A 57,671-nucleotide genomic window follows, 5' to 3' on the forward strand; every position below is an offset into this window, starting at 1 on the left:
GAGCACCGCGATCTGCTCATCCGGTTGCAGGCGGCTGAATGCTTGGAATTGGCGTCCGAGCTCCACGCGCAGATCATCGTTGAGCATGTGTGGCTCATTGTGCAATGCGATGACGAATTGGCGCAGCAAGTCGCTTCGTTTGAGCCATGTGGCTAGCTGGACACGACTGTATGCCGCATCCGGATCGGGCAGATTCTGACCGAGGATGGCTCGGCACGCCTCGGTCAGATAGACGTCAGGATCATCATCGTTCAACTCGAGTGCACGTAGCCGCAGCGTTTGCTCACCGTATGGGATCAGGTGAATTGGCTCTCCCCCGTCGAAGAACTCCGCTGCGTCGAGGCGGTTTTCGGTGATGATGCTTTCCGGTGTAAATGGCGTGTTGAACACGGCGGAGGCGAAGTCGCACAGGTGCTGCGCATCCTCGGGGCCGGATCCCATCGTGGCTGATGTGCCGACGAAGCAGATGTCCTCGCACGGTGTCTGCAGCCGGTCGGAAAGCCGCCGGATGAGGCATGCCAAGTCAGTGCCTTGGGCGCCATCGAAGGTGTGCAGCTCGTCGACGACGAAGTATTTAAGCGTCTCGGGCTCGTTGCCATCCCACAGCTTGGAGTCCTGAGGCCGGATGAGCAAATAGTCGAGCATCTTGTAGTTCGTCAACAGGATATCCGGAGGGTTGCGCAGCAATGCGTTATGGTCAGTGATGATTGACTGTTCGGACATGGCGGTGCTCGTTGCATGTTTGTCGGTCGTGCTTTTTCCGACATACATGCCGGCGGTCACATTGTTACGCAGTTCCGGACTGTCATGGATCAGTTTCGCGATACGTTTCGCCTGATCGGCGGCGAGCGCGTTCATCGGATAGACCAGGATCGCCTTGATGCCAGTGTTGCCGAGCCTGCGCTGCTTGTAGCAGTACTGCAGGATTGGATACAGGAAGCATTCGGTCTTACCGGAACCGGTACCGGTGGCGACAAGCGTGGATTCGCTGTTGCCGATACGCTTGAACGCTTCCAACTGATGGATATACGGGTCATAGGACGGATGCAGGCAGTCTGAGAACGGGAAATCCCTCCTGTTCCCTACACGGAAGGGCAGTTTGACCGACACAAAGGGGTCGAGTGTCAGTCCATCATGCGCTTCGGCGAGTCGTCTGATGGAGCTTTGGAACGGCTTATTTGCCATCGGATAGGTCGTCTCCAGATAATCAACGAGTCCTTCACGGATGTGCCGCGCCATCACAATAGGAATCATCGGATGCCCTCCTACTCTGCCTTCGTGGCACACATTGCTTCACGCTCAATGCGTTCCCGCGCGAGTGCTTCGCCATATTTGGCTTCGAAGAACGCCCACGCGGTCCGGTAATCCTCGATACGGTCACAACGGTCATAAGGTGCCACAAACCTGATGTCGCGCTTAATCGGACCATCAGGCAACGTGTCGTCTTCGACGGTAATTGTCTTGACGAAACCGTCCTGTTCGTCACGGATCTGGTCGAACTGCTCACGTGTCAGCGATATCTTCGCGTATGCGCTTTTCTTCGAATAGACAACACGGCCATTGCGGTCATACCACGTGTCGTCCTCATAGGCTTTGAGCACCGGGAACGTAAGCCGGTAGATGTCGATGAGCTCATCCAAGGTCATGCCCAGCGCCATCGCCACGAGCACATCCAGTTCGACTAGCGACTGACGGCGGCTATATTCACTGCGCAACGGTGTTTCATAGGTCCACGTCTCAGCGAGCGCTGAGAACGTCGTACCAGACAGACGGGGATCCTGTTTGGACCATTGCATCATCGTGTAGGAGTCGTTCCAGCATGATTGCCACAGTTCTACGTATTCCTTGGTCAGACAGTTAAGCAATAGGCCTCTAGCGATAATCTCAGAAGCTAATACACTCCGTGGAATCGGCAGCAACTGCAACACACTTGTATTGAGATTGGTCTTACCAATAGAACGAACCAGATAATCCAAGGGAATAGAAGCCTGTGCCCCCATCATCAGCGCGAGCGAAGCGTAGCGCTGTGGGTGAACGCCGTAACCTGTTACGGCGTTCACCCACGCTACGCGTGGGTGCACGCCAGCGCTCTGCAATGTCCTTTCGCTATCAAGTCCGACCATGCCCCTACATACGATGTGGTACACCGCGTCGAAAGGTGTGCCATCAGCCATTTTCGGCATACGCTTCGCATATTCGGTTGCGGAGCACGCTTGTGCGTATTTCACACGTGGTTCGTAATCAGCAGGAATGGCGGTGAGATCCACAAGATCGTAATCGCTGTTCACCTTGTATAGTCTCCGCGTGGACTGCAATAAGGGATTGCCGACGCCAATGAACGGACTCGAATAGATGATTGGCTCGTCCTCATTTGGGAAATGCACATCATCCCTGATCGTCCCGTCCTTGCGGCTGTTGGTCTCATGCCACATACTCGAATACATGATGTCGACAGCAGGCATGTCAGCGAGATGCTCCGGACACCGCCCCATGCATTCAAGCGCGTGCAGTAGTGAATTCGTGTATATGCCGAGCAAGGGGGCTTGTGCAGCCTCTTTCGAAGGCATGTGCGCCAATGTCGCATATGCCTGCATAACGGTATCATCAATGGGGACAATGCGGTCATGATACCCTTGCACATTCCAATCGTCGGACTCCGTTTTCATCGGCTGCACGGTGGCATGGGCTGTGTCGGCATAGCATTCGTCGATGGTCTTCGGCAGGTACAACTTCCAAATCGAATCGAATCGGATATGCGATGCGTCGCCGTTGTCATAGATGTTCAAACTGAATGAAGTATGGTGATCCACACCATCGAATAGCTTCTTCTCGTTGAGGAACTGGAAATGGTAGCGCAGTCTCCTCAGCATCTGCTCGCGCAATACGCCGGCTTTCATATCGGCATATACCTCATCGGGATGGATGAACGCACTGACACCATCTGTTTGCCGCGTGTAATCCCATGCATTGGGAAGGAAGCAGCGGAACAGATTCGTCTGCTGTCCTTGCAACAGCGGATAGTTGCCCATCGCGTTGAAGAACGACGATTGGCCGGCATAGTCTTCATATTCTCTGATGAAGTGTTGACGCATGCTATCGGAGGAATCAAGGATATCTGGCAACACCTTATTCAGATCGGAAGCGCTTCGTTGATGGACCGCATACCGTGGATCAGCATCGGCAAGTGCATCAGAGGCTTTCCATTGCAATTTGACCCATGGCGGATTACCGACCATGAAATCAAAGCCACCATCGGCGAACACATCCGCAAACTCCAATTCCCAATGGAAGAACCGCTGCCGCTCACTGATTTTTCTCACCAATTGCAGACGTGGATGCCTCGCGACGAGTTCATCGAGATTGACAGTGTGGTACATCATATAGCCATGGGGGTCATCATCCGAGAATTGAGCCGTTCCTTCGTTGAACAGCGTCATGTCCCCCATCTCATTCGCGAGCGTCTCATTGATGTCCTCATCAGGGTTGACGAGCACGTTCGGTTCCGGTTCTAGAGGTTCGCCGTTAAGAATGAGTTGCATGTCATGCAGATATTCATCACGAGTTGGCAGCAGGTCAGCTTTCTCGATGGGCCAGAACCATAATGCGCACCAGTAGTCCATTGCGAGTTTGAGACGGGCGTACTCGCCGGCGTTGGATGCGCCGATGGAATGGTAGGACTGGTTGAGCAACGCGTCTTTGGTCGATACCGGCAATGCGCCGCTTTCTGTCTCTCCTTGCCAACCGTATACCTTCAACGCGTCGTGGGTTGTCGCCGACAGTTGTCTGCGCATATCGACGACACCTCGCCAGAGATGATCAATCACCGTGGAGAGGCGCTGCATCAATGCGACGTCATCATCCGAGTACGGCTTCGTGAAGATCTTGGCCCAATCCTTCATCCCTGCAAGATGTTCCGGTTCCAACGATTTGACAATCTTGTCGGAATATGAGCACATGTCTGGATCACCGGTGAGGAAATGGTAGACACGGCTGCCATGACGTGCCTTGGGCGTCAGTGCCACACGTTGTGGCTCATGGCAATACCATTGCATACCTTTTGTTGCCGTGGTGAGTTCCGCTGGTGTATAAGCCCTTCTGCGTGCACCGATCAATGAGTTACCACATATAAGCTGATCACCGAACCATGGGATGAATGAACCAGGGCAGATGGAGTTGAGCCACAGTGCAACCTCTGCTAATTCAACAGCGACCGGGTTCAGATCGACACCGTAGACGTTGCGGTCGGCGATGAGCATTTTCACCTTCTGCAGTTCGGTCTGCCTCGCATCGGCGGGAATCGCGGCATTCTGGCCTTGCTCGTCAATGAGTTCCTGTTCCCGTAAGCGCAGATACCATTCAGCGAGCTGGTTGATGGTCTCGTTAAGGAATGTCGCCGAACCCATCGCCGGTTCACAAATCCGCAACGTAAGGATGTCAGCCGCCTTGTGGATACGAGGTTCGATTGCTTTGAGGGCATATTTCACAAGGCACCGTGCCAACGAATCCGGCGTATAGAATGAGGCCGAAGTCTCGCGTTCGCGACCGGCCATGCGGTAGATGAACGTGCCGGGTTCATAGGTGCGTAGCTCGCCTTCATGCGGGCCGGATTCATATCGGACACGTTCCGACTCGGAATATGCTTCAAGCTGCTTTTCATCGACGAAGTAGCCAACGTCGAGCGGATCGAATTTGTCTTTGTCGCGTTTCACCTCATACAGTGTGGTCGTGGCGATGAATCCACGGTAAGACAGCAGACCTTCGTAAATGGCGCCCATCTGGCTGATGCCGAGCGACGAATAGGCGATGCGCTGCCTGCGCCGGGCTTTCCCTGTACCGGTCGAGCTCACGCTCATCATGTCAACGATGCGCAGCATGACGCTGTCGCGCAGTTCAGCGTCTTCAATCAGATAGGTGCGCTCCGGATCAAAGATATGAGCCTTGAGCGGCGGCAACGTGAACGCCTCATCCGCACCATGGATCACGCGGATATCATCGGCACGAGTTTTGGCCGGATAACCGTTGTAGATGATCTCATCGAGAATATGCAACGTGTCAGCCGCATAGGTGGTGTCTTCCAATTCCTCCATGCGGCCACGCATCGATTCGGCCAGATCACGCAACGATTCCAATGAGTATGCGGTGCGGTAGCTCGCCGCCTTCATCGGCGCATAGCCGAGTTCCGGCTTCGCTTCGATGAACAGCAGGAACAACAGGCGGTACATGTAACGCAGGCATTCCATCGTCAATTCATCGGCATCAATGTCAGTGACGCTCTTGTGCTTGTTCTCGGTCCAATCATGGATGACCTCATTGCCGAGCAACTCGACGCACTCACGCAACGCATAGCGCAAATTGTTGGAGACTGCGACTGATTGGGCAGTCGCCTGTTCCTCAAAATCGTCAAGCACCGACGCTGCGCCTTCTCGTGGCATCAGGTCGTGCTCGCTCAACAATGCGACCACCGCTTTGTATGTCGGCGTTTCGTTGCGCGCGTAGATGACATCAAAGTCGAAAAGCAGATATCGGCGGTCCGCCCACTTCGTCCGGTCGATGAGTGCAGCCTGATGGAGGCCAAGCAGCAGAATCCATCGTGATGCATGCTCCTCATCACTCAACAGCGCGTGTACACATTGCTCACCAGTCAGGTTTCCGCCGTCCATGACACTTTCCAGAATGCCGGTTTCGGCATCATCATCACTGCAGGTGAGCACATGCACACACGTATCACCGTCCGGAGCCGTTGCCCGTGTCCGCACCGTTATGGACTCCTGACGCGCCGACTGCACTGTCACCGGATCGGCCGCAATGTCATACCCCAATACGTCCAGCCATTGATCAAGGTAGTCCTGTATGGCCTCACGCCGATCCAAAGCGGTGGTGCTGTTGCAAATCGTCGTATAGCCAGCACGCAGCGAGCGCAAGTCTTTGACGACGGCATCCGACCCATCCCACTCACCGAGTGCGTTCTTGATGCATCCGGGTAGTATTTCCTGAACAAAGAACGGCATGTAGAAACCATTGACGGCATCCAATCCCACGAGAACGTTGGTATCCGTCGCTGTTTGTGCACTTGTCCTGCTCATCGTCGTGCTCCTGTGAATGCCGCGGCCACACGGATGACCGGCTCTCCTGTGGTCTCATATGAATCATGGACCCATTGTTCGTATTCGTTGAAAATCTGGTCACTTTCACGTTCGCTATGCGCGTCGATCAGTTTCCGATCATCCCTCCATCGGATGATGCGGTCGATCTGCGCATCGACATGCCGTTCGGCATCCTTCTTGTATCTCTGTTCATCGGAGCGAATCTGTTCACCGATACGTTGTATGGCATCCGGAAGGAGTTCATGTGTACGTCGCCGTTGACCGTCGGAAAGCGAATCATCCGAAACCTTGTTGATATACAGCTCTTTGCCAGCACTTGCATGGTATTCGCCACGATAACCGGTGACCTTCCACACATCCTCAATCGTCATGAGTTCGGCGAACGAACCGCCACGATACCGGACACCCACCCATTCATTGATGACCGGGATGGCGCGGTTGTTGGCGATTGACGCGGTGAGCAGGATGATCGTGTCCTCCATTGCGAGTCTACCGTTCTGGATGCCGATGATCGGGGCCTCATTGCGTCCATACAGCACGGTGGATGCTTTCATCTCCACCCAGTCACTAATCGGGCTCAACGCCCACAGGAACTGGGTGTTGCTCCAACGTTCATCGGACAACTGCGCCATCAGACCATTTGATTGCGCTCGCACATAGTCGACATCGGTACTCCAGCTGGCGGTGTGGCCATGCAGCACCTCGGCGTTCGGTGTTCTTCTGACAAGCCATTTGTATAGTTGGCTGTCCTTCGCGAATTCGACGCGGAATCCTGTTGCCTGGTCCAGATCCTGTATCCTGTCGATGCCTGCATGGCGTGTGATCTTCTGTGAATGCAATGCCTGGTCCACGAACTGCAAATCATCCATCAACCGCACAGCACGTTCATCGATGCGGGCATATGGGCTGGAACCGCCAACATCCGCCCCAGCACGTTGCCCCTGCCGATCATCGACATGCTCGTCCATGTCATCGAATTGCTCGAGTGCGGCCAGCGGATCGAAGAAGTCATCCCCCTCAGCTTCGACATCGATTTGCATCTCCTGCACATTGCTGTCAAGCCGTGCGGCGAACTGTTCGCCGCTTTCGCCTTCCTCCATCGCCTGCGCGGTGATCATCGTCTCGTCGTTGACGTCATAGACCTTCATCAGCATGGACGGGTCGCCGATATTGTCCCTCGCCTGCTTCTCCTTGTCGATGAGCACCTGCAGGATGCGTTCATCACCTTTGATCTTCGGATTTTCGGAACCAATGCGCATGAATCGGATGTCTGGAGTCTCATGCTGCCCATACCGGTCGATACGGCCGTTGCGCTGCTGGAACACCATCAGCGACCACGGTGTATCGAAATGAATCATGCGATGGGCCAGATGATGCAGGTTGAGGCCTTCCGACGCCACATCCGAGGCCACGAGAATACGTATCGGCTTCTTCGGATCATTGAAGTCGGCCACTGTCGCCTGCTGTTCCAGATCGGACATCGAGCCATCCATCGTGACGATCTCCCGTTCTTTCAACCCCAGATCGTTGCGCAGGTGCTCGGCAAGGAATTTCTTCGTCTCAATGCGTTCAGTGAAGATGACAATGCGATCGTTCCGTTCCCGCGTCCAATGGTAGGACGGGCTTTGCAGCAGCCACAGCAGCCGCTGATATCGCGCGAAGTACTCGGGCGTGATGCGCTGCACCAACTCCTGAAGCTCCTCAAGCTGCATGATGTCATGTGCGATATCCGCCTGTTTCTGCGCATCGGTCGTTTTCCGGTCACGCAAACGTTTGATCCGCTCACGAATCGTCATGATGCACGCCGCCGGCGATGAGAACAGGCTTTTCTCAAGCGTTGTTCGGAACAACATCGACCGTCTCGACGAATCGCTCGTTTCGGCGCGCATCGTCATCTGCGTCAGATAATCGAAGGCCGCTTCCTCCTCTGATGTCGCATGCACATCCTCTTCGACGATGTGCGGCGCCGGGAAGCTGCCCGAGACGTCGCTGCTGATGTCTTTCTTGAACCGCCGGATATACAATTGCCGGATATTGTCCGGGCTGTATTCGTTGGGATTAGGCAACGTCGTCGGATCAAGCATGTTCATCAGTGAAGCAAAACTGCGAGCACTGCCATCGTGCGGCGTGGCCGACAACATAATGAGCGCGTCGGAACGCCTCGCCAGACGGTTCGCAAGACGCGCACGTTGCGCCTTCTGCTTGCCATTGGCGCGATCCGCCACATTCTGCGCCTCATCGATGACGATGATATCCCAATACGAATCGTCAAGCGCTGAACCATATTCGATGTCACGTTTGAGCGTATCCACCGAAACAATGACCTTGTCGAAATAATTGAACGGATTCGCATTCGCAGGAATCTCAGTGCGGATGCGCTGAATACGCGAGGAATCCAGATTCGTCAGCGGAATCGTAAAATGCTCCCACATCTCACGTTGGAACTGCGCCATCATGTTCTTGGACGTGACGACAAGGATGCGAGCGCCTTTATGCCGGCGAATCAGTTCGGACATCAGAATGCCCGCCTCAAGCGTCTTACCCAGACCAACAGCGTCAGCGATCAGGATACGTTGCCTCGGCTGTGACAATGCCTGTTTGGCGGGGTCGAACTGGTATGGCAGTTTGTCCATTGCGGCATGTTCGGCGACATGGATCTGGTCATCGGTCGGCACCGTGGCACGCAGCATGCTCTCGATGTACAGATGCGAATCCCTCGCCGATGGCGATGTATCGAGAATGAACCGCGTATTCGCCGGGTCGACCGGTTCGATATCCGGTTCGACATCGGTCAGGAACATCGCCTGATAGTCACGGACCAACGGATCAATGCCGACGCATGTCAGCGCGAAGCGTTTTCTTGCCGTATCACCAAACTTGAGATTCTGCCTCTGGTCTTCGTAACCGAAGCTATACTGCTCCACCTTCGTGACCAACCATTCCTGGCCACGGATGACGACACGCATACCCACGGCATATTGACGTGCGCGCTTGTCTTGCTCTTGATGGGTCAACGCTGCCCTCCCCTTGCTCATTGCGCATGGTCATGCATCCCTAGACAGACACCTTAGAAACCGCATGAGAATCTGCATTCAGCCTACACGGTGCGCAACAGAATATCCAGTAAGGGTCCACTTGAAACAACACAATGTTGTTCAGAAGCCTGCATTCAACTTTCCACCTCCACTTCGGTGAGCCATATTTTGGCACTTTCGCCGTAGACATGGCATGCAGTCCCTGCACTCGCCAGCATGAGCATTGAATTCTGTCCGACGACTAATGAAGTGCAGCAACCGAACGTCAATACTTCAGTATGTTACACTTAATAGAATTCGAACAAACGTTCGATGATGTTGACGCTTAGCGAAAGGAGCTCAATGACCATATTCGATCCCACATTCCCCTGCGCAATCGCCGATCCCACTCCCGCAGGAGAGCGGACAGGCATCAAGTGGTGGCTTGATCATTGGACCGAGCATGACCGCCAATTGACAGTATGGACACATACAAAGAAAGGCGCCTATGCTAATGAGACCGTCAGTCGTCTGCTTTCCAATAAAGAAGTGAGCCATACAACGTCACAGTTACATATCTTCTCCGCATATGGTCCTATCTTGGCAATGTATCCCAACGTCGTTGACCTTGGAGACATCATGCGCGCTGTAGGCACCACCGCTTTATGCGTGATTCGTGGAGATGATTTGTCTTTATGGTCCGAAGAAGTCAGAGCTGAATTCTTGACGCAAAACGATGTCTCTGCAAGTCCCGTCATACTTGCCGACAATGTCCGCAAAATGCTACATGTCACCTCCGAAATGCTTAATCTGAATAATTCGATCGGCGGCAATGGAACAGACAAGTCAATGCTCATTAAAAGGATGTTGGAATTACATGATGACGGAGTCATATTCAATCCGACAGCAATGGCTGAGTGGGCGGCTGCACATGGGTGGAGCTCCAAAAACATACAACACCTTATGAAGTACGCGTCAAACATCAATTCCGGGAAAAGACCGCAATACCAATATTGATTACAAAGCTTTGAGCAACCGCCTATGCGACCAGTGTCAAAAGTTCGACGCCTTGCATTGGAATCATTCGCGTTGAGTACAGGTGGAGGGGTGCTGGTTCCCACTTGAGAACCAGCACCCCTCCACCTGACATGATTACGTTCCTGAACTAGATTACGCCCCATACTGCGTCAGGTACTCCTCCGCGGCGCCGGCGATCTCATCGCTCACATACGGGGTGCCTTCGGCGGTGGAGAGTTGGCGTCCGGCGGCGAAGATCTCCTTGACGTTCGCGATCGCGAGCACGGGGAAGCCGAATTCGCGCTGTACATCCTGCACGGCGGACAGGTCGGAGTCCTTCGTCTTCTCCATGCGGTCCACGGACAGCACGAGTCCGACGATGTTGACGTCGGCCTGCGCCTTGAGCTTCGGCACGACCTCGCGCACGGCGGTGCCGGCGGTCATCACATCGTCGACGAGCAGCACGTTCATGCCGTCCTCGAGCGGTTTGCCGACCATCGTGCCGCCATCGCCGTGGTCCTTCTTCTCCTTGCGGTCGAAGGTGTAGCCGACGGTCACACCGTAGTTGAGTTCGAGTGCGATCGACGTGGCCACGGCGAGCGGAATGCCCTTGTACGCGGGGCCGAAAATCGTGTCGATGCGGATCGGCAGCTGTTCGTTGTCGATCTCGGTCTGGATCTTCTCCGCGTAGAAGCCGCCGAGCGTGGCGATCTTCTTGCCGTCGTCGAACGCGCCCGCATTGATGAAATACGGGGATCGGCGGCCGGACTTCAACGTGAAGTCGCCGAATTTGAGCGCGTTCGATTCGAGCAGGAACTTGGTGAATCGATGGTCGAGTGAATCAAACATCATGCCTCCTAACAATCATGTGAGCATTCTGGCGAGCGCTCAGCGCCACGTGTCGCCCTTCGCGAGTTTTTCGGTCAGTTCGGGGCGCGAGTCGAGCAGTTCCTCGAGTTCGCGTGCCACGCGGATCGGCGCGGTCGGGTCGTAGAGCGCCGCTCCCCCGACTTCGACGGCGTTGGCGCCCGCATACAGGTATTCGAGTGCCTTTTCGCCCGAGTCGATGCCGCCGATGCCGATGATCGGAATGTCCGGCAGCGCCGCGCGTACACGCCACACGCATGCGAGCCCGACGGGGAACACGCACGGTCCGGACACGCCGCCGGTGCGGTTCGCGATGATCGGCTCACCGGTGCGGATGTCGATGCGCATGCCGACCAAGGTGTTGATCATGCTCAGGCAGTCGGCACCGCCATCGACCGCGGCCTTCGCGATCGCCGCGATGTCGGTCACGTTCGGGGTGAGCTTGACGATCATCGGCTTGTCCGTCATCGGGCGCAGCCGGTCCATGAGTCGGCCCAATGCGACCGGGTCGGTGCCCACGGACATGCCGCCGTGCGTCACGTTCGGGCAGCTCACGTTGATTTCAAGCATGTCCGCGTCGGAGGCGGCGAGTTTCTCGACAACCTGCGCGTAGTCGTCGTCGCAATGGCCGGCGACGTTCGCGACGACGGTCGCACCGATCCGCTTGAGGATCGGCAGGTCGTGCTCAAGGTAATGGTCGACGCCGGGGTTCTGCAGGCCGACGGCGTTGACGGTGCCGGCGGGGCTTTCCGCCGTGCGCACACCCGGATTGCCGAGCCACGGCACCGGGGAGACGCCCTTGGTGGTGACCGAGCCAAGCTGGGCGACGTCATAGAACTGGCCACACGCGTCCACATTGAAGGTGCCCGAGGCTGTGCCAACCGGGTTCTTCCACGGCACGCCAGCCACCACGGTGCCATGCCGCCATTCGTGCGGCATGTAGAGGTTCGTAGGGGTTTCGTTGAGTTCCTGTTCGATGTTCACGGTGTCTTCCCTCACTTGTTGTCCCATCCCAGCTGGTGCGCGGTGAAGACCGGGCCGGCCTCGCACACCTTTTCACGTCCGTCGCGCGTGTCGATCGTGCACGCGACGCATGTGCCGTAGCCACAGCCCATGCGCTGTTCCATGCACAGTTGCGCGTCCACACCGCGTTTCGCCGCCCATTCGGCGACGGCCTTCATCATCGGCGTCGGGCCGCATGACAGGATGATGAGCTCACGGCCGCGCTCCTGCAGGCCGGGCCACAGGCGTTCGAGCAGCGTGAGCACGTTGCCTTCCGACTCGTCGATGCTATGCACCTCGTCCGCGTATTTCGCCGCATACACGTCGGCGAAATGCGCGTCACGGTAGCCGAGCACGGCGGTCGTGTGGCAGTCGGCGCGTTCGCTGAGCGCCTGCGCGGCCTCGAGCAGCGGCGGGATGCCCAGTCCCCCGCCCACGAGCAGATAATCGGCGTCAGTCCGGATGTTGAACGGCTTGCCCAACGGCCCGAGCACATCCACATGGTCGCCGGCCGTGAGCGTGGCGAATTCCTCGGTGCCATAGCCGACGACGGCGAAGATGAGGCTCACGTCGTCGCCGTCCACCTCGCTCACACCGAAGGGGCGCGGCATGAGGTGCTGCGGATTGCCCGAATACAGGTTGACGAACTGTCCGGGTTCGGTGTTCGCGGCGATGAACTCGTCACGGAATGTGAACCGCATAACGCCCGGGGTCAGTTCGCGCACGTCGGTGACGTCCACGGTGCGCCGCGTGGGCATGCGGCCGGCCTGTTCGGCCTGCGCCACGGTATGGGAAAACGCTGTGGTTGGCATGGGTCTCCTTGTTCTTTCTTCTGCTCTGCTGGTGGTCGGTGATTCCAAATCTGCCGTGCGCGTCAGGCCAGTGCGACGCGCAGCTGGTCGCGCATGTCCTTCGCCGCTTCGCGCGCGTTGTCCGCGACGACACCGAGCGCCGCCTCGGGGTCGAGGTCCTCGGTGTACCGGGGGTCGTTGCGCCACGCGCCGATGATGCCGCGTGACGAGTTGACGATGGCGCCGGAACCGTCGCGGTCGAACATGCCGGCCACGGATTGTGCGGTGCCTCCCTGTGCGCCGTAGCCGGGCACGAGGAAGAACGTGTGGGGCATGCGGGCGCGCAGTTGTGCGCCTTCTTCGGGGTGGGTGGCGCCGACGACCGCACCGGTGCGTGCGTAGCCGAAGCGGCCGATGGTGTCGGCGCCCCATTGTTCGACGAGGTCGGCCACGTGTTCGTACACGCGCTCGCCGCTGGCGAGTTCGAGTTCCTGGATCTGTGCGCTGGAAGGGTTGGAGGTGCGCACGAGGATGAACAGGTCGCGGTCCGCTTCCTGCGCGGCGGCGGTGAAGGGTTCGATGCCGTCGGAACCGAGGTACGGGTTGACGGTCACGGCGTCTTCATGCCACACGTCCGATCCGTTGAACCCGGTCAGGTGTTTGGCGTAGGCGGCGGCGGTCGAGCCGATGTCGCCGCGTTTGATGTCGCCGATCACGTACAGGCCGTGGTCGCGCGCGTATTCGCATGTCATCGTGTAGCAGTCGAGTCCGGCCGGGCCGAGCGCCTCGTACATGGCGATCTGTGGTTTGACGGCGGGGACGATGTCTTCGACGGCGTCGATGATGGCGCGGTTGAATTCGAAGTAGGCCACTGCGGCGGCGGTCGCGGCGGTGTTGTCGTCGTCATCGTCCACGTTGTGTTCGACTTCGATGGTGTAGGCGTTCATGACCTGGGTGGGGATGAGCGCCGGCGTGGGGTCGAGGCCCACGACACTGGGGTTCTGTTTGGATTCGATGGCTTCGATGAGGCGGTCCATCCTGCTCCTTCATGTCACTGGGTGCCGGGCGCAACCGCCCGGCTGGTGTGGGTGGGTCAGTGCAGCGCGTCCAAACGGTGGAACACGAGCTTGGATCCGATGATCGTCGCATAGGGCCGGCCGGTGACCTGCCAACCGTCGAACGGTGTGTTGCGCGCGTTGGATTTGAAGTCGTCTGCCCTGACGGTCCACTCGTCGTCCAGTCCGAGGATGACGAGGTCGTTGGATTCGGGGTGTTCGGTCGCGGCGAGGTCGAGGGTGCGTGTGGTCGCGCATCGCGCGCTCGTGTTGAGCAGGCCGGCGATGTCGGTGGAATGCCGGCCCATGAGGGACGCTGGGTTGAGCGCCATGAGTTCGATGAGGCGTTCGTCGCTGATATAGCCGCCGTCCACGAGGATCGTGTGGCATACGCCGAACGCGCATTCCAAGCCGATGATGCCGTTGGGCGCCTCAAGGAACCCGAGGCGTTTCTCGTCGAGCGTGTGGGGTGCATGGTCGGTCGCGATCATGTCCACCGTGCCGTCGGCGATCGCCGCGATGGTGGCCTGCCGGTCCTTCTCGCTCCTCAACGGCGGGTTCATCTTCGCGAGCGTGCCGTATGTGAGGAGCGCCTCATCGTTGAGCGCGAGATAATGCGGGGCCGTCTCACAGGTGATCGGCAGGCCTTCCGCCTTCGCGAGGCGAATCGCGTCGAAGCTGATCGCCGTGCTCACATGCTGGAAGTGCACGTGCACGCCGGTTTCGCGCACCAGATCGATGTCGCGTTGCACAATCGCCAGTTCGGTGTCCTCCGGAATGCCCGGCACGCCGAGCGCGCGCGACACCGGCCCCTCGTTGACGGCGCCGACGTCATGGTGTTCGCAGTGTTCGATCAGATACAGGCCGGTGTCTTTGACGTTCTGGAACACGGCGCGCAGCACCGGCGTGGGCACGGCGGACCCGTCGTCGCTCATCGCGGTGACCGGATGGGCGATCTGCGCGGCGTCCTTCTCGCTGTCATGGCCGGGCATATACCACGCCCAGTCCGCCGGGTCGCTCGGCACCTTGCCCGCACGGCCTTTCGTGGCACATACACACAGCTCATAGCGCACCGGCAGCGTCACATCGTGGATCCGCTCATAGTGCTGCAGATAGTCGATGACGTTGGTGCAACCGGCGTCGAGGACCTCCTGAGCGCCCGGTTCACCCTCATGCACGCGCTGCCCGTCCATCGCCGGTACGGTGTTGGGCATGATCAGCACGTTCGTGTAGCCACCGGATGCTGCGGCCGCACACCCGGAGACCATCGACTCCTTGTAGGTCTGGCCCGGGTCGCGGAAGTGCACATGCGGGTCCTCCAGGCCCGGCGCCACGGTGAGCGCGGACGCGTCGAGCACCACGTCACGGGTCTCGTCGGGCACGACCAGGTCGATGCGCTCGCCCGTGTCCCATACACGGATGTTGGTGAAGGTGACTGCCATCAGAACTCGGCCTCCTCATCGCAGTAGCGGCAACGGTACGCCTCGCCGTCCGTGCGGTCGAGGTAGAACACCTGGTCGATGCCCGGCTCCGTGGTCGTCACACACCGTGGGTTGACGCACGTGATCACGTTGACGACGCGTTCGGGCAACGTGGGGGTCATCTTGTCGACGATCCGGCCGCCATGGATCACATCCACGGTCGCCGAACGCGCCACGAGCCCCAGCACATCAAGATCGATCGCCGTGTCCGGGTCCTCGATCTTGATGATGTCCTTCGTGCCGTACCGGTGCGAATCGGTGTTCATGATGAGCGCGAGCTTCGTGGACGCCGGGTTGATGCTCAGATACTCGAGCACCTTGAGTGCCGTGCCCGCCGGCACATGGTCGATGATGATGCCGTCCTGAATGCTGGTGACTTCCATCAGGCCGCGACCTCCTTGTTCTCGAACGCGTCAAAACCGGGCAGGGTGTCTCCCAGCACGGAGCTTTCCAACGCCATGCGCATGAGCATGCCGTTCTTGACCTGCTCGAAATATGCGGCGCGCGGATCGTTGTCGACGTCCTTGGCGATCTCGTTGACACGCGGCAACGGGTGCAGCACCGCCATGTCGGGTTTGGCGAGCGCGAGTTTTGCCTCGTCGAGGATGTAGGTGTCGCGCAGGCGCAGGTAGTCGTCCTCGTTGAAGAAGCGTTCCTTTTGCACGCGGGTCATGTACAGGGCGTCGAGGTCGCCGATCACGGAGGTCAGGTCGCTGACCTCCTCGTAGGAGCAGCTGGGTGTGGCGTTGATGCGGTTGAGCACGTATTGGGGTGTGCGCAGTTCCTTGGGTGAGATGAGGATGAAGCGCACGTTGCCGAAGCGGCACAGGGTTTCGATCAGTGAGTGGACGGTGCGTCCGAAGGTGAGGTCGCCGCACAGGCCGATCGTCAGGTCGTTGACGCGGCCGAAGCGTGATTGGAGGGTGGCGAGGTCGGCGAGGGTCTGTGTGGGGTGCATGTGGCCGCCGTCTCCGGCGTTGATGACGGGCACGCTGGCGGCTTCGGCGGCGACGAGGGCGGCGCCTTCCTTGGGGTGGCGGATGGCGACGACGTCCACGTAGTTGGAGACGGTTTTGAGGGTGTCGCTGATGGATTCGCCTTTGGTGACGGAGGCGAGTTGCGCGCCGGCGAAGCCGATGACCTGGCCGCCGAGCCTGAGCATCGCCGTTTCGAAGCTCAGGCGGGTGCGGGTGCTGGGTTCGTAGAAGAGGGTGGCGAGCACGCGGCCGTCGCATGTGTGGGCGACTTCGCGCCGGTGGGTGTCGATGTATCTGGCTTTGTTGAGCAGGGTTGTGATGTTCGCTACGGACAGATCGTCCAATGTGATGACGCTCATGCCCACCATTGATTGTTCAGCCGGCGTGTGCGAATGCATATCCAACGGTTCACCTTTCGCTCGTGTGGCAAGGTGGCCATGTTTGACCTCACCAACTATAACCGCATGCCGCCCCTGTGGCGAATCGGTGCCCGAATGGTGAGGCCAACGGCTCATGGCTCGATGCCGTAGAAGAGGCGGTCGGTGACTTCGCGGGCGCGGCGCATCACGGAAAGGATGTCGTTTTCGAATTGTTGGCCGTGGTTCGCGTCGTAACCGAGGTAGACGGCGATGCCACCGAGCGAATACACGTCGGTGGGCAGGATGTCCGCCTGGTTGGCGCGCCCGCTCCACAGGTAGTTGCCGTTGCGCGCGTCGGTGCACATCTGCCATGCTTCGCCGAGCGTGTTCGCGTCCTCCTCGCCGATCACACCGTCGGCCACGAGTTCCCCCAATGCCGCCGTGGTGGAGTTGACGCGCAGGTCCGGGTCGTTGTGCGCGTGTTGCAGTTGCAGCAGTTGGATGGTCCATTCGACGTCGGAAAGGCCGCCTTTGCCGAGTTTGAGATGCCGTTCGCGGCGCACGCCGCGCGGCAGTCGTTCGGCTTCCATGCGCGCCTTGAGTTTGCGGATCTGCCCGATTTCGTCGTCGGTCAGGGCCCGGTCCGGGTAGCGCAACGGGTCGGCGATGTGTGTCAGGAAGTCATTGGCGAGCGCCATGTCGCCGGCGGCGGCGCGGGCGCGCAGCAGGGCCTGGCGTTCCCATGTGCTGGACCATGAGCGGTAGTATTCCTCGCATGACGCGTAGGAGCGCACGAGTGGCCCGTTCTTGCCTTCGGGGCGCAGGTCCATGTCGAGTTCGATCTTCGGTTCGAGGCTGATGGGGCCTTGCACGAGCATGCGCAGTTGTTCCTGGACTTTGCGTGCGAACCGGTTGGCGGTCTGGTCGTCGGCGCCGGCGGATGGGCGGTAGATGATGATGACGTCCGCGTCGGAGCTGAAGTTGACTTCGCGCCCGCCGTAGCGGCCCATCGCGATGATGGCGATGGCCGCCGGCGCCTCCTGTACGTTGTCGTCGCGCATTTGGGCGGCGATGGACCAGCGCAGTGCGGCGTCGAGGATCGCGTCATATACGTCGGTCATGCCGTTGAGCATTTCGGGGCCCCAGACGACGCCGCTCATCCAGCCGAGTCCGATGCGTTCGATCTCGTGGCGGCGCAGGGCGCGCAGGGCGGTGGCCGCTTCTTTGGCGGCGTGGGAGTGGCGGTCGATGATCGCCGTGCATTGGGTGTCGAGGCTGGCGCGTGAGCGGGCGTGCAGTTGGGCGTCGTCGCCGAGCCATGTGATGGATTCCAATGATTTGTTGAGCGCGTCACCCAGGTAGCGCGAGTTGGACAGCACGTGGCACAGGCGTTGCGCGGCGGACGGCGAGTCGCGCAGGAAGCCGAGGTATTCGTGTTCGCCACCGAAGTGCTCTTCGAGGGTGCGCCAGTACAGCAGGCCCATGTCGGGGTTCTGCCCTTCCCCGAGCCAGCGCAGGACCGCCGGCAGGAGGATGCGGTTGATCTTCGCGGCGCGTGTCACACCGTCGGTCAGGGCGCGCACGTGGCGCAACGCGGCCTGCGGGTCGGCGAATCCGATCGCCTCGTAGCGTTCGAGTGTCGCTTCTTCGCTCAACGCGACCGCTTCGTCGGGTGAGGTGGCGCTGATCGGCAGCATGGGCCGGTAGTAGATGTCGTTGTGCAGGTGGCGTACCTGCTGGCGTGTTTCGTCGTAGTGTTCGACGAGCTCTTCGGGGTGCATGTGCACGGCGCGCGCCAGCCGGTGCAGTTCGGGGTTCTGGTTGAGTTCGTCGGTGTTGAGCGTGCGTTTCTTCTCGAGTCCCCCATCATTGCCGGCGCCCAGGTCCGGGAACAGGTGGGTGCGTTTGAGCTGCCACATCTGCTGGCGGTGTTCGAGCACGCGTTCGAACCGGTAGTCCCAACTCAACTGCCGTGCCTGCACGCGTGACACATACCCGCCTTCGGACAATGCCTGCAACGCGTCCAGGGTCGAGCGGGTGCGCAATGCGGGATCGGTGCGTCCGTGCACGAGCTGCAGCATCTGCACGGTGAACTCCACGTCACGCAAGCCGCCGCGGCCGAGTTTGATCTCGCGGTCCTTGAGGTTGGCGGGGATGAGGTTCTCCACGCGTTCACGCATGCGCTGGCAGTCGTTCACGAAGTTCTCACGGCTCGCCGCCGTCCACACGAACGACGATGCCATATCCATGTACCCCTGGCCCAACGCGGCGTCGCCGGCCACGGCGCGCGCTTTGAGCAACGCCTGGAACTCCCAGTTCTGCGCCCACTGCTCATAGTAGGCACGATGTGACTCCAAGCGGCGCACGAGCGGGCCATCCTTGCCTTCGGGGCGCAACGCGCCGTCGATCTGCCACAACGCGGGTTCGGCCACGCCGGCGATCACCGACTGGCAGACGCGTTGCATCATGGTGGCCATCTTGGTGCCCACGCGCGTGAGCACCGTGTTGTCCACATCATCCCGCGCCGGTTCCACCACGTAGATCAGGTCCACGTCCGACACATAGTTGAGTTCGCCCGCGCCGAGCTTGCCCATGCCGATGATCGCGAAGCGCACCATGCCACTGCCCTGCACCTCATGGCGGGCAATCGCGAGCGCCGCTTCCAAGGTGGCGTCGGTCAGGGCGGACAGTTCACGGCTGATCGTGGGTTGGATGTCGATGGGGTCATCGGCCACCACGTCCTGCGCCATGATCGCGGCGAGTTGTTCACGGTATGCGCGGCGCAGGGCGCTCGCCGCCTGCGCGAGGGGCAGGGAGGATTCCGGCGCCGGCCCGTCACTGTCCGCAGTGCCTGTACTGTCCGCTCCGACCGCGTCGAGTAGTTGCGTGCGGCGTTCGGCGGCGGTGACCATCACGGTGCGGGCCGGGTCGGCGGTGGCTGCCGCGACGAGGTCCGGGCGGGTGCGCATGAGCACGCCGAGCGCATTGGAGGCGCCGAGCACGTCGATGAGCCGTTGCAGTGCGGGCCCGTCGGACAGGATCGACGTGAGCGGTTCGCCGGGCATCGCCTGGATGATGTCGGCGAGGTTGGCGAGCGCGGTGTCGGGGTCGATGCTGTGCGCGAGGCGTGCCAGCAACGCCGGCGGGTCCACACGGCCGCCCGTCTGCTCGCCCAGGGTGTTCAGGCGTTCTTTGGCCCGCCCGATCTCCTGGAATCCCGCATGGATGATGTCTCGGGTGCTCACGGTGTGCGTGCTGTTGGCTTCCATACCGTTCCAATGTACAGGGGTTTGGTGACGCGGCGGGTTACGGGTTCAGACGAACAGGTCCTGCACGTTCGCCCAGATGCGCCGGGTGACGCACGGATGGTTCATCGTGTACAGGTGGATGCCGTCCACACCGCGGGCCAGCAGGTCGTTGATCTGTTCGGAGGCGTAGAGGATGCCGGCGGTCTTCAACGTGTTCGGGTCGTCCTGCCAACGGTCGAGCAATGTGGCGAGCCGTTCGGGGATCTTCGAGGAGCACATGCCGGCCATGTGGCGTACGGAGCGCGCGTTGACCGGTGGCATGATGCCCGCTTCGATCGGTACGGTGATGCCCGCGGCGCGCGCCTTGTCGAGGAAGCGCAGGAAGTCGCTGTTGTCGTAGAACAGTTGCGAGATGAGGTGGGTCACACCGGCGTCGACCTTGCGTTTGAGGTTGTCGATGTCGTGGTCCAACGTGTCGGCCTGCGGGTGTTTTTCGGGGTAACAGGCGCCGTAGATCTTCATGTCGGGCCGGCGTTCGCGGATGAACGCGGTCAGTTCGTTCGCGTAGTGGAACACGCCTGCCGGTTCACGGTCCGGATTGCGGTCGCCGCGCAGGGCGAGCACGCCGGCCACCTTCGCCTCGTCGAACATGGCGAGCGCCTCTTCGGCGCTGTCTTCGGTGAGGTACTGGGCGGTCAGGTGCGCCACGGCGGGGATGCCGTATTCGGCGCGCACGGTGTGGGCGATGCGCGCGGTGGCGGTGCGGTCGGCGCTTTTGCCGGTGCCGTAGGTCACGGAGATGAAGTGCGGGCTCAACCCGGTCAATCCGTCGAGCGTGTCGTAGATCGTGCCTACCGGCGCGGTGCGTTTGGGAGGGAACACCTCCAACGAGAAAATGGTCATCGTCGTCTCTCGCTTCTTACGAATGATATGGCATGCGGTCTGGGGGTCTTGCGGCTCGGGCCGTGGACGGGCGTGTCAGATGCGCCCGTCCACGGCCCGAGTTGGGGTCATGTGGTCTGGTGCGGTCACAGGCGTGCGCGCACACGGCGCGCGGCTTCGACCATGTGTTCGAGGCTCGGCCAGGTTTCCGCGTTGCCGCGGGTCTTGAGACCGCAGTCGGGGTTGATCCACACCTTGTCCACGTCCATCTTGTCGAGGATCTCGCCGATGCGCTCCTCGATCTCGTCGGTGGAGGGGATGCGCGGGCTGTGGATGTCGTAGACGCCCGGGCCCGCTTCGGTTTCGAACTGTGCGTCATGGATCGCGTCAAGCACCACGAGGTCGCCGCGGGAGGCTTCGAACGAGATCACGTCCGCGTCCATCGCGTCGATGTCCTCGATGATGTCGTTGAACTCCGAATAGCACATGTGCGTGTGGATCTGCGTGGTCGGTTCCACCGCGGAGTGCACCAGGCGGAACGCGGGCACCGCCCAGTCGAGGTACTTCGCGTGCCAGTCGGAGCGGCGCAACGGCAGTTTCTCACGCAGCGCGGCCTCATCGATCTGGATGATCGTGATGCCCGCGTTCTGCAGGTCGATCACCTCGTCGCGGATCGCCAGCGCGAGCTGCTGCGTCTGCTCCTCGTTGGAGATGTCCTCACGCGGCCACGACCAGTTGAGGATCGTCACCGGGCCGGTGAGCATGCCCTTCATCGGCTTGTCGGTGCGCGACTGCGCGTACGTGCTCCACGCCACGGTGATCGGCTGGGCGCGCGACACGTCGCCCCACACGATCGGCGGTTTGACGCAACGGGTGCCGTAGGACTGCACCCACGCGTTCTTGGTGAACAGGAACCCATTGAGGTTCTGCCCGAAATACTCCACCATGTCGTTGCGTTCGAACTCGCCGTGCACGAGCACGTCCAAGCCGATCCGCTCCTGCTGGCGGATCGCCTCATCGATCTGGCCGCGGATGAACGCGTCGTACTCGTCCTGGCTGATCTCCCCCTTGCGCAGGCGCGCACGCTCCGCACGCACCTCCTTGGTCTGCGGGAACGAGCCGATCGTCGTGGTGGGCAGCGCCGGCAGGCCGAGCGCCTCCTTCTGGGCGCGCTGGCGTTCGGCGCGTGCCGGCAGACGCGTGAAGTCGGCGTCGCTCAACGCGGCCAGACGGGCGGCCACGGCCTCGTCGCGCGCCACACGGCTGCCGTCGAACAGCAGTTGGTTGGCTGCGAGCGCACTGGACGCGCGCTTGGCGTCGTCGTCGAGGTCCACCAGGTCGGCGATCTCACGCACTTCGTCGAGCTTCTCCACGGCGAACGCGAAATGCTTGAGCACATCCTCGCCAAGCGCCTCCTCACCCTGCGTGCTGAACGGCACATGCAGCAGCGAACAGGCAGAGGCCACGGCCACACGGTCGGTCGTTTGGCGCAGGGCGTCGACCAAACCGATGCTGGTGGCGTAGTTGTTGCGCCAGATGTTGCGGCCGTTGACCACGCCGGCGAACAGCGTGGTGCGTGCGGCGACGCCATGCTGGTGCACCGCGGCGAGGTTCTCGTCGCGCCCCTCCACCAGGTCGAGGCCCACGCCGTCGAATTCGAACAGCTTCACCGTCTCGTAGATGTCGGCGATATTGCCGAAATACGTGTTGAGCAGGATCTTCACGCGGTCTTCGCGGGCCGGCAGGATGCGCGAATACAAGGCCTTGAACAGGCGCACGTCCGCGTCGCTCTTGTCCATGACGAGATACGGTTCGTCCAGTTGCAGCCACTGGGCGCCCAGATCGGCGAAGCGGCGCACAACCTGCGCGTAGACGCCGGCGACCGCGTCGATGAGCCCCTCGTCGATGTCCAGTTCCTGCGCCTCGCTGTTGCGGGCGAGCTTGAGGAACGTGTACGGGCCGATCAACACGGGCTTGGTCTCATAGCCCAACGCCTTCGCTTCCTCATACTCGTCGAAGGGCTTGCTGCCGTTGAGCTTGACTTCGGTCGCCTCGTCGAACTCCGGCACGAGGTAATGGTAGTTCGTGGTGAACCACTTCTTCATCGGCAGGGCGGTCACGTCGCCGCGCTCCCCCTGGTAGCCGCGCGCCATCGCGAACAGCGTCTCCTCCGGCTCCTTGAACGACAGGCGGCGGTACCGTGCGGGGATCACGTTGAGCAGGATCGCCGTGTCGAGCATCTGGTCGTAGAGGCTGAAATCGTTGCTCGGCAGCAGGTCGATGCCGGCCGCCTGTTCGAGCTTCCAATGCTCGGCGCGCAGTTCACGGCCCACGCCACGCACGTCGTCGAGGGTCGCGTTGCCCTTCCAATACGCTTCGATGATCTTCTTGAGTTCACGGTTCCTGCCCACGCGCGGGAACCCGGAAATCGACGTCAATACGCTCATGATGCCTCCAACAGGGGGTGGTTTCAACTGCAACGTGCTTTACGCTACCAAACAAACCGGCGCCGGACATGCGAAATCTTGCAGGAGGCCATAGTGGTTATTGAGACATCGTTATAATCTGAGCTTATACCGGCGGTCGAAATCAACCGCTCTACCTATATCCCGTATCGGGTCAGTCGAAATCCTTGGGGCTGAGCACCGCGATGAGCTCCGCCTCATGCACACCCCATTTGCGCAACGGCGCCTCCGAACCGAACACGGCCACGCACGCGGTGGACATGCCGAGGTTCAACAGGTCGAGCATGCCCGGGTCGCTGCGTTTGCCGGCGAGCCACTGGCAGGCCATCGACACGGTGGGCTCATGGCCAAGCACCATGAGGGTATGCCGCTTGTCCTTCGTATTGGCGAGCGCGTCGAACACCGCCTGCATACCGTCGGCGTACAACGCCTTCGAATAATGCACCTTGGGGTCGTCACCGAACACCTTGAGCATGCGTTCGCACGTCTGGCGGGCGCGCACTGCGCTCGAACAGTCGATCGCATCGGGCACGAGCCCCATGCCCTTGAGCCCCTTGGCCACACGTTTGGCTTGTTTGAGCCCTTTGTCGAGCAGGCGGCGTTCAAAATCGCCGTGCGCGTTGAACGGTTCGGTCTTCGCGTGCCGCATCACCAACAGGATGTACTTGTAGTCCTTCGCCTGCTTGGCGATGCTCTTGAGGTTCGAAGCCATTGGTGTCCCCGTCCTTGCTACGCTTGGGTGGTCGTACTGGAACGCCACTATACCGCATCGCCCGGCGCCGTGGCATCATCCGCCTGCACGGCGCGCACCTGCGCGTCCAGGTCGCGCAGCACCTTGCGCAGTTTGCGGTCGGAGATGTCACGCAGTTCGAGGTCCTCCCACATGCGTTCGCGTTCCTGCGGGCTCAGGGCGTCGATGTCGCTCGTCGTGTCTTTCGTGGCGCGGTCCTGTTTGCGCAGCGCGTCCACGCCCGGTGCCATGGCCCGCGCCACCACAAGGAACCCGGTATGGCCGATCATCTGGTGGTCGGGGCGAATCGCGAGTCCTTGCGCCTTCCAGTTGCGTTCGAGCGTCTCCATGATCTGCGGTTCGGTCCACTGGTTCGAGGCGCGCAACGCCTCGGCGAGCCGGGAGATCTGCGTCGTCGTCGTCACGTACGCGGTGAGCACGCCGCCCGGCGCGAGCACACGCCATGCGGCGTCAAGCCGGTTCCACGGGTCGAGCATGTCGAGCACGATGCGGTCGAACCAGTGTTCCGGCAATCCGGCGGACCGCGAATCGAAGTCCCCGACGAGCAACGTCCACCACTGCGGGCGCACCCCATAGTGCAGCGTCGCGTTCGCCTCGGCGACGCGCGCGAATTCGGGGCGCAGTTCGATCGTCGTCACCTGCCCGTCGGGGCCGACCGCGTCGAGCAGGTTGAGGCTCATCGCGCCCGACCCCGCGCCGGATTCCAGCACGCGCATGCCGGTGCGGATGTCACCGAGCTGGATGACCTGCGCGATGTCCTTGGGGTACATGATCTGCGCGCCGCGTGGCATGGACAGCACATAGTCCGCCAGACGCGGACGCATCACCGTGAACTGCCATCCGCCGATCGCGCGCGTGCCCTTCCATGGTTTGCCCGCATCGCGTTCAGGATGCTCCGTGTTGATCTGCGCCTCACGTTTCGCGGTCACACTTGTGACGACACTCCCCTCAAGAGAGCCGATCACGTCGTCGTGCAGGATCAGCCCATGCGAGGTCTGCGTCGACCCCCCGGGCACCAACTGGTCGGTGATCTTGTTCGACTTGCGGTCGGTGAACTGCACCTTCTCCCCTGCCTGCAACGGCCCTCGACGCATGCTGACTCCTTACCGTTCTGCGATGGCTGGCGTGCGGCGGCACACCACCGCCCAGCTTACACGACCGCGGCGCACACCCCACTGTGCAGCGCGCTGGCCCTCACCGGGCCACGGCGCTCCACCGGCCGTCATTATGGCGTACGCGCAGGTCAAGGCCGAACACCGCGCTCAGACGCGCATCGGTGAACCCCTGGTCCAAGGCGCCCGCATACACGATCGTGCCCGGCGCCGGGTCGGCGCCGTCGCCCTGTGCGGCGTGCGCGTCCGCCTCGCTGCCATCCAGACGCCCCATGATCGCCACATGGTCGAATCCGCGTGGGATCTCCTCAAGGCGGTGGGTGACGAGTACAACCGTGCGTTCGGGGTCGTCCCGCCCGATCCGCCCCAACGCGCGCAGTGTGATCTCACGGCCACCCAGATCGAGCCCGGTCGTCGGCTCGTCGAGGATCAACAGTTCGGAACGCGCCATGAGCGCGCGGCACAGCATGACCCGCGTGCGCTCGCCTTCCGAAAGCGCACGCATGGCCTTGCCTTCCAAATAGTCGATGCCGAACCGGCGCATGAGCGCACGCGCCTGCGCATACTCGTCATCGGTGTACTGGTCGCGCCAGCGGCCGGTCGTGGCCGTCAGCGACGTGACGACCGCATCGAGCGGATCCTCTCCAGACGGGAAGGCGCGGGCGAGTTCCGCGGAACTCAATCCGATGAGATGGCGGTACGAGAACACGTTGGTCTTGCCCAGCCTGCGGCCGAGCACATCGACCGTGCCGCATGAGGGGAACGCGCGCGTGGCCATCATCTGCACGAGGCTCGATTTGCCGATGCCGTTGGGCCCGAACAGCACCCATTTGCCGCCCCGTGGCACCTCGAGGTTGACATCGGTGAGGATCGTGCGCCCGTACCGGCGCAACTCCACGCCCTGCAACCGCAATGCGGCCTGCGCGTCCGCCGTGTTCCCGCCTGTCATACGCCACTCCCATCCTGTGCGGTATTCTCCCAACGCGTATTCTCCCACGGTAGCACGCGCATGGGGGCTAACGTGGAGGCCATGAGTGAATCAACTAAGCCCATTCGCCTGGCTAAAGGCGACACCGCACCGAACTTCGAACTGGAATCCGACGAGTACAAGCGCTATGCGCTCGCCGATTTCAAGCACAAGAACATTGTGCTGTACTTCTACCCGCAGGCCATGAGCTCGTACTGCACCACCGAGGCCTGCGACTTCCGCGACAACCTCAACCGCATCGAGGCCGCCGGCTACACCGTGATCGGCGTGTCGGGCGACGATGTGCGCCCGCTGCAGGAGTTCCGCGAGAAGGAACACCTCAACTTCGTGCTGCTGTCCGACCCCGACTACGAGGTCCACAAGCTCTACGGCACCGTTGAGGAGTCGGAGAAGGACGGCACGCGCGAATACACGCCGATCCGTTCCACCTTCATCATCAATGGCGACGGCAAGATCGAAGACGCCGAATACGACGTCGACTACAAGGGCCACGTCGACCGTGTGCTCGCCAAGCTCGAAGAGCTCAAGTGATGCGCCGCCGGTGACGGCGCATCACGCCCGTCACCACGGCTGACCAAATACGATGGCCGGCTCCCCACACCAGTGGGGAGCCGGCCATCGGTCGGTTATGGGGCCGAACGGTCAGACCGCGGTGCCGTTCTGGTCCAGGTTCGGGTTGTTCTTCGGGTCGCCCGCCGTGAAGAACAGGCTCACCACGCCCGCGGCGAACACCGCGGCGATCGTGATGATCGACCACATGGGGCGGTTCGGAATCCACATGACAACGAAGAACAGGATCGCGGAGACCACGATGAGCACCCACGACGCCACACGGAACCATTGGCGCACCGAATGGGGCGCGCGCAGCACCTGCGGCGGGTCGAAGTTGTCCGGATTGGTGTCCATTGCCACTTCCTCGGCGTGCTCGAGCTCACTGCTCGTGGGCTTCCACGGCCCGTCGCCGCCTTCCTTGAGACGGCGGGACTTCTCCTGAAGCGCGTATTCGTCGATCATGCCGGACCGGCCACGGCCACGGGTCTGGTCGTATTGGTCCGGCACCCCATTGCGGTTCTTGGAACGGCGTTCCGCTCGATTGGGCATTGTTCCCTCCTTGGTACATCGATTGCTGCATGCACAGCCACGCGTCTTACTTTACTGCATGCGGCCCATGCACCATCACGGTTCAGCGGCGCGGCAAAGCCATCGGACGTTCCGACGCCACGATCGGCGACGGCAGTTCGGTGGAACCCATCAGGTACTGGTCCACGGCGGCGGCGCACGAACGGCCCTCCGCGATGGCCCACACCACCAGGCTCTGGCCACGGCCGGCGTCACCGCACGCGAACACGCCGTCCTGCGACGTGGCATAGGCGTCGTCACGGGCCACATTGCCGCGGTTGTCGAGTTCGACCGGCAGCTGGTCCACGAGCGTCGTGGTGTCCGGGTGCAGGAACCCGACCGAGATGAGCACCAGGTCGGCGGGCAGCACACGCTCGGTGCCGGGCTGGCGGGTGAACGGGCCGTCATCGCCCGGCGCCACCGACACCACCTTGAGGCCGGTCACATGGCCTTGCGCATCGGCCACGAACCCTTCGGCCTGCGTGCCGTGTTCGACGCTGATGCGCGCCTCCTGCTCGGCAGTGCCTTCGAAGCTCACGGAATCGGTGTTGTAGATGTATTCACCGCCCTCCTCCATCGACGAGGTCTTCTGGTATAGGCGCGCGAACGTGGGCCACGGCTGGTTGTCGGGGCGGCTCGTGGGCTCCTGCGGCATGATCTGCAGCACCGTCACGTCCTTGGCGCCTTGGCGGATCGACGTGCCCAGGCAGTCTGAACCGGTGTCGCCGCCGCCGATGATCACGACATGCTTGCCTTCGGCGGTGATGTCGTGCACCGGCCGCTTGCCGTAGAAGCGGCGCGTGGCGTCCGGCAGGAACTCCATGGCGAAATGGATGCCGTCGAGCTGGCGGCCGGGAATGTTCATGTCGCGCGGCACCGTGGAGCCGATCGCCACGACGACCGCGTCATAGCTGGCGCGCAGCGCGTCCCACGAAATGTCCTTGCCCACCTCGGTGTTGGTGCGGAACCGCGTGCCTTCTGCCTTCATCTGCTCCACACGGCGGTCGATGAGCCCCTTGTCGAGCTTGAAGTTCGGAATGCCGTAGCGCATCAGTCCGCCGACCTCGTCATCGCGTTCGAACACGACGACGGTGTGGCCGGTGCGCGTCAGCTGCTGGGCGCACGCCAGACCGGCCGGGCCCGACCCGACGACCGCGACGGTCTGGCCGCTGAGGCGCTCGGGCGGCAACGGCTTGACATAGTCGAGCTCCCACGCCTGGTCGATCGCGGTGACCTCGTCGAGCTTGATCATCGTGGGCGGCTGGTGGATGCCCAGCACACACGACGATTCGCACAGGGCCGGGCAGATGCGTCCGGTGACCTCGGGGAAGTTGTTCGTCATCGACAGGCGGTTGTATGCCTCGAGCCACTGGCCCTGGCGCACCAGGTCGTTCCATTCGGGAATGAGGTTGCCCAGCGGGCAGCCCGACATGCAGAACGGGGTGCCGCAATCCATGCAGCGTGCCGCCTGCTCCTGCGTCCAGCTTTGCAAGCCGGATTCGGCATGCACGTCCAGCCAATCCTTGATGCGTTCCTCGACGGGGCGTTCGGCTAGTTCGTGACGTGTGCGGACCTTGAGAAAACCACGTGGATCACCCATGTCAGCGCGCTCCTTCCATAACGTGCTCGTAAGTCTGCTCCCAGACTCCAGGCTCATTGAAATCGATATGCTCCCGCTTGGCCTCCTCCATGGCGTGCGTCATCGCCACGAACTGCTTGGGAACCATGTGGGTGAAGCGGGTCTTCGCGTTGTCCCAGTCGTCAAGCAGCGACTGGGCGAAGCCCGAACCGGTCTCCTGGGCGTGGCGTTCGACGAGTGCGCGCACCACCGGTTCGCTTGTCTCGTCGAGCGGGCCGAAGCGCAGCGCGCCTGCCGCGGATTCGGGGTTCACCTTGTCCATGTCGAGGTCGAGCACGAAGACATGGCCGCCGGAGAAGCCCGCGCCGAGGTTGCGGCCCGTGGGGCCGAGGATCACGACAGTGCCACCGGTCATGTATTCGCAGCCGTGGTCTCCCACTCCTTCGACGACGAATGTGGCGCCGCCGTTGCGCACGCCGAAGCGTTCGCCCGCGCGTCCCGCCACGAACATCTCACCGGTCGTGGCGCCGAAGCCCAGCACGTTGCCGGCGATCACGTTCTCGTGCGTGTCATAGGTCACGTCGGCGGGTGCGCTGATCACGATGCGGCCGCCCGACAGGCCCTTGCCCGCGTAGTCGTTGACCTCGCCCACCACGCGGATCGTCTCGCCGCGCGGGATGAACGCGCCGATCGACTGGCCGCCGGTGCCGGTGAACGTCATGTCGATTGTGTCGTCGGGCAGGCCCTCACCGCCGTAGCGGCGCGTGATCTCGTAGCCGAGCATCGTGCCGAGCGTACGGTTCACGTTGCGGATGTCCATCGCGATCCGCACGCGCTCGCCATGCTCGAGGGCCGGCTGCGCCTGGGCGATGAGCTCGTTGTCGAGCGCCTTGTCGAGCTCGTGGTTCTGTTCGATCGTCTTGTGCAGGATCGTGCCGGGCACAGGTCCGGGCTGCATGAGCACATTCGACAGGTCGATGCCTTCGGACTTCCAGCGGCGCACCGCCTCGTTCTGGTCGAGGCACTCCACGTGGCCCACGGCCTCCTCGAGCGTGCGGAAGCCGAGCTGGGCGAGGATCTCGCGCACCTCTTCGGCGATGAACATCATGAAGTTGATCACATGCTCCGGTTTGCCGGTGTAGCGCGCACGCAATTCCGGGTCCTGCGTGGCGATGCCCTGCGGGCAGGTGTTCTTCTGGCATGCGCGCATCATCACACAGCCTTCGACCATGAGCGCCGTGGTGGCGAACCCGAACTCCTCGGCGCCCAGCAGCGCGGCGATCACCACGTCGCGGCCCGTCTTGAGCTCGCCGTCGCACTGCACGGTCACGCGTGAACGCAGGCCGTTGAGCACGAGCGTCTGCTGGGTTTCGGACAGGCCGATCTCCCACGGCGTGCCCGCGTGGCGGATCGCGTTGAGCGGCGCAGCGCCGGTGCCACCGTCATAGCCGGAGATCAGCACCACGTCGGCATGGCACTTCGCCACGCCCGCGGCGATCGTGCCGACGCCGAACTCGGAGACGAGCTTGACGTGGATGCGCGCCTTCGGGTTCGACATCTTCGCGTCGTTGATGAGCTGCTTGAGGTCCTCGATCGAATAGATGTCGTGGTGCGGCGGCGGCGAGATCAGCTCGACGCCGGGCGTGGCGTGGCGCACCTTGGCGATCCACGGCGGCACCTTCGCACCAGGCAGATGGCCACCCTCACCGGGCTTGGCGCCCTGGGCGAGCTTGATCTGCAGGTCCGTGGCGTGCACCAGGTAGTCGCTCGTCACGCCGAAGCGCGCCGAGGCGATCTGCTTGATCTTGCTGCACAGCAGCGGGTCGTTGAGGCGTTCGGTCGATTCGCCGCCCTCGCCGGAGTTCGAGCGCGCGCCGATCGAGTTCATCGCGATCGCGAGCGTCTCGTGCGCTTCCTTCGAGATGGAGCCGTAGCTCATCGCGCCGGTCGAGAAGCGCTTGACGATCTCGGTGGCCGGTTCGACCTCGTCGATGCCGATCGGCTCACGCGGCGAATCGAACTTCATCAGGCCGCGCAGCGTCATGAGGCGGTGCGACGTGTCGTCGATGTGGTGCGTGTACTGCTTGAACATCGCGTAGTCGCCGCGCTGTGTGGACTGCTGCAGCAGGAAGATCGCCTCGGGGTCGTTGAGGTGCTCCTCGCCGGTGCGGCGCCACTTGTAGTCGCCGCCGGTGCGCAGGTTGCGGTGCGGTGTGGCGGTCCACTGGTTCGGATAGGCCACGCGGTGGCGAATCGCCACCTCTTCCGCCAGGTCGTCGAGGCCGCAGCCCGCGACACGCGAGACGGTGCCGGTGAAGTAGTCGTCGATCACCGCGTCGTCGAGGCCGACGGCCTCGAACAGCTGGGCGCCACGGTAGCTCATGATCGTCGAGACGCCCATCTTGCTCATGATCTTGAGCACGCCGGTCGACAGCGCGTTGCGCAGGTTGGCGATGGCCTTCTCCTCGCCGACCGTCAGGAAGCCGTCACGGGCCAGGTCCTCGACGGATTCGAACGCAAGGTACGGGTTGACGGCGGCCGCGCCGTACGCGATGAGCAATGCCACGTGGTGGATCTCGCGCACATCGCCGGCTTCGACGACCATCGAGATCTGCGTGCGCGTCTGGCGGCGCAACAGGTGGTGCTGCACGGCCGAGGTGAGCAGGAGCGACGGGATCGGCGCCATCATGTGGTTCGAATCGCGGTCGGACAGGATCAGGAAGTTCTTGCCGTCTTCGATGGCCGCGTCGATCTCGGCGAAGATCTCATCGAGGCGCTCACGCAGGGCGTCGCCGCCACCGGTGACCTGGTACAGGCCCTTGACGGTGTAGGGGCGGTAGTAGCCGTCGAGCTGCGCCGCGCGGTCGAGGCGCTTGAGCTGCGCCATCTCGTCCGAGGTGATGACGGGCTGTTCGATGAGGATCTTCTTGGCGTGCAGCGCGCAGTCGTCGAGCAGGTTCGGTTCGGGTCCGATCGCGGACTCCACCGAGGTGACGATCTTCTCACGCTCCCAGTCGAGCGGCGGGTTGGTGACCTGCGCGAACTTCTGCGTGAAGTAGTCGAACAGCATGCGGCTGCGGCCGGACAGCACCGACATCGGGGTGTCGTTGCCCATCGAGCCCAACGGTTCCTTGCCGGTGTTCGCCATCGGCAGGAGCACCATCTTGAGCTCTTCCTGCGTGTAGCCGAACGCGCGCTGGCGGCGGTGCACCGACTGGTTCGAATGGCTCACATGCTCGCGGGCGGGCAGGTCGGCCATGCTCACCGTGTTGCCTTCGACCCACTCGCGGTACGGGTGCTGCGTGGCCAGGTCGTGCTTGATCTCCTCGTCGGGCACCATGCGCCCCTGCTCGATGTCGATGAGGAACATGCGGCCCGGCTCCAGACGGCCCTTGCTGACGATGTGCTCGTCGCCCACCTGCGGCAGCACGCCCGCCTCGGAGGCGAGCACCACATAGCCTTCATCGTCGATCTGCCAGCGGCCCGGGCGGAACCCGTTGCGGTCGAGCAGCGCGCCGACGATCGCACCATCGGTGAACACGAGGTCGGCGGGGCCGTCCCACGGTTCGATGAGCGTGTTGTTGTACTCGTAGAACGCGCGCACATCGGGGTCGAGTTCGGTGTTCTTCTCCCACGCCGGCGGCACCATCATCAAAATGGCGTGCGGCAGCGAACGGCCGGCGAGGTTGAGCAGTTCCAGCACTTCGTCGAACGTGCCCGAATCCGAATATCCCGGCGTCAGGATCGGCAGCAGCTCGGCCATGTCGCCCAACAGGTCGGACTTGAGGCGGCCCTGACGGGCGGTGAACCAGTTGCGGTTGCCTTGGATCGTGTTGATTTCGCCGTTGTGGGCGAGCATGCGGAACGGCTGGGCGAGCGGCCACGAGGGGAACGTGTTCGTCGAGAAGCGCGAATGCACCGTGGCGACGGTCGTCTTCATGCGCTCATCGGACAGGTCCGGGAAGAACGGCTTGAGCTGCATCGTGGTGAGCATGCCCTTGTAGGTGATCGTGCGGCTCGACAGCGAGGCGAAATACACGCCGACCTCATGTTCGGCGCGCTTGCGCACATGGTAGACACGGCGGTCCAGGTCAATGCCGGCCAGCTCGCCTTCCGGATCGGCGAGCACGAGCGTCTTGAACGCCGGCATGCTCGCGAGCGCCTGCAGGCCCAGCCCGTTGGGGTCAGTGGGCACGGTGCGCCAGGCGAGCACTTCGAGGCCTTCTTCCTTGGCGATGGTGGCGATGGCCTGTTCCTGACGGCCCGACGTGGCGAGGTCGCGGTCGAGGAACGCGATGCCGGCCGCGTAATGCCCCGCCTCGGGCAGGTCGGCGCCGATGGTGGCGCGCATGAACTCGTCGGGCATGGCCATGAGGATGCCGGCGCCGTCGCCGGTGTTCTCCTCGGCGCCGACGGCACCGCGGTGGTTGAGATTCACCAGCACCTCGATGGCGTCGTCAACGATTTTGCGCTCCGGCTTTCCATTGAGGGTGGTGACCATGCCTACACCGCAGGCGTCATGCTCGGAACTGGGGTCGTACATGCCTTCCGGGCGATGAACCGTCAAATCTAGCGGGGTTCCAAACGTCACCGCGATCACCTCTCTATGCACAGGGAATGCCCGTTCCCTACTGAAAGTTGCCAAAACAGGGTACCAACCGCCGGCATGCATCCATGATGCGGTGTCCGGCAGCCGAAATGGCCGCCGTGCGCGCATAGGCACACTGTTCGTGTGCGGTGTGTGCGCATGGGGGCCAACCTTGCCTTGAGCATTCTAGGGGGCCGAATATTTCGGTTGTATGTCGAACGCCCATGAACGGGAAAAGTGATTCACATAGTGAGAACCATGCCGCCGATGGCCATGTGCCGGCGTATCGGTCAGTGCAGCACGGCGCTGAACACGCACTGGATCACGGTGTCGTTGAGCAGGCGGCCGCGCAGCGTGGGGATGATCCGGCCATGCGTGCAGGTGACGAGCCCGTCGTTGGTCAATGCGTGGACGACTGGTGCGAGGTCGGCGCCGGTGCGCGCTTGTGCGGCCTGCATGTCGAGGCCTTCGCGCAGACGCAGGCCGAGCATGATGGTCTCTTCGAGGTCTGCCTGTTGGTCGATCGACTCGTGGCCGGCGAACGGCACCTGCCCTTCGTTGATCTGCTGGCCCCAGCGCCGTGGATGCAGCGTGTCCCATGCGCGTACGGCGTGCACGCCCCCGCCATCGTCGCCGTCGGCAGGCATGCGGTAGTGGCTGTGCGCGCCGGGTCCGATGCCGGCCCAGTCCACATTGCGCCAATAGCCCAGGTTGTGCCGGCTTTCATGCCCGGGGGCGGCCCAGTTGGAGATCTCGTACCATTCGAGCCCGGCCGTTTGCGCCATGGCGTCGACGATCTCGTATTTCGCCGCTTCGTCGTCATCGTCCGGTTTGGGCAGCGTGCCGGCGGCGATGCGCCGGCCCATGGCTGTCGTGGGTTCCACGGTGAGCGCGTAGGCGGACAGGTGGCGCACGCCCAGGTCGAGCGCCGATCGCACGCTCGTACGCCAGTCGTCGAGGCTCTCCCCCGGCGTTCCATAGATGAGGTCGACGCTCGCGTCAAGCCCGGCGGCCTGTGCGGTCCGAACACCGCGCGTCACATGCGCGGGCGTGTGGGTGCGGTCCAGGGTGCGCAATACGTGCGGCACCGCGGATTGCATGCCAAACGAGATGCGTGTGAACCCGCCTGCGGCGAGCCGGTCGATGGCCGTTTCGTCCACGGTGTCGGGGTTCGCTTCGGTCGTGATCTCCGCGCCCGGCGCGATGCCCCACAACGTGCGGATGCGCTCCACGAGGAAGACCAGGTCGTCCGGCGACAGCACGGTCGGCGTGCCGCCGCCGAAGAACACGGTCGAGGCGGCGGGTTCGGCGATGCAGTGCGCGCACTGCCAGTCATACACCAGTTCCATCTCGCGGGCGGCCATGCGCGCGTAGTTGGCGCGCGACGCGCCCGCACCCAGGTCGGGTGCGGTGTAGGTGTTGAAATCACAGTAGCCGCAACGCCGCAGGCAGAACGGCACATGCACGTAGACTTCGAAATCGGCGCCCACCGTGGCCTCAGCCCTCGCTCTTCTGGGCGGCGCGGATCTTGTCTTTCGTGTCACGGTCGTTGGCGGAGTCGCCGGTGGCGAGCGCCGCCACGAACGCCTCCTGCGGCACCTCCACATGGCCCAGCATCTTCATGCGCTTCTTGCCGGCCTTCTGCTTTTCGAGCAGCTTGCGTTTGCGGGTGATGTCGCCGCCGTAGCATTTGGCGAGCACATCCTTGCGCAGGGCGCGGATGTTCTCGCGGGCGATGATGCGCGAGCCGATCGCCGCCTGGATCGGGATCTCGAACTGTTGGCGCGGAATGAGTTCGCGCAGCTTCTTCGTCATCATCACACCGTAGCTGTACGCCTTGTCGCGGTGCACGATCGCGGAGAACGCGTCAACCTTGTCGCCTTGGATGAGGATGTCGACCTTGACGAGGTCGGCGGCCTGTTCGCCATCCTCATGGTAGTCGAGCGACGCATAGCCCTTGGTGCGGCTTTTGAGCTGGTCGAAGAAGTCGAACACAATCTCGGCGAGTGGAATGCGGTAGTGCATCTCGACGCGGTCGGTGGAGATGTATTCCATCGTGCCCATGATGCCGCGGTGGTCCTGGCACAGGTCCATGACGGCGCCGATGAACTCCTTGGGGGTGATGATGTCGGCCGCGACCATCGGTTCGACGATGCGTTTGATCTTGCCGTCGGGGAATTCGCTCGGGTTCGTCACCCGGTGCACGGTGCCGTCTTCGGCCGTCACCTCGTAGGGCACGTTCGGCGCGGTGGAGATCAGGTCGAGCCCGAATTCGCGGCTGAGGCGTTCGGAGACGATCTCCATGTGCAGCAGCCCGAGGAAGCCGCAGCGGAAACCGAAGCCCAGCGCGACCGAGGTCTCCGGTTCGTAGATCAGGGCGGCGTCGTTGAGTTTGAGCTTGTCGAGCGCCTCACGCAGTTCGGGGAACTGCGCGTTGTCGATCGGGAACAGGCCGGCGTACACCATCGGCTGCGGGTCGCGGTAGCCGGGCAACGGTTCGGTGGCCGGGTGCGCGGCCGAGGTGATCGTGTCGCCCACCTTGGATTGGCTCACATCCTTCGCGCCGGTGATCACATAGCCGACCTCGCCCGCGCCGAGCGCGCGCGTGGGCATCATGTCGGGGCTGATCACGCCGATCTCGATGGGGTCGTACGTGGTGCCCACGCCCATCATGTGCAGTTTCTCCCGCGAACGCAATTCGCCGTCGACCATGCGGATATAGGTGACGATGCCGCGGTACGAGTCGTAGACGGAGTCGAAGATCAGGGCGCGCGCGTCGCCTTGGGCGTCGCCGGTGGGCGCCGGTACCTCGACGACGATGCGGTCGAGCAGTTCGCGCACTCCTTCGCCGGTCTTGCCGGACACGCGCAGCACGTCGGCCGGGTCGCAGCCGATCAGGCCGGCGATCTCCTCGGCGTGCTTGTCGGGCTCGGCGCTTGGCAGGTCGATCTTGTTGAGCACGGGGATGATCGTCAGGTCGTGGTCGATCGCCATGTACAGGTTGCTCAGCGTCTGCGCCTCGATGCCCTGCGTGGCGTCCACGAGCAGCACCGCGCCCTCGCACGCGGCGAGCGCGCGCGACACCTCGTACGTGAAGTCCACGTGGCCGGGGGTGTCGATCATGCCGAGCGTGTATTCCACGCCGTCGAAGGTCCACGGCACGCGCACGGCCTGCGATTTGATGGTGATGCCGCGTTCCTGTTCGATGTCCATGCGGTCGAGGAAGCGGTCGCGCATCTCGCGTTCCGGCACGATGCCGCTCAACTGCAGGATGCGGTCGGCCACGGTGGACTTGCCGTGGTCGATGTGCGCGATGATGCAGAAATTGCGGATCAACGACTGATCGGTAAAACCGGGCTGGTTATGATGCTGGCTCACGCCATCCTCCTGTATGTATCAAGTTCGTCCATGATTCTAACCGACGCGCACGGCAAACGCATCCGCCCCGCACGCGTGTGCGCAATATCCGTGCCGCATGTTATCCTGTTCTGCTGTATGTCCTTATAGAACACGTCGTTTGGAGAAAACACAGTGGCAAACATCAAGTCGCAGAAGAAGCGCGTTCGTACCAACGAAAAGGCGCACAAGCGCAACGTCGCGGTGAAGTCCGCGCTCAAGACCGCCATCCGTCACACCCGTGAAGCCATCGAGGCCGGCGACAAGGCCGCGGCCGAAGCCGCCTACCAGATCGCCGCCCGCAAGCTGGACAAGGCCGCGAGCAAGGGCGTCATCCACAAGAACCAGGCTGCGAACCGCAAGTCCGGTCTTGCCCTGAAGATCAACGCCATGTGATCGAAGGCGCCACGCCTTACACACCCCGCACACCTCTGGTGGCGGGGTGTTTCCATATGTGCGGGCGGTGGCGCGGCGCTTCAGGGCCGCCGGCAGTGGTCATGCGGGCCGCTCACGGTCCGCTCCCCCGTTGGGATCGGCCGGCTGTGCGGGTTCTTCGTCTGCGGTGGCCGCGGTCGTGGACGGCACGTGCGCGTGCTGGATCGTATCGGGGCCGTCGTGATGGTGCACATGGCGTTTGAGCACGATCCGGTGCGGCAGATGCGCCTGCGAGCGTTCGACCGCGCCGGGCAGTTGCCAGTTGAATTTGACCGAGCACAGGCGCAGCACCAGCACCAGCACCACAATGCCCACGTCCAGCGCGATCTCCATGCGTGCCGAGATCGTGGCGTGGGCCCGCCAGCGCCACACGACCACAGTGAGCATGCTGCCGATGACAGCGGGCATGATGTACCAATGCCGGTCGCGGATCACGACGGGCACCTCGTTGAGCAGGATGTCGCGGATCAGGCCGCCGCCCATGGCGGTGAACGTGCCGAGGAACACGGCGGTGAGGCCCGACGTGTTGTACATCAGCGCCTTGCTTGTGCCGTTGACGGCGAACAGGCCGAGCGCGAGCGCGTCGAGGATGAGCATCGTGCGGCGCAGCCTGCCCACTTCCACATGGATGACCGCGACGACGCAGCCGGCGATGAGCGCGGTGAGCACCGACACCTTGTCGGAGATGCCGACCGGCGGCACGGCCCCCAGCAGGATGTCGCGGATGATGCCGCCGCCCAATGCGGTGAGCCATGCGGTGATGATGATCGCGAACACGTCGTATTGCTTGCGGATCGCGGTGAGGCCGCCAACGAGGCCGCAACAGAAGATGGCGAGGTATTCGACCCCCTGGAAGAACGGCGAGCTTTGCAATGCGACTTCCATACCGGCTCCTCTCCGCATGCCGGCCAGCCGCCGGTCAGTGTCGAACGCGCCGGTCCATCGTACCCCCGTACGATGGACCGGCGCGTTCGACACTGATTGCCTATGGGTGGATGCGGGTCAGCAGACCTTCCACATCCAGTTGTGTGGGTCCTCGATCTCGCCGAGCTGGATGCCGAGCAGCTGGTTGCGGATCGCCATCGTCAGCTCGCCCGGTTCGCCGTCGCCCACGGTGACGTCGAAGGTCTCGGACTTGAAGCGGCCGATCGGCGTCACGATCGCGGCGGTGCCGCAGGCGAACACTTCGGTGACCTCACCGGACTTGATGTCGTCGAGCAGCTTGGCGAGTTCGATCATCGTCTCCACCACGTCATGGCCGCCGTCCTCGAGCAGCTGGATGATCGAGCGGCGCGTGACGCCCGGCAGGATGTTGCCGGTCAGGCTCGGGGTCTCCACGTGGCCGTCCTTGTACACGGCCATCATGTTCATGCCGCCGAGCTCCTCGAGGTACGTCTTGGTGGCGGCATCCACGAAGCACACCTGCTCGCAGCCTTCGGCGATGCCACGGTATTCGCCGAGCAGCGAAGCGGCGTAGTTGCCGCCGCACTTGGCGAAACCGGTGCCGCCGGGGCCGGTGCGGAACCACTTGTCTTCGACCCAGATGCTCACCGGCTTCACACCACCCGGGAAGTACGGGCCGGACGGCGAGGCGATGACGCAATAGTCGACCTCTTCCGGCGCACGCACGCCCAGGAACGGTTCGGAAGCGAAGAGGAACGGACGCAGGTACAGCGTGTATTCACGGCGCGACGGCACCCACTTGACATCGCGTTCGACGAGCGCGGCGCACGAGCCGAGGAAGTCCTCGATCGGCACTTCCGGCAGATACAGGCGCTTGGCGGAGTTCTGCATGCGTTCGGCGTTCGCGTCCGGGCGGAAGAGCCACGTCGAGCCGTCGGCATGGCGGTAGGCCTTGAGGCCTTCGAAGCATTCCTGCGCATAGTGCAGCACCGAAGCGCCCGGGTCGAGCTTGAGCGGCGCATACGGTTCGATGCGGCGGTCGGACCAGCCCTCGCCCTTCGTCCAGGTCATGTGCGCCATGCTGTCGGAGAAGATCTGGCCGAACGCGGGCTTGTCGATCAGCTCCTCGCGCTTGGCGTCCGATGCCGGGTTCTCGTTGGGCAGCACGGTGAAGCGTTCCGCGAGTGAATCGAGATACGCCGGGTCATGATGGGATTCATTGGTCATAATGCATACTTCTTTGCAATGGATTGCGAAATAGGATGATTCTGGGTTACGTGCAGCGCTTGTGGCACCGTCTTGGTCAATACTGTTGCACAACCCCTTTACCAATACGCCGGTAGCGTTCACATGCTGACACCATACGCGGGATTGCGCCGTCGCGCCTCCGAAGGATATGCGAAGGGGGCGCAGGCACCCAGTGTGCGCTGCGCCCCCTTGACCAGTCATGGTCGCCGCCCCGTCAGCATCCGCTGCGCGGAAACGGTCATGGGCGATCAGGCTTCCGCATCGTCCTTCTCGGCGGTGGCCGGAACATCGGCGGGGTTGACATCGGTGCCGGTGTCGGCGGCCGGGGCCTCTTCAGGCACCTCGACGGTCACGACGGACTCCTCGAGGTTGTCCATGTCGAGCTCCACGCCCTCCGGCATCGCCAGGTCCTTGAGGAAGACCTTGTCGCCTTCGGCCAGGCCGTTGACGTCCACGACGATGCGCTCGGGCAGGTTGGCCACATCGGCGCGCACCTTGAGCTCCTGGATGTCGACGAACGCGATGGCCGCGCCCTTCGGCGTGCCGTCGACGAACACCGGCACCTCGACGTCGATCTTCTCGCCGGCCTTGACCTCGTAGAAGTCAACGTGCTCGACGATGCGCTTGACGGGGTTGCGCTGCACGTCCTTGACGACGGCCAGACGGCTTTCGTCGCCGAACTTGAGGGTGATGAGCGCGTTCGTGTGGCGCAGGGCCAGCGTGGTGTCCTTCATCGGCAGCTTCAGGTAGACCGGCTGCTCGCCACCCGCGTACACGGTGGCCGGGATTTCCTTGGCGACACGCATACGGCGGGCCGGGCCCTTGCCGAATTCGGTACGCAGTTCGCCTTCAAGCACGATGGTGTTGTTTGCCATAATCGGTTCTCCTTAGACGGTTCGTGTTCAGCTCTGGCGTTCCCCCACGCCAAAGCTCCCCACACGCAGCCGGGAAGGACCTTCACGCCGAGTCGATAACGGAAACGGCGCGCCGCCGCTTCCCTCGCCAAAGCAACTTGTTCACCATAGCCCTCCCCGCCGACAAGCGCCGCACCGTACGCCTCACGTCAAAGCCTCATACCGCCGGCGCCACTGCGTGGTACAGCCGCTACAATGACTGCTTGGAGGCATTCCATGACACAACAAGACCTGACCTATCGTTCACGTGCACCCCGCATCGCCGCCATCGCGGCGGGTGTGGGCGCCGCGGTCGCCGTGGGGACCATCGCCGGCATCGGCGCCGCACTGTGTTCGATCGTGTTCGACACCGAGTATCCCAATTCCACGTTTGCGCACAAGCGCAATGAACGCTTCAAACACCATGACCCTCTGGCCCAATACCGCGATGAGGCGGCGAACACGTGGTTCGAGGAATCAGGCCAGCCCGTATCGCTGCGCACCCATGACGGCCTGATGCTGCACGGCTGGCGGTTCGACCCCGACACCGCACGGCCCGCCGCGCATTGCTACGCCATCTGCATGCATGGCTACACCGGCGAACCGATGGAGATGGCGCCATGGGCGTACCACTATGCCCGCCGGGGCTTCACGGTGCTCGTGCCGGCCCAGCGCGGGCATGATACGAGCGAGGGCCGTTTCGTGACCATGGGATACAAGGAGCACCGCGATCTGATGCAGTGGGTGAATGCCATCGTGGCGCGCGACCCGCAGGCGCGCATCCTGTTGGACGGCAATTCGATGGGCGCTGCCACGGTGTTGTTGGCATGCGCCGACCCACGGTTGGCGCCCAATGTGGTGGCGGCGGTCGCGGACAGCGCCTATGCGAGCCTGTCCAGCCAACTCGAGATGACCGTGGCCTCGCTGCTGCACGCCCCCGCGTGGACGGCCAAGCCCGTGGTTGCCTGCGCGAGCCTGTGGAACAAGCTGCGGCTTGGGTTCAGCTTCACAGACGTCTCCCCGCTCAATGCCGTGCGGCATATGCGCCTCCCCGTGCTGTTCATCCATGGGATGGACGACACCATCGTCTCCCCCGCATGCGCCCGCACGCTGTATGAAGCGTGCGCCAGCAACGACGCGACGCTGCTCGAGGTGCCCGGCGCCATACACACCGCGGAGTTCGCGGTGGCGCCGAACCTGTATTGGAACGCCATCGACTCGTTCATCGACCGCCTGTTCCCGTTGCGTTGATCCCGGCCGGGTATGGGAAGGCCCCATCCGAATGATTCGGATGGGGCCTTCCCATACCCGCCATGCAGACGGGTCCGTACGGCGTTCGTCAGTCAAGCAGTTCCTTGACCGCGGCGATGACGGCCTGCAGGCCGGCCTTCGCGTCGCCGAAGAGCATCTGCGTGTTGTCTTCGAAGTACAGCTCGTTCTCGATGCCCGCATAGCCACGGCCACGGCCGCGCTTCATCACGACGACGTTCTGCGACTTGTCGACGTCGAGGATCGGCATGCCCGAAACCGGGGTGCCGGGCTTGCGCGCCGCCGGGTTCGTCACGTCGTTCGCGCCGACGACGAGCGAGACGTTCGCGCTCGGGAACTGCGGGTTGACGTCGTCGAGGTCCACGAGCTCGTCGTACGGCACGTTCGCCTCGGCGAGCAGCACGTTCATGTGGCCGGGCATACGGCCGGCGACCGGGTGGATCGCGTACTCGACCTCGACACCATGCTCCTTGAGCAGCTCACCGAGGTCGGCGAGCTCACGCTGGGCCTGCGCCTGGGCGAGACCGAAGCCGGGCACGAAGATGACCTTGTCGGCGTACACGAGCTGCACGGCCACGTCGTCCGCCGTCGTCTCCTTCATCGTGCCCTCAGGGCCCTCCGCTGCTCCTGCGGCGGCGTCCGAACCACCGAAGCCACCGGCGAGCACCGACGTGAGCGGGCGGTTCATGGCCTGGCTCATCAGCACCGAGAGCGTCACGCCAGCGGCGCCCACGAGCGCGCCGGCCACGATGAGCGCGACGTTGTCGATCGCCAGGCCGGACATCGCCACGGCGGTGCCGGTGCAGGCGTTGAGCACGGAGATGACGACCGGCATGTCGGCGCCGCCGATCGGGATGACGAACACGAGGCCATAGCACAGGGCGAACACGGTGGTCAGGACCGACCACAGCAGGCGCTGTTCGGGGAAGACGCACAGCATCACGAACGAGGCGAGCATGAGCACGATGAAGAGCACGTTCCACACGCTCTTGCCGGGCAGGCGCATCTTCTTGACGAAGCCGATGCCCTGCAGCTTGCCGGCCGCGATGAGCGAACCGGTGAACGTGACCGAGCCGATCATGACACCGAGGCCGGCGGTGATGAGCACCACGAGGTTCGGCGTATGATCCGAGGCCAGGATGTCGTTGAGCGCGACAAGGGCCGCCGCGCCGCCGCCCACCGTGTTGAACACGGAGACGAGCTGCGGCATGTCGGTCATCTTGACCTTCTTCGCGGAGACGACGCCGGCGATGGCGCCGACCGCGATGCCGGCGATGAGCAGGCCGACGGCGATCCAGTTATAGCCGCCCGTGACGAACAGCTTGATGAACGCCATCGCCACGGCGATGACCATGCCCGCCGCGGAGATGAAGTTGCCCTTGCGCGCGGTCTTCGGGGAGTTCATGTAATGCAGGCCCATGACGAACATGACCGAGGCCAGCACATAGACGAACCAAGCGACGATATCGATGGGTGTTGCGGTCATTACTTATTGCCTCCCTTGTCTTTCTTGTCGCTCTTGAACATCTCGAGCATGCGGTCGGTGACCACGTAGCCACCCACGACGTTCATGGTGCCCAGTACGGCGGCCAGGAAGATGAACACGTACGACAGCGGCGAATTCGCTTCGGCGGCCACAATGACCACACCGACGATCACGATGCCGTGGATGGAGTTGGCGCCCGACATGAGCGGCGTATGCAGCGTGGCCGGGACCTTGCCGATGACCTCGATGCCGATGAGCAGCGCAAGGATGAACAGGGTGATGGAAACTACGAGCTCAGGCATGGTTACTCTCCCTTCGATGCCGTGGCGGCGCCCGCGACGACCATGGCGGCGTCGATCTCGTCAGCCGGATCGACGACGAGCGCGTCGTCCTTGATGAAATGCACGAGGATGTCGGCCACGTTGCGGCTGAGCAGGTTCGACGCGGTCGTGCTGACCTCGCTCGCCAGATACGGTGCGCCGATGACGGTCACGCCGCCATCGGTGACGTGTGTGCCGACTTCGGAGCCCTCGACGTTGCCGCCGAGGTCGCTTGCCGCGCAATCGACGATCACGGCGCCGCGGTGCAGCCCTTCGACGCCGCGTGCGGTGAGCAGCATCGGCGGCTTGCGGCCAGGCACCTTGGCGGTGGTGATGATGATGTCGAATCCGGCTGCCTTCTCGTCGACGGCGGCCTGCTGCTGCGCCTGCTCCTCGGCGGTCAGTGCGCGCGCGTAGCCGCCTTCGCCCTGGCCTTTCGAGAAGTCGAGGCCCAGGTCGAGGAACTTGGCGCCGAGCGACTCGACCTCGTCCTTGGAGGCCGGGCGCACGTCGTACGCGGTCACGACCGCACCGAGGCGCTTGGCGGTGCCGATGGCCTGCAGGCCGGCGATGCCAGCGCCGAGCACGAGCACCTTGGCCGGGCGGATCGTGCCGGCGGCGGTCGTCATCATCGGCAGGAACGAGCCGTAGGCGTTGGCGGCCACGAGCGCCGCCTTGTAGCCCATCACCGAATTCTGCGAGGTCATCTCGTCCATTGACTGCGCCGCGCTCAGCTGGCGGGGCAGTCGTTCGATCGCGACGGCGGTGAGGCCCGCCTTGGCGAGCCGCTCCACATAGTCGGCGTCGGTGAACGACCCGAGCATGCCGATGACCCATGTGCCCGGCTTCATGCGGGCGATCAGGTCGTCGGACGGGCGGTCGACGAACCCGAGGGCGTCCGCCTGCCCGAAGATCGTGGCGGCGTCGGTGACCTGCGCGCCCGCCGCCTCATAATCCGCATCCGTGTAATCGGAAGCCGCGCCTGCACCGTGTTCGATGAGTGCGGTCACTCCTGACTTGCGCAACCGTGCCACGATGTCCGGCGTCAACGCGACGCGCGACTCGTGTTCCGACGTCTCATTGAAGACGCCGAAGACCACAGTGCCTTCTGGTAGTTCGGCCATGTGAACCCTTTCTATGCATCCCGCCCTGCGCGGGATGGTGAACATACAGCGTTCCAGTGTAATGAAACACCGCCCTGGCGGCGCTGGGCGTCCATCTTTCGAATACGCGGCGGTCATCAGGGGGCCGTGATATGCGTGCCGTGGCGCTCGACGCTGTGTGTGAACATGCCCCGTTCCTACGTAAGCGTAAGGTGACGCGACCCGCGAAAACGGCTACACTTCAGGTAGAAAACGCTTTTATCAGTGGGTGTAAGGAGTTCATATGTCCGTTTTCTCTTCAGTCAAGGAACACGCTTCCGACGTCACACAACGCGTGTTGCAGTTGGGCAGCGACTTCCGCCACCCCATCAGCAGCAAAGACGACGAACCCGATTACGTCGATCCTGAGGAGCAGGTGCAGCACCACAATTACGAGGACCTGCCGCACGTCGATTTCTGGGGGCCGGACCGCCCGACGACGACGTTCATCGACGCCGACTCCGCGTTCATCACCGCGAGCACGCAGGGCAACGACCCGCTGCCCGACGATTTCAATGTGTACCGCATCTACGAGGACCGCGCCTCGCGCATGGGCGACGAACCGCTCTACACCTACAAGGAGAACGGCGAATGGGTCTCGAAGACCGCCTCGGAGACGCTTGAGGACATTCGCGCCGTGGCCAAGGGCCTGCTCCACTTGGGCCTCAAGAAAGGCGACGGCGTGGCGTTCATGTGCCACACCTCGTACGCGTGGGACGTGTTCGACGCGGCGGTGCTCGCCGTCGGCGGCGTCCTCGCCACCGTCTACGACACCGATTCCGCCGAACAGATCCGCAACATCGTCAACAACGCCGACGCCACGCTGCTGATGGTCGAGACGCGCGACATGCTCGTCAAGGCCGCGCTCGCCAAAGACGAATGCCCCACGCTCAAGCACATCATGTGCCTGGAGAACGGCGCGCTCGACGAGCTCGTGACCTATGGCAAGCAGGTCAAGGACGCGGAGCTCGACAAGCGCATCAACTCGGTCAAGAAGACCGACCTGTGCTCGATCGTGTACACCTCCGGTTCCACGTCGGCGCCGAAGGGCGTGGAGATGACGCACGCGCATTACTGCTCGACCGCCACCAACCTGCCCGATTACATGCCGGAACTGCTGCACGACAAGAAGAACCGCGTGCTGCTGTTCCTGCCGCAGGCGCATTCGTTCGCGCGCGCGATCAACTACATCTGCGTGGCGAGCGAGATCCACATCTACATCGCCAACGGCATCAAGACGCTCACCTCCGACCTGAAGGTGGCCCGCCCGCACATCATGATCGTGGTGCCGCGTGTGCTGGAGAAGGTGTACAACGCCGCTTCGCAAAAGGCCGGCAACGGCCCCAAGGGCCGTGTGTTCGCCGCGTCCGTGGTGGCCGCGCAGAAGTACATGGAGGAACTGAGCACGCGCGGCAAGGCCAGCCGTTTCGCCACGGCGCGCCGCAACGCGTTCGACCCGATCGTCTACTCGCAGATCCGCGACGTGCTCGGCGGATGCGCCAAGTGGATCGTGACCGGCGGCGCACCGCTCGACCCGAACCTCATGGCGTTCTTCCGCGGTGCCGGCGTGCCGGTCTATGAGGGCTACGGCCTGACCGAGACCACGGCGCCGTGCGCGTTCAACCCGCTGGGCGTGCCCTACCACCAGGGTTCCGTGGGCATCCCCTTCCCCGGATTCCAGGTGCGCATCGGCGACGGCAACGAGATCCAGGTCAAGGGCACGGCCGTGTTCCCCCGCTACCACAAGAACGAAGAGGCCACCGAGACCTCGTTCACGCCTGACGGCTGGTATGCGACCGGCGATCTGGGACGGCTCGATGACGATGGGTTCCTCTACATCATCGGCCGCAAGAAGGACCTCATCATCACCGCCGGCGGCAAGAACGTCTCCCCCGGTCCGATGGAGGAGGTCATCCAGCGTGCCCCGTTCGTCTCGCAGGCGCTCGTGCTCGGTGACAAGCGTCCGTTCATCTCGGCCCTCATCACGCTCGACGAGGATTCCCTGCGCCCGTGGCTCACCAAGAAGGGCCTCGACGCCGACATGACGATGGAAGAGGCCGCCACGAACCCCGTGGTGCGCGCCGAAGTCCAGAAGTGGGTCGACAAGGCCAACGAGGGCGTCTCCCGTGCCGAGTCCGTGCGCAAGTTCATCATCCTGCCTGAGGAGTTCTCCCAGGATAACGGCCTGATGACCGCGTCGATGAAGATCATCCGCCCGAAGGTCATCAAGCGCTACGCCGACCTGCTCAACACGCAGATGTACACGTCGCGCAAGACCGACGGACAGCGCAACAACTGACGCCCGGGTCCGCGTTCCGGTCCGGTTGGGCGCCCGGACGCGAACCTGCATATAGGGGTGGGCCGCCATGCATCACGATGTGCATGGCGGCCCACCCCTATAGCGTGAACGCTCGCGGTGCGGGTCAGAACCCCAGACGGTCGAGTTTCTTCGGGTCGGACTGCCAGTTCTTGGCGACCTTGACGTGCAGGTCGAGCTGCGCCTTGGTGCCGACGATGCGGTTGACCGCCGTGCGCAGCTTCTTCTTGACGCGCACGAGATGCTCGGCCTTGTGCCCGATGATGATCGGCTTCTGCGAATCACGCTCCACATAGATCGAGACGAGCACACGCGCCTTGCCGTCATACGCCTGACCGCTCTCGTTGTCGCGCGGGTATTCGATCCCGTCGACGACGACGGCGAGCGAATGCGGCAGTTCGTCGTGCAGCTCCTCGAGGAACGCACCGCGGATGAGTTCGGCGATCGTCTCTTCGGGGCGCTCTTCGCTGATCTGCTCCGCCGGGTACATCTGCGGCCCCTCGGGCAAATGCTCGACGAGCACGTTGCTCACTTCACGCAGATTGTCGTCCTTGAGCGCGCTCACCGGCACGATGTCCGCGAACTGCGCGAATTCGTTGACTTCGATGAGCTTGTCGATGAGTTCGGTACGGTTGAGCTCGTCGATCTTCGTGACGATCGCGATGAGCGGCACCTTCCACGTGAACCCGCCGTCGGCGTTCTTCGTGGCGAACTGGGAGCGCAGACGGCTCAGGATGCGCTTGTCGCCGGGGCCGATCTCCTGGTCGGCGGGCAGCAGGAACGCGATCTCGTCGCTGTCGGCGAGCGACTCGTCGACGACGTCGTTGAGACGCTGGCCGAGCAGTGTGCGCGGACGGTGGATGCCGGGGGTGTCGACGAGCACCATCTGTGCGTTGTCGAGCGTCAGCACACCGCGGATCGCCTTGCGCGTCGTCTCCGGGCGGGACGAAGCGATGGCGATCTGTGTGCCGATCAGCGCGTTGATGAGGGTGGATTTGCCGACGTTCGGCCGGCCGACCACGGCCACGAATCCTGAGCGGTACGGCGGCCGTGCGGTGGTGTCCTGCGAGTCATTGTTCGTCATGCGGGGTGTCCTTGTCTTCGTCGCCCGTCTCGGGTTCGTCTTCGGTTGCGGTAGTGCCAGTTTCGTCAGTGCCCTCGACGCCGATGGGCTCCACGACGATTGTGGAGACCTTCTTGCGCCGGCCGGCGGAATCGACCGCGGTCAGGCGCAACCCGCGCGTGGTGGCGGTCGATCCGACGATTGGCACACGGCCGAGCAGTTTGGTGAGCAGACCGTACACGGTGTCCACATCGTCTTCGTCCAAGTCGATTTCGAAGATCTCCTCGAGCTCGGTGATCGGCGTGCGCGCGGGCATGCTCCATGTGCGCGGGCCGATCTGTTCGGGTTCCGCGTGCTGCGCGTGGTCGTGCTCGTCGTCGAGTTCCCCCACGATCTGCTCGATCGCGTCCTCGATTGTGACCATGCCGGCGATGCCGCCGTATTCGTCGCTGACGATGGCCACGTGGTTGCGCGTCTGCTGCATCTCGTGGAACAGGTCGTCGGCGGGCTTGGATTCCGGCACATACATCGGCTTGCGCATGATCGACTCGATTGCGCGGGTGCGTGCATCCGCGTTGAACGCGGTCGCGCGCACGGCGTCCTTGAGATACGCCACGCCGAGCAGGTCGTCGATATCGCTGCCGATGACCGGCACACGGGAGAAACCGGAGCGTGAGCACAGCCTGAGGAACGATTCGAGCGTGTCCCCCTGCTCGATGCAGATCATGTCGGTGCGCGGCACCATGATCTCACGCGTGAGCGTATCGGAGAGCATGAGCACGTTGCGCAGCATCTGCGAAACCTCGGGGTCGAACCGGTTGCTCTCCACGAGCCGGTCGATCGCCGCCTTGCCCTGCTCGAGCTGGATCTTCTCCAGCTCCTCGTCGTCGGACAGTTCGGAGGCGCGGCGGTTGTGCTGCAGATCGTCCGCGTCGCGTTTGCGGATGAACGGTGTCAGATGCGTCGCCACCGAGGCGAGCGTGGCGTGCTTGAGCATGATTTCGAGCGGTTTGCTCGAGCCTGCCGTACGCGGACGCATCAGCACCGAGACGATCGCCATGATGAGCGCCGCGCCCACACCGGACACGAACTGCGCCCAGAACGGGTAGTGCAGCAACGACATGATGCACACGACGATCGCGCCGATCAGCACATTGCTCGAGATGCGGAAGAACGCGCATGCGCTCGCCGTGGGGTACCGGTGCACGATGAGCTGCTGCACGGTGTGGATGCGCTTGATCTTCTTGGCGCGCGTGAACGGCGTGAGTTCGCCGTCGGTCTGCGTCTCAATCATGAGGTTGTTGAGATTGGCCCGGGTGACGCGCGAGACCGCGCTTTCGAGCGCGGCCATCATGAGCGAGAGCCAAGCGAACAACACCGCGATGACCACCATGGCCACGATTGTGCAAATGCGCAGTTCCTCTGACATAGTTCCTTCCAATCAGTGGCCCAGTTGACGGTCGGTGCCATACCGCTGCTCGTAGAGGGCCAACGCGTCCGTGGCGTCTTGCGGCACAAGTGCCACCCATGCGTTGCCCTGATGGAGCGCGAAGAACGTGAGGAGCAGCTGGCGCTGGAGCCCGAACATCTGGCGTTCCTGCTCCGGCGTGCGGTGGTCGTAGCCCAGCAGGTGCAGGATGCCGTGGATCGTGAGCAGCAGCATCTCCTCCATGGTGCTGTGCCCTGCGGCGGCGGCCTGCTGCGCCGCCACCCATGGGCAGATCACGATGTCGCCGAGCACGCCTTCGACGACGGTACGGCCGTCACCGGGGCGCAGTTCGTCCATCGGGAAGCTCATCACGTCGGTGGGGCCCTGCAGGTTCATCCAGCGTTCGTGCAGCGTGGCGATCGGCTCGGGGTCGACGAACATGATCGCCAGGTCGGATTGGGTGCTCACGCGCATCTGGTCGAGCACCCATACCCCCAGGTCGGAAAACACCTTGGGGTCGATGATCCACTCGGTCTCGTTGGTCACTTCCACGCTCATTGCGCGCCGTCCTTCCCCTCAGGCTGCGGTGTCGCCCCGGCCGCGCGTTGCGCCGCACGGGCCGCACGGGCCTCGTCGTACCGGTCGTAGGCGTCGACGATGCGGCCGACGAGGGCATGGCGCACCACGTCCGCGGCGCCCAGATGCACGAACGCGATGTCGTCGATGCCGTGGAGCACGCGTTCGATCGTGGCCAGGCCCGACCGCGGCGCGGCCAAGTCGACCTGGGTGATGTCGCCGGTCACCACCATCTTCGTGTTGAATCCCAATCGCGTCAGGAACATCTTCATCTGCTGCGCGGTCGTGTTCTGCGCCTCGTCGAGGATCACATACGCGTCGTTGAGCGTACGGCCGCGCATGTAGGCGAGCGGCGCCACTTCGATTGTGCCGTCGTCGAGCAGCGCGCGCATGCGCTCCGGGCCGAACATGTCGGACAGGGCGTCGTACAGGGGGCGCAGATACGGGTCCACCTTCTCGTTGAGTGAACCGGGCAGGAAGCCGAGGTTCTCCCCCGCTTCCACGGCGGGGCGCGTCAGGATGATGCGCCGCACCTGGCCTTCCTGGAACGCGCGCACGGCTTTGGCCACCGCCAAGTAGGTCTTGCCGGTACCGGCCGGTCCGATGCCGAACGTGATGGTGTGCTCGTCGATCGCCTGCACATAGTCCGCCTGTCCCAAGGTCTTAGGGCGCACCGGATACCCGGCGGCATAAGTGATCACCCCGGGGGTATGTGGTTTGCGGTAGGTGCCGCGCGCGTCACGGGCGTCGTCGCGGCGCAGGGCGCGCGCCCGGCGCACCTTGTCGGTTGCAGCGCCATGGCCAGGCGCTTCATCGCGCACCGTGTTCGACAGCACACGCTGGTCGAGCATGCGGCGCACCGTCACCGCATCCATCGGTTCGCGGTAGGCCGCGTCGATGATCGTGTGCAGCATGTCTTCGGCCTCGCTCGCCTCGCTCTCCCCCGCGCGTGACGTGGACTTGATCGTCACATCCAGCCCGCGGATGTGCATCGTGATGTGCGTGAACGCATGTTCGAGCTCGCGGAGGACCTCGTCGTTGGGCCCCAGGACCCGCACGGTGTCGAGTTGTTCGGGAATGCGTACCGTTCTGGTTGTAGTTGCCACCACACCTCTTCTATGTTGTGTGTTCGATTGTTGTAGTGCTGTTGACCGCTATGGCTGCATGCAGCCAGCGGCGGGGCCTCTTACTCGTCGAGCGGCTCGCCGGTGAGCACATGCCCATGGACGTGGAAGACGGTCTGGCCGGCTTCCTGGCCTGTGTTGAAGATCAGTCGGTAGGCGCCGTCGTATTCGCGGTTGGCGATGAGCTGCGCCACTTCGACCATGTGCGCCAGCAGCGCCGGGTTGTTTTTGGCGAGCTCGCCCACATTGGCGTAATGATCGCGCGGCACCACCAGCACATGGACCTTCGCCTTGGGGTTGATGTCTTTGAACGCATAGGTGGTCGCGTCCTCATACACCTTTTCGCTGGGGATCTCACAATTGATGATCTTGCAAAACAAGCATTCGGAATCCTGCATTCCCGCTTTCTCCTTGCTTCGGTCTTCTGTTGGAACGCGGTGCGGCGCACCGGCTCCATGCTATTGCGTCGCTAGGATAAACAGCGCGCCGCAGCATCGTATTCCTCGACACATGGGCCCTCCCAGGCGTGCATCATGCCGTGCGCACAGGCGTTAGGCATGGGTAGCAAAAAGGCCGGTCCGCACGCGATGTGCGAACCGGCCTTACCGGTGTCCGGAGCGGGACTTGAACCCGCACGCCTGTATAAAATAGGCACTAGCACCTCAAGCTAGCGCGTCTACCATTCCGCCACCCGGACAGGTGCGTTGCTTGGCAACAGAAAGAAACTATAAGGGCTTTCGCGCTAATACGCAAACCTCGGCGTGTCGCGCCCGGTACGGTAGCCTTATAGGCATGACACAACCGTTGTTTATCGTGGATTCCAGCACCGATGACTCCCCGTTGAACCGTGACGCGCTGCGCTCCGGTTGGACGATGGCGTTGCCCGATGCCGTCAAACGCCACGCGATCCAATCCATGCGCCTGCACGAAGGCGACGCGCTGCAGATATCGGATGGGGCCGGATTGCGCATCGACGCGACAGTGGCCGACGAACACGCAGGCAAGGTCCTCGTCGAGTCATTCACCCAAGAGGACGCACCAACGGTGCGGTTGGCGCTTGTGCAGGCCCTCGCCAAGAACGGCCATGACGAGCAGGCCATCGACACGGCCACGCAGATCGGCGTGGATGATGTGTTTCCCTGGCAGTCCGACCGTGCGATCGCCCGCTACAAGGCGGGGCGCACCGACCGCAAATGGGCGCAGACACTGCGCGCCGCCACCGAACAGTCACGCCGCGCGTTCATGCCGGCATTGCACGATTGCATGACGAGCAAGCAGTTGCTGGCGCAATGCCGCCGTGCCGCCGTCAACGGCGATGTGGTCATCGTGCTGCATCAGGACGCCACCGTGGGATGGAGCGACGTGGAACAGCGTGTGGAGGCACTCATGGAGCGCAGCCTCGCCGACGGCAAGACGCGCACCGTCTATGTCGTCGTCGGGCCGGAAGGCGGCATCAGCGACCAAGAGATCGAGGCACTCATGTCAGCGGGTGCGGACGCCTGCATCCTCGGCGCCAACATCCTGCGCGCCTCCACCGCAGGCCCAGTGGCATTGAGCCTGCTGTCACGCACGCTCGGGCGCTTTGCGTGATACGGTGAACCGTGGCATTCGAACCACACCCATGGGCCCCGGGAGGCATGCATCATGCAGATCATCGACATCGATTCGATTGACGACGAACGCGTGGCGGCGTACACGAACCTCACCGAACTGCAACTGCGCAACCGGTTAGAGCCGCAACAAGGCATCTTCATCGCCGAATCCCCCAAGGTGATCGACCGGGCGCTCGCCGCAGGGCGCGAACCGCTGTCACTGCTCGTGGAACGCCCTTGGCTTGAAGGCATGGCGGACACGTTCGCGTTCATCGACGCCCATTGGGGGCGCAACGTGCCGGTGTTCGTGGCTTCCCCCGACCAGTTGCGCCAACTCACCGGCTACCGGCTGCACCGTGGCGCGCTCGCCGCGATGCGCCGCTGGCCGTTGCCGTCCGTGGCGGAGGTCACCGCGCACGCCAAGCGCATCGCGGTGTTGGAGAACATCGTGGACCACACCAATGTGGGTGCCATCATGCGTTCCGCTGCGGCCCTTGATGTGGACGCGGTGCTCGTGACGCCGTCCTGCGCTGACCCGCTATACCGGCGTGCGGTGCGCGTGTCGATGGGCACCGTGTTCCAGGTGCCATGGACGCGCATCGGCGGTGATGACACCCATTACTGGCCATGGCAGGGGCTCAAGGAACTCCATGGCCTGGGCTTCACCACGGCGGCGATGGCGCTCGACGACGATTCGATCAGCCTCGACGAGCTCGTACGCCGGCTGCACCTGCCTGCGGGCGCACCGGATGCGGTCGACAGGCTCGCGCTCATCTTCGGCACCGAAGGGGACGGCCTGTCGCACCATACGATCGCCCAATCCGACCTCACCGTGCGCATCCCCATGAGCCATGGGGTCGATTCGCTCAATGTGGCCGCGTCGAGCGCCGTGGCGTTCTACAGCACCCGCGTGCGGCAGGACTGATCAGTACGTGGGCATCGCGTCGAGGTTGAACCCGAGCGCGGCGAGCTGTTCACGGCCCTCGGGCGTGATTTTCTCGACGCTCCAGCGCGGCGTCCACGTCCAATCGATGCGGAATTCCTCGACAAGGCCGGCCAGTGTGCTCGCGCATTCGTCCTCGATGAGGTCGGTGAGCGGGCATGCCGGTGTCGTCAGCGTCATCGTGATGATCGCGCGTCCCAGCTCGTCGATCTCGATGCCGTAGACCAGGCCCAGATCCACGACGTCGATGCCGAGCTCCGGGTCGATCACCTGATGGAGGGCCTCACGCACATCGGCGGCCGTGGCACGGCCGATCTCATCGACGGCTTTGAGTGGAATCTCGCCATCACCTTGGCAACCACACCCCTGTCCGCCGCAACAGCCGTCGTTTTGGCCGTGGCCGCGCACGCCATTCGCATCCACATCCTTCGCCAACGACGGGTTGGCCATGATCGCCTGCGCCGCCTGCTCGTCGTTCACCACACTGTTCACCGCATCGAAAATCGTCGCCTGCGGCCCGGGCACCAGATTGTCGCTCATCGCGCACCCCATTTCCTGTAGGGTGGGCGCACCGGTGCATGGCGCGCCCACATGGTTGAGTTATCGAAGTTCACAGCAGGCGTCACGCCTGCGCCAATGCCTTGGCCATCGAATCCTTGAGGCCTTCCCACCCCAGCAACGCACATTTGATGCGCATCGGGTATTTCGAAACGCCTTGGAACACAATCGCGTCACCAAGCTCATCCGCTTGGGCGTCATCGGCCAGCCCGGCGCCGCGCGACTCCATCAGTGCATGGAACGTGCGGAACAGATCCATCGCCTCGTCCACGGTGCGTCCCTCCACCAGGTCGACCATGATCGACAGGCTCGCCTGCGAGATCGAGCAGCCGTGGCCGTCCCACACCACCCGTTCGATGCGGTGTGGTTCATCGCTGGATACGTCCACATGGATCGTCGCCTCATCGCCGCATGTCGGGTTGAACTGGTGGGATTCGCCGGCCGCGCATGCCTCATGGGCGGTCATGACCGTGCTCTCCCCCGCGCTCGCGGACTCATCCGTGAGGTCGGGGGCGAATGCCACACGGCCCGAAGGGTGCTTCGAGGCTTCGAGGATGACCTCCTGGTACATCTGTTCCAACCCGTCGTCCTGTGCCATTGGCATCATGCCCGCCTTTCCTGCATGCAACATTGTTCCATTGTGTCCAACCGGCCCCGCGCCGCACTATTCCGCGCGCGTGCCACTCACCCCGAAGAACGGGCGCACGCCGGCCACGGCGTCGAGCAGCGCATGCACGTCGTCCATGGTGTTGTACACACCGAGTGATGCACGGTTCGACGCATAGACGCCGAAATGCCGGTGCACGGGCTGCGCGCAATGGTGGCCGACGCGGATCGCGATGCCCTGCGCGTCGATGTACTGCCCCACATCGTGCGGATGCACGCCTTCGACTTCGAACGCCACCGTGCCGATGCGCGCAGTGTCGCTCGTGGGCCCGAGGATGCGCACACCGGGGATGTCCCCAAGCCGCAGCAATTCGCTCGTCAAGGCGTGCTCGTGTTCGGCGACGGCATCCATGCCGATGGACTGCAGCCACTGGGCGGCCACACCCGCGGCCACGACCTGCGCCACCGGCTGTGTGCCGGCCTCGAACCGGGCCGGCGGATCCATGTATTGCGCGGGTTTGTCCATCCACGCCAGTTCGACCATCGAACCGCCGAACCATGCCGGGGGCAGTGCCTCGAGCAGCTCACGGCGCCCATACAGGAACCCGGCCCCGGTCGGCCCGTACATCTTGTGGGCGCTGAACGCGGCGAAATCGACGTCGAGCGCATGGAAGTCCACCGGCAGATGCGGCACCGACTGGCAGGCGTCGAGCACGAACACGGCACCCACCTCGTGCGCTCGACGCACGACGGGGGCCAGATCGGTGATGGCGCCGGTCACATTGCCCACATGGGTCATCGCCACGACCTTCGTGCGGTCGGTGATCACCTCGTCGGCGGTGTCGGTGCGGATACGCCCCTCGTCGTCGAGCGCGAACCATGTGAGCGTGGCGCCCGTGCGCGCGGCAAGCTCCTGAAACGGCAACAGCACGGAATGGTGTTCGGCCTGGGACACGACGATCTCGTCGCCCGGCCCGAGCGCGAACCGCCGTGCGGCGGCAGGCCCGCGACCCATCGAGGCATAGCCGAAGGCGGTGGCGAGCAGATTGAGGCCCGCGGTGGCGCCGGCGGTCACCACAAGCTCTTCACGCCCCTCTTCGGCCGAAGCGCCGACGAAGCGGGCCATGGCGGCACGGGCGTCTTCGAACGCGACCGTGCTGCGCGCGGCGAGCTCATGGGCGCCACGGTGCACGCCCGCGTTGATCGACTCGTAGAACCCGCTTTCCGCATCGATCACGGCCTGTGGTTTCTGGGCCGTGGCCGCCGAATCCAAATACACCAACGGGCGACCATGGACCTGCTGGTCCAGGATTGGGAACTGTCGGCGAATCGCCTCGAAATCTGCCATCGCGCGCTCCAAAGGTCAGGCCAGGGCGGACTCGGAATCCGAGCCTTCCGGCAGGTATTCGTCGTACCCGCGCTCCTCGAGCTCGTCCGCGAGCTCAGGCCCACCGGTCTTGACGAAATGACCGTCGGCGAACACATGCACGATGTCGGGCTTGATGTACTTGAGGATGCGCGTGTAGTGCGTGACCATGAGGATGCCGAAATCGTTCGCTTCCTTGGCGCGGTTGACGCCTTCGGACACGATGCGCAGCGCATCGACGTCCAGGCCGGAATCGGTTTCGTCGAGGATCGCGAACTTCGGCTTGAGCAGTTCGAGCTGCAGCACTTCGGCGCGTTTCTTCTCACCGCCGGAGAATCCTTCGTTGACCGAACGGGTGGCGAATTTCGGATCCATCTTGAGGCGCTTCATCGCCTCGGTGAGCTCCTTGGTCCATGTGCGGATCGCCGGGGCCTTGCCGTCGATCTCGGTTTTCGCGGTGCGCAGGAAGTTCGTCATCGAGACGCCCGGCACCTCGACCGGGTACTGCATGGCGAGGAACAGGCCCGCCTTGGCGCGCTCATCCGGCGTCATGAGCAGGATGTCTTCGCCGTCGAGCAGCACCTGCCCGGAATCGACCTCGTACTTGGGGTGGCCGGCGAGTGTGTAGGCGAGCGTCGACTTGCCCGAGCCGTTGGGGCCCATGATTGCGTGCGTCTCGCCCGAATTGACGGTCAGGTTCACGCCGCGCAGGATCTGCTTACGCCCTTCCTTGATTTCCACCGAGGCGTACAGGTCTTTGATTTCAAGAGTGGACATCGCTTACTTCTCCTCCAATACGGTCTGCATGGCGCTGGATTCGCCGCGCGCCAGACGGCGGTCGATTGCTTGCATCAGGTGGCCGGCGATCTGCTCGATGCCGATCTCTTCGACGAGTTCGCCGAAGAAGCCACGCACCACGAGTTTGCGCGCCTCCCGTTCGGGGATGCCGCGCGAGCACAGGTAGAACAGCTCCTCGTCGTCGAACCTGCCGACCGAGCTCGCATGCCCGGCGCCCACGATGTTGCCGTTCTCGATTTCGAGGTTCGGTTCGGAATCCGCCACAGCGCCCGGGGTGAGCACGAGGTTGCGGTTGAGTTCATAGGAGTCGGTGCCCGGCGCGGTGGGTTCGATGAGCGCATTGCCGACCCACGTGGAGTGCGCGCCCTTACCGCTGAGCGCACCCTTGTAGACGACGCGCGAACGGCATTCGGGGTGGTTGTGCACGACCATCGTGCGGTGCTCGATGTGCTCGCCCGGATCGACGAAATAGATGCCGAGCATGTTGAGGTCGCCATGCTCGCCACCGAAATCCTGGTCCATGCGGATGCGCACGACATCGCCGCCCAGGGTGACGACCGAATGGCGCAGCGACGACTCATTGCCCACATGGATGCGGTGCGACGCCACATGCTTCGAATCCGTGGTCCATTCCTGCACGAACGTCGTGCTGATGTGCGCGTCGTCGCCGGTCACGATCTCGACGCCTTCGGCCAAGCGCGCCTGACCGTCGTGCTGCACGACGACATCGCCGTGCACGCGGTCGCGCGCATTGATCACGAGGTGCAGCGCGTCGAGGTCGAGGCCATTGCCATGCACCTGCACGAGG

General features: G+C 63.1%; 44 protein-coding genes and 1 tRNA gene (2 of these 45 cut by a window edge). 7 read left to right on the forward strand and 38 right to left on the reverse strand.

Annotation, left to right across the window (positions count from 1 at the left end; translation table 11 throughout):
• The 3 genes in view from PG2093B_RS04695 to PG2093B_RS04705 are tightly spaced (at most 11 nt apart) and all read right to left on the reverse strand, a layout consistent with a single transcriptional unit that may run on beyond the window.
• Positions 1-1,254: the start of a DEAD/DEAH box helicase gene (locus tag PG2093B_RS04695; RefSeq protein WP_129897498.1), read on the reverse strand. The gene continues 5,271 nt to the left of window position 1, outside the view; 1,254 of the gene's 6,525 nt are visible here — the first part of the coding sequence; its start codon is at positions 1,252-1,254; its stop codon lies beyond the left edge, outside the window.
• A gap of 11 nt (positions 1,255-1,265) precedes the next feature.
• Positions 1,266-6,083, reverse strand: a complete 4,818-nt coding sequence (locus PG2093B_RS04700; RefSeq protein ID WP_129897499.1) for an Eco57I restriction-modification methylase domain-containing protein — start codon at positions 6,081-6,083, stop codon at positions 1,266-1,268.
• Positions 6,080-9,118 (reverse strand): DEAD/DEAH box helicase, encoded by a 3,039-nt coding sequence (locus PG2093B_RS04705; RefSeq protein WP_165369710.1) that lies wholly within the window; start codon positions 9,116-9,118, stop codon positions 6,080-6,082. Before PG2093B_RS04705 ends, PG2093B_RS04700 begins: the two co-directional genes overlap by 4 nt.
• 363 nt (positions 9,119-9,481) lie before the next feature.
• On the opposite strand from PG2093B_RS04705, the gene PG2093B_RS04710 reads away from it, so the two are divergent.
• On the forward strand, positions 9,482-10,135 hold the full coding sequence (locus PG2093B_RS04710) for a hypothetical protein (RefSeq protein ID WP_129897501.1): 654 nt from the start codon (positions 9,482-9,484) through the stop codon (positions 10,133-10,135).
• Between the two features lie 153 nt (positions 10,136-10,288).
• Here the strand turns inward: PG2093B_RS04710 and pyrE are convergent, their stop codons facing one another.
• The 13 genes from pyrE to PG2093B_RS04775 all read right to left on the reverse strand — a co-directional run bounded on the left by pyrE (position 10,289) and on the right by PG2093B_RS04775 (position 26,074).
• On the reverse strand, positions 10,289-10,984 hold the full coding sequence (pyrE, locus tag PG2093B_RS04715; protein ID WP_165369722.1) for an orotate phosphoribosyltransferase: 696 nt from the start codon (positions 10,982-10,984) through the stop codon (positions 10,289-10,291).
• A 39-nt stretch (positions 10,985-11,023) separates the two neighbouring features.
• Positions 11,024-11,941 (reverse strand): dihydroorotate dehydrogenase, encoded by a 918-nt coding sequence (locus PG2093B_RS04720; RefSeq protein ID WP_242502834.1) that lies wholly within the window; start codon positions 11,939-11,941, stop codon positions 11,024-11,026.
• 56 nt (positions 11,942-11,997) lie between these two features.
• Positions 11,998-12,816: a dihydroorotate dehydrogenase electron transfer subunit gene (locus tag PG2093B_RS04725; protein ID WP_129897504.1), complete on the reverse strand. Its 819-nt coding sequence runs from the start codon at positions 12,814-12,816 to the stop codon at positions 11,998-12,000.
• 62 nt (positions 12,817-12,878) lie between these two features.
• Positions 12,879-13,832, reverse strand: a complete 954-nt coding sequence (gene pyrF, locus PG2093B_RS04730) for an orotidine-5'-phosphate decarboxylase (RefSeq protein WP_129897505.1) — start codon at positions 13,830-13,832, stop codon at positions 12,879-12,881.
• A gap of 56 nt (positions 13,833-13,888) precedes the next feature.
• On the reverse strand, positions 13,889-15,292 hold the full coding sequence (locus tag PG2093B_RS04735; RefSeq protein WP_129897506.1) for a dihydroorotase: 1,404 nt from the start codon (positions 15,290-15,292) through the stop codon (positions 13,889-13,891).
• Positions 15,292-15,714: an aspartate carbamoyltransferase regulatory subunit gene (locus tag PG2093B_RS04740; RefSeq protein ID WP_022857569.1), complete on the reverse strand. Its 423-nt coding sequence runs from the start codon at positions 15,712-15,714 to the stop codon at positions 15,292-15,294. Before PG2093B_RS04740 ends, PG2093B_RS04735 begins: the two co-directional genes overlap by 1 nt.
• Positions 15,714-16,676, reverse strand: a complete 963-nt coding sequence (gene pyrB / locus PG2093B_RS04745; protein WP_026643108.1) for an aspartate carbamoyltransferase — start codon at positions 16,674-16,676, stop codon at positions 15,714-15,716. The genes PG2093B_RS04740 and pyrB overlap by 1 nt, the downstream gene beginning before the upstream one ends.
• A gap of 143 nt (positions 16,677-16,819) precedes the next feature.
• On the reverse strand, positions 16,820-19,936 hold the full coding sequence (locus tag PG2093B_RS04750; protein ID WP_129897507.1) for a bifunctional [glutamine synthetase] adenylyltransferase/[glutamine synthetase]-adenylyl-L-tyrosine phosphorylase: 3,117 nt from the start codon (positions 19,934-19,936) through the stop codon (positions 16,820-16,822).
• Between the two features lie 45 nt (positions 19,937-19,981).
• Positions 19,982-20,842, reverse strand: a complete 861-nt coding sequence (gene metF / locus PG2093B_RS04755; RefSeq protein ID WP_277985345.1) for a methylenetetrahydrofolate reductase [NAD(P)H] — start codon at positions 20,840-20,842, stop codon at positions 19,982-19,984.
• A 101-nt stretch (positions 20,843-20,943) separates the two neighbouring features.
• Entirely contained in the window at positions 20,944-23,244 is a 2,301-nt protein-coding gene (gene metE, locus PG2093B_RS04760; RefSeq protein ID WP_129897509.1) for a 5-methyltetrahydropteroyltriglutamate--homocysteine S-methyltransferase, read from the reverse strand.
• Between the two features lie 172 nt (positions 23,245-23,416).
• Positions 23,417-23,974: a SixA phosphatase family protein gene (locus tag PG2093B_RS04765; protein ID WP_129897510.1), complete on the reverse strand. Its 558-nt coding sequence runs from the start codon at positions 23,972-23,974 to the stop codon at positions 23,417-23,419.
• 47 nt (positions 23,975-24,021) lie between these two features.
• Positions 24,022-25,107, reverse strand: a complete 1,086-nt coding sequence (locus PG2093B_RS04770) for a tRNA (adenine-N1)-methyltransferase (RefSeq protein ID WP_129897511.1) — start codon at positions 25,105-25,107, stop codon at positions 24,022-24,024.
• A 100-nt stretch (positions 25,108-25,207) separates the two neighbouring features.
• Positions 25,208-26,074, reverse strand: a complete 867-nt coding sequence (locus PG2093B_RS04775; RefSeq protein WP_129897512.1) for an ABC transporter ATP-binding protein — start codon at positions 26,072-26,074, stop codon at positions 25,208-25,210.
• Between the two features lie 81 nt (positions 26,075-26,155).
• Here PG2093B_RS04775 and PG2093B_RS04780 point away from each other — a divergent pair, with 81 nt between their 5' ends.
• A complete protein-coding gene (locus PG2093B_RS04780; protein ID WP_129897513.1) occupies positions 26,156-26,644 on the forward strand; it encodes a peroxiredoxin in 489 nt (162 codons plus the stop codon).
• 111 nt (positions 26,645-26,755) lie between these two features.
• Here PG2093B_RS04780 and PG2093B_RS04785 read toward each other — a convergent pair whose 3' ends face one another.
• The 5 genes from PG2093B_RS04785 to lepA all read right to left on the reverse strand — a co-directional run bounded on the left by PG2093B_RS04785 (position 26,756) and on the right by lepA (position 36,777).
• Positions 26,756-27,214, reverse strand: a complete 459-nt coding sequence (locus PG2093B_RS04785) for a tripartite tricarboxylate transporter TctB family protein (RefSeq protein WP_101399133.1) — start codon at positions 27,212-27,214, stop codon at positions 26,756-26,758.
• 82 nt (positions 27,215-27,296) lie between these two features.
• A complete protein-coding gene (locus tag PG2093B_RS04790) occupies positions 27,297-28,832 on the reverse strand; it encodes a glutamate synthase subunit beta (protein WP_129897514.1) in 1,536 nt (511 codons plus the stop codon).
• A gap of 1 nt (position 28,833) precedes the next feature.
• Positions 28,834-33,354, reverse strand: coding sequence for a glutamate synthase large subunit (gltB, locus tag PG2093B_RS04795; RefSeq protein WP_129897709.1), 4,521 nt, complete (start codon positions 33,352-33,354; stop codon positions 28,834-28,836).
• A 335-nt stretch (positions 33,355-33,689) separates the two neighbouring features.
• On the reverse strand, positions 33,690-35,006 hold the full coding sequence (gene hemW, locus PG2093B_RS04800) for a radical SAM family heme chaperone HemW (protein WP_129897515.1): 1,317 nt from the start codon (positions 35,004-35,006) through the stop codon (positions 33,690-33,692).
• Positions 34,897-36,777: a translation elongation factor 4 gene (lepA, locus tag PG2093B_RS04805; RefSeq protein WP_129852859.1), complete on the reverse strand. Its 1,881-nt coding sequence runs from the start codon at positions 36,775-36,777 to the stop codon at positions 34,897-34,899. The genes hemW and lepA overlap by 110 nt, the downstream gene beginning before the upstream one ends.
• 153 nt (positions 36,778-36,930) lie before the next feature.
• Between lepA and rpsT the strand changes: the two genes are divergently transcribed.
• The gene (rpsT, locus tag PG2093B_RS04810) at positions 36,931-37,191 is read left to right on the forward strand and encodes a 30S ribosomal protein S20 (RefSeq protein WP_026643121.1); all 261 of its coding nucleotides are present in this window, start codon (positions 36,931-36,933) and stop codon (positions 37,189-37,191) included.
• Between the two features lie 99 nt (positions 37,192-37,290).
• Here the strand turns inward: rpsT and PG2093B_RS04815 are convergent, their stop codons facing one another.
• The 3 genes from PG2093B_RS04815 to PG2093B_RS04825 all read right to left on the reverse strand — a co-directional run bounded on the left by PG2093B_RS04815 (position 37,291) and on the right by PG2093B_RS04825 (position 40,256).
• Positions 37,291-38,115: a trimeric intracellular cation channel family protein gene (locus tag PG2093B_RS04815; RefSeq protein WP_129897516.1), complete on the reverse strand. Its 825-nt coding sequence runs from the start codon at positions 38,113-38,115 to the stop codon at positions 37,291-37,293.
• Positions 38,116-38,232: 117 nt separating this feature from the next.
• Positions 38,233-39,360, reverse strand: coding sequence for a branched-chain amino acid aminotransferase (locus tag PG2093B_RS04820; protein WP_026643122.1), 1,128 nt, complete (start codon positions 39,358-39,360; stop codon positions 38,233-38,235).
• Between the two features lie 269 nt (positions 39,361-39,629).
• Positions 39,630-40,256 (reverse strand): 50S ribosomal protein L25/general stress protein Ctc, encoded by a 627-nt coding sequence (locus tag PG2093B_RS04825; RefSeq protein WP_129897517.1) that lies wholly within the window; start codon positions 40,254-40,256, stop codon positions 39,630-39,632.
• 255 nt (positions 40,257-40,511) lie between these two features.
• On the opposite strand from PG2093B_RS04825, the gene PG2093B_RS04830 reads away from it, so the two are divergent.
• On the forward strand, positions 40,512-41,525 hold the full coding sequence (locus tag PG2093B_RS04830; RefSeq protein ID WP_165369711.1) for an alpha/beta hydrolase: 1,014 nt from the start codon (positions 40,512-40,514) through the stop codon (positions 41,523-41,525).
• An 88-nt stretch (positions 41,526-41,613) separates the two neighbouring features.
• On the opposite strand, the gene PG2093B_RS04835 is transcribed toward PG2093B_RS04830, so the two are convergent.
• Genes PG2093B_RS04835 through PG2093B_RS04845 form a run of 3 tightly spaced genes read right to left on the reverse strand, consistent with a single transcriptional unit; the run spans position 41,614 to position 44,473 of the window.
• Complete coding sequence (locus PG2093B_RS04835; protein WP_129897519.1) at positions 41,614-43,029, reverse strand: NAD(P)(+) transhydrogenase (Re/Si-specific) subunit beta; 1,416 nt, start codon at positions 43,027-43,029, stop codon at positions 41,614-41,616.
• Positions 43,029-43,331 carry an NAD(P) transhydrogenase subunit alpha gene (locus tag PG2093B_RS04840; RefSeq protein ID WP_022857588.1) on the reverse strand — a complete coding sequence of 101 codons (303 nt, stop codon included), beginning with the start codon at positions 43,329-43,331 and terminating at the stop codon, positions 43,029-43,031. Before PG2093B_RS04840 ends, PG2093B_RS04835 begins: the two co-directional genes overlap by 1 nt.
• A gap of 2 nt (positions 43,332-43,333) precedes the next feature.
• On the reverse strand, positions 43,334-44,473 hold the full coding sequence (locus PG2093B_RS04845) for an NAD(P) transhydrogenase subunit alpha (protein ID WP_129897520.1): 1,140 nt from the start codon (positions 44,471-44,473) through the stop codon (positions 43,334-43,336).
• Positions 44,474-44,735: 262 nt separating this feature from the next.
• On the opposite strand from PG2093B_RS04845, the gene PG2093B_RS04850 reads away from it, so the two are divergent.
• Positions 44,736-46,790, forward strand: a complete 2,055-nt coding sequence (locus PG2093B_RS04850) for an AMP-dependent synthetase/ligase (protein WP_129897521.1) — start codon at positions 44,736-44,738, stop codon at positions 46,788-46,790.
• A gap of 124 nt (positions 46,791-46,914) precedes the next feature.
• On the opposite strand, the gene era is transcribed toward PG2093B_RS04850, so the two are convergent.
• The 6 genes from era to PG2093B_RS04880 form a co-directional block, all read right to left on the reverse strand.
• Positions 46,915-47,892 (reverse strand): GTPase Era, encoded by a 978-nt coding sequence (gene era / locus PG2093B_RS04855; protein ID WP_129897522.1) that lies wholly within the window; start codon positions 47,890-47,892, stop codon positions 46,915-46,917.
• Positions 47,879-49,300 carry a hemolysin family protein gene (locus tag PG2093B_RS04860; RefSeq protein ID WP_129897523.1) on the reverse strand — a complete coding sequence of 474 codons (1,422 nt, stop codon included), beginning with the start codon at positions 49,298-49,300 and terminating at the stop codon, positions 47,879-47,881. The genes era and PG2093B_RS04860 overlap by 14 nt, the downstream gene beginning before the upstream one ends.
• Before the next feature lie 12 nt (positions 49,301-49,312).
• Positions 49,313-49,858 carry an rRNA maturation RNase YbeY gene (gene ybeY / locus PG2093B_RS04865; protein WP_129897524.1) on the reverse strand — a complete coding sequence of 182 codons (546 nt, stop codon included), beginning with the start codon at positions 49,856-49,858 and terminating at the stop codon, positions 49,313-49,315.
• On the reverse strand, positions 49,855-50,982 hold the full coding sequence (locus PG2093B_RS04870) for a PhoH family protein (protein ID WP_129897525.1): 1,128 nt from the start codon (positions 50,980-50,982) through the stop codon (positions 49,855-49,857). Before PG2093B_RS04870 ends, ybeY begins: the two co-directional genes overlap by 4 nt.
• 80 nt (positions 50,983-51,062) lie before the next feature.
• Positions 51,063-51,398, reverse strand: coding sequence for a histidine triad nucleotide-binding protein (locus PG2093B_RS04875; protein ID WP_033488829.1), 336 nt, complete (start codon positions 51,396-51,398; stop codon positions 51,063-51,065).
• A 211-nt stretch (positions 51,399-51,609) separates the two neighbouring features.
• Positions 51,610-51,697, reverse strand: a tRNA-Leu gene (locus PG2093B_RS04880).
• A gap of 95 nt (positions 51,698-51,792) precedes the next feature.
• Here PG2093B_RS04880 and PG2093B_RS04885 point away from each other — a divergent pair.
• A complete protein-coding gene (locus PG2093B_RS04885) occupies positions 51,793-52,590 on the forward strand; it encodes a 16S rRNA (uracil(1498)-N(3))-methyltransferase (RefSeq protein ID WP_129897526.1) in 798 nt (265 codons plus the stop codon).
• A gap of 54 nt (positions 52,591-52,644) precedes the next feature.
• Positions 52,645-53,517, forward strand: coding sequence for a TrmH family RNA methyltransferase (locus PG2093B_RS04890; RefSeq protein WP_129897527.1), 873 nt, complete (start codon positions 52,645-52,647; stop codon positions 53,515-53,517).
• Here PG2093B_RS04890 and PG2093B_RS04895 read toward each other — a convergent pair whose 3' ends face one another.
• The 5 genes from PG2093B_RS04895 to sufD all read right to left on the reverse strand — a co-directional run.
• Positions 53,518-54,075 carry a metal-sulfur cluster assembly factor gene (locus tag PG2093B_RS04895; RefSeq protein WP_129897528.1) on the reverse strand — a complete coding sequence of 186 codons (558 nt, stop codon included), beginning with the start codon at positions 54,073-54,075 and terminating at the stop codon, positions 53,518-53,520.
• 82 nt (positions 54,076-54,157) lie between these two features.
• The gene (gene sufU, locus PG2093B_RS04900; RefSeq protein ID WP_129897529.1) at positions 54,158-54,691 is read right to left on the reverse strand and encodes a Fe-S cluster assembly sulfur transfer protein SufU; all 534 of its coding nucleotides are present in this window, start codon (positions 54,689-54,691) and stop codon (positions 54,158-54,160) included.
• A 66-nt stretch (positions 54,692-54,757) separates the two neighbouring features.
• Positions 54,758-56,047, reverse strand: a complete 1,290-nt coding sequence (locus PG2093B_RS04905) for a SufS family cysteine desulfurase (protein WP_129897530.1) — start codon at positions 56,045-56,047, stop codon at positions 54,758-54,760.
• Between the two features lie 15 nt (positions 56,048-56,062).
• Positions 56,063-56,842 carry a Fe-S cluster assembly ATPase SufC gene (gene sufC, locus PG2093B_RS04910; RefSeq protein WP_129897531.1) on the reverse strand — a complete coding sequence of 260 codons (780 nt, stop codon included), beginning with the start codon at positions 56,840-56,842 and terminating at the stop codon, positions 56,063-56,065.
• A 3-nt stretch (positions 56,843-56,845) separates the two neighbouring features.
• Positions 56,846-57,671: the 3' portion of a Fe-S cluster assembly protein SufD gene (gene sufD / locus PG2093B_RS04915; RefSeq protein WP_129897532.1), read on the reverse strand. It continues 401 nt past the right edge of the window; the window shows 826 of its 1,227 coding nt (coding positions 402-1,227); its start codon lies off the right edge, out of view — the gene reads right to left on this strand; its stop codon occupies positions 56,846-56,848.

The sequence above is a fragment of the Bifidobacterium pseudolongum subsp. globosum genome (genome assembly GCF_004155535.1).
GTDB classification, from domain to species: domain Bacteria; phylum Actinomycetota; class Actinomycetes; order Actinomycetales; family Bifidobacteriaceae; genus Bifidobacterium; species Bifidobacterium pseudolongum_C.

Coding starts and splice junctions, on each gene's coding strand:
- sufC (WP_129897531.1), bottom strand. CDS start 56,842: ATGTCCACTCTTGAAATCAAAGACCTGTACGCCTCGGTGGAAATCAAG.
- PG2093B_RS04740 (WP_022857569.1), bottom strand. CDS start 15,714: ATGGAAGTCACCAGCATTCAGGACGGCATCATCATCGACCATGTGCCG.
- PG2093B_RS04815 (WP_129897516.1), bottom strand. CDS start 38,115: ATGGAAGTCGCATTGCAAAGCTCGCCGTTCTTCCAGGGGGTCGAATAC.
- PG2093B_RS04860 (WP_129897523.1), bottom strand. CDS start 49,300: ATGTCAGAGGAACTGCGCATTTGCACAATCGTGGCCATGGTGGTCATC.
- PG2093B_RS04850 (WP_129897521.1), top strand. CDS start 44,736: ATGTCCGTTTTCTCTTCAGTCAAGGAACACGCTTCCGACGTCACACAA.
- PG2093B_RS04785 (WP_101399133.1), bottom strand. CDS start 27,214: ATGCCCAATCGAGCGGAACGCCGTTCCAAGAACCGCAATGGGGTGCCG.
- PG2093B_RS04770 (WP_129897511.1), bottom strand. CDS start 25,107: ATGCGTCGAGGGCCGTTGCAGGCAGGGGAGAAGGTGCAGTTCACCGAC.
- PG2093B_RS04840 (WP_022857588.1), bottom strand. CDS start 43,331: ATGCCTGAGCTCGTAGTTTCCATCACCCTGTTCATCCTTGCGCTGCTC.
- PG2093B_RS04890 (WP_129897527.1), top strand. CDS start 52,645: ATGCAGATCATCGACATCGATTCGATTGACGACGAACGCGTGGCGGCG.
- PG2093B_RS04700 (WP_129897499.1), bottom strand. CDS start 6,083: ATGAGCAGGACAAGTGCACAAACAGCGACGGATACCAACGTTCTCGTG.
- PG2093B_RS04725 (WP_129897504.1), bottom strand. CDS start 12,816: ATGCCAACCACAGCGTTTTCCCATACCGTGGCGCAGGCCGAACAGGCC.
- PG2093B_RS04780 (WP_129897513.1), top strand. CDS start 26,156: ATGAGTGAATCAACTAAGCCCATTCGCCTGGCTAAAGGCGACACCGCA.
- PG2093B_RS04735 (WP_129897506.1), bottom strand. CDS start 15,292: ATGGCAGTCACCTTCACCAACATCCGTGTATGGGACACGGGCGAGCGC.
- pyrB (WP_026643108.1), bottom strand. CDS start 16,676: ATGGTGGGCATGAGCGTCATCACATTGGACGATCTGTCCGTAGCGAAC.
- PG2093B_RS04750 (WP_129897507.1), bottom strand. CDS start 19,936: ATGGAAGCCAACAGCACGCACACCGTGAGCACCCGAGACATCATCCAT.
- PG2093B_RS04845 (WP_129897520.1), bottom strand. CDS start 44,473: ATGGCCGAACTACCAGAAGGCACTGTGGTCTTCGGCGTCTTCAATGAG.
- PG2093B_RS04895 (WP_129897528.1), bottom strand. CDS start 54,075: ATGAGCGACAATCTGGTGCCCGGGCCGCAGGCGACGATTTTCGATGCG.
- PG2093B_RS04905 (WP_129897530.1), bottom strand. CDS start 56,047: ATGGCAGATTTCGAGGCGATTCGCCGACAGTTCCCAATCCTGGACCAG.
- pyrE (WP_165369722.1), bottom strand. CDS start 10,984: ATGTTTGATTCACTCGACCATCGATTCACCAAGTTCCTGCTCGAATCG.
- PG2093B_RS04775 (WP_129897512.1), bottom strand. CDS start 26,074: ATGACAGGCGGGAACACGGCGGACGCGCAGGCCGCATTGCGGTTGCAG.
- PG2093B_RS04885 (WP_129897526.1), top strand. CDS start 51,793: ATGACACAACCGTTGTTTATCGTGGATTCCAGCACCGATGACTCCCCG.
- PG2093B_RS04830 (WP_165369711.1), top strand. CDS start 40,512: ATGACACAACAAGACCTGACCTATCGTTCACGTGCACCCCGCATCGCC.
- PG2093B_RS04820 (WP_026643122.1), bottom strand. CDS start 39,360: ATGACCAATGAATCCCATCATGACCCGGCGTATCTCGATTCACTCGCG.
- PG2093B_RS04710 (WP_129897501.1), top strand. CDS start 9,482: ATGACCATATTCGATCCCACATTCCCCTGCGCAATCGCCGATCCCACT.
- PG2093B_RS04720 (WP_242502834.1), bottom strand. CDS start 11,941: ATGCCGCACGAATGGCGGCATGGCACCGTGGTGGCTGGCGTGCCGTGG.
- gltB (WP_129897709.1), bottom strand. CDS start 33,354: ATGTACGACCCCAGTTCCGAGCATGACGCCTGCGGTGTAGGCATGGTC.
- metE (WP_129897509.1), bottom strand. CDS start 23,244: ATGAGCGTATTGACGTCGATTTCCGGGTTCCCGCGCGTGGGCAGGAAC.
- hemW (WP_129897515.1), bottom strand. CDS start 35,006: ATGTGGAGGTGCCGCAGGAGGCGTTCGTGGCGGCGCTCGCCACCGGCG.
- PG2093B_RS04825 (WP_129897517.1), bottom strand. CDS start 40,256: ATGGCAAACAACACCATCGTGCTTGAAGGCGAACTGCGTACCGAATTC.
- ybeY (WP_129897524.1), bottom strand. CDS start 49,858: ATGAGCGTGGAAGTGACCAACGAGACCGAGTGGATCATCGACCCCAAG.
- pyrF (WP_129897505.1), bottom strand. CDS start 13,832: ATGGACCGCCTCATCGAAGCCATCGAATCCAAACAGAACCCCAGTGTC.
- era (WP_129897522.1), bottom strand. CDS start 47,892: ATGACGAACAATGACTCGCAGGACACCACCGCACGGCCGCCGTACCGC.
- sufU (WP_129897529.1), bottom strand. CDS start 54,691: ATGGCACAGGACGACGGGTTGGAACAGATGTACCAGGAGGTCATCCTC.
- PG2093B_RS04835 (WP_129897519.1), bottom strand. CDS start 43,029: ATGACCGCAACACCCATCGATATCGTCGCTTGGTTCGTCTATGTGCTG.
- PG2093B_RS04765 (WP_129897510.1), bottom strand. CDS start 23,974: ATGGCTTCGAACCTCAAGAGCATCGCCAAGCAGGCGAAGGACTACAAG.
- PG2093B_RS04875 (WP_033488829.1), bottom strand. CDS start 51,398: ATGCAGGATTCCGAATGCTTGTTTTGCAAGATCATCAATTGTGAGATC.
- PG2093B_RS04790 (WP_129897514.1), bottom strand. CDS start 28,832: ATGGGTGATCCACGTGGTTTTCTCAAGGTCCGCACACGTCACGAACTA.